Genomic DNA, 57,671 nt, shown 5'->3' with positions numbered 1-57,671 from the left:
GCCGAATTCAGTCACGATACATCCATCCTGTTCTTGATAGAACGTCTGAACGAGACCGAAAGTGGAGAAAGCTATGTCCTGTCCTGACATCCGCCTGCGCCGGCTGGGGTTGACCGGGGCCGTCGTTCTGGCCGCGCTCGCCGTCACCGGCGTCGCTGCGGCCCAGTCGATCGTCGTGCGGTCGACCGGACCGTCCGCGGCGAAATATCCCGCGGGGACCAAGCTCAAGCCCAGCGACCGCGTGACCCTGGTCGATGGCGACAAGGTCGTGCTGATGCAAAGCGGCAAGACGCGCACGCTCAGCGGCAAGGGGACCTTCACCGCCGGCGCCACCGTCCAGGCCAGCCAGTCGATGGGCGCGACGGTGACGCGCATGCTGGCCAAGGGGCCGTCGACCCGGGCGCGCGGCGGTTTCGCGCGCGAGGCCGAGCAGGCGGCGCCCGACGAGTTTCGCGCGCCGAACCTGTGGCTGCTCGACTATCGCAGCGGCGGCACCTTCTGCGTCGCCGATCCCGCGACGCTGATGCTGTGGCGCCCCGACATGTCGAGCGACACCGCGCTGACCATCGCCAAGGGCAGCCAGAGCGCGACCGTCGCGCTGGTCAGCGGCGCGCAGTTCCGCAAATGGCCGACCGACACGCTGCCGATCGAATATGGCGTCGATTACCAGATGTCGGGGGCGGGGCTGTCCGCGCCGGTGACCGTGCGCTTCTCGGCGATCGCCGCGATGCCCGAAACCCCCGACGCGGCGACCGAGATGCTGATGGCCAAGGGCTGCACGCCGCAGCTCGACCGGCTGGTCGACGCGATGTCGGAGGCAGAAGCGGCAGACGGTTGAGCAGAGCGGGCGGGAGCCATTGTCCCCGCCCGATCCATCTGATAACAATGGGATGAAAAGCTGCCGTTCGAGCGGCATGTCCTTTCCTTGGGTCGAAAATTCGCACAGTCCGCCCGCGGGCGGTGCCTTATGAATTGACGCGCGGCGGCAACGCCGGGCGGGTTCGAACGCAAGGGGTGGCAATGAACGGCAAGGGGCAATTGCAGCTGGCGGACGAGGCGAGTCGCGTGCGCGCGATGAGGTCGCTCCTCGCCGGATCGGGGCTGATCCTCGCGATCCTGTCGGTGCATGCCCAGGCTCAGGTGGCGACTCCGCAGATCCCGACGCGCGAGGAAATCCAGCGCCCCGCCCCGCCCGCGGCGCCCGCCCCCAGCGAACAGATCCTCGCCGCCGACGATGCGATCGAGCGCGCGCCCTGCCCGCTCGCCAATCCCGAGTTCGCCAACGTCCGCATCACGCTGCGCAGCGTGCAATTCTCCAGCGTCGAGGGGATCGATCCGGCGATGCTGGGCGGCGCCTGGTCCGACCGCGTCGGGCAGGAGCTGCCGATCGCGGTGGTCTGCGACATCCGCGACCGCGCCGCGACGATGCTGCGTGCGCGCGGCTATCTCGCCGCAGTGCGCGTCCCGCCGCAGACGATCGGCGACGACGGCATCGTCCGGCTCGACATCCTCGCCGCGCGGATGAGCCGCATCGAGGTGCGCGGCGACGCCGGCGCGAACGAGCGGCTGCTCCAGCGCTACCTCTCGCACCTCGACGACCAGCCGGTGTTCAACATCGTCGATGCCGAGCGCTACCTGCTGCTCGCGCGCGACATCCCGGGCCTGTCGGCGCGGCTGACCCTGCGCCCCGGCGGCGCGCCGGGCGAGGTCGTCGGCGAGGTGACGGTCGACCGCACCGCCGCGATCCTCGACATGAACATCCAGAATTTCGGGTCGAAGGACGTCGGCCGCTGGGGCGGCATCGCCCGTGCGCGCGTCTTCGGGCTGACCGGCATGGGCGACATGACCACGGTCAGCTTTTACTCCACCCCCGATTTCGACGAACAGAATGTCGCGCAGGTCGCGCACGAGTTCCGCGTCGGCGACGAGGGGCTGAAGTTCGGCGCGAGCTATACCTATGCCTGGACGCGGCCGAGCGTCGCGGCGCTGGCGATCAAATCCGAGACGCAGATCGTCAGCCTGTTCGCGGCCTATCCGCTGGTGCTGACGCAGGCGCGGCGGCTGACCATCGGCGGCGGGTTCGACCTGATCGACCAGGACATCGCGGTCGGGGGCGTGGCGATCAACCGCGACCGGCTGCGCGTGTTCAACCTGCGCGCCGACGCCAGCTTCATCGATCCCGCGTCGGTCGCGGGGCGCAGCGGCTACAGCCCCGCCGAGCCGCGCTGGTATCTCGGCGGCTCGCTCGAGGCGCGGCAGGGCGTGAAGTTCCTCGGCGCCAGCAACGATTGCGGGCCGACCGGCGCCGCCTGTTTCCTGCCCGGCGCGATCCCGCTGACCCGCGTCGAGGGCAAGCCCGACGCCTTCCTCGTGCGCGCCAACGCGGTCGCCGAATGGCGCCCGGTCAAGGATTTCACCCTGTCGGTCGCACCGCGCGCGCAATGGGCGAGCGATCCCTTGCTCGCCTATGAGGAGTTTTCGGGAGGCAATTTCACCGTCGGGCGCGGTTTCGATCCCGGCACGGTGATCGGCGACAGCGGCGTCGCGGTGTCGCTCGAGGCGCGCTACGGCAGCCTCGTCCCCGCAAATACCGAAAGCGGCGCGCTCCAGCCCTTCGTCTTCTTCGACGCCGCCTGGGTGTGGAACAAGGACCTGGCCTTTGCGGGGCTCAATCCGCAGAAACTTTATTCGGCGGGCGGCGGCCTCCGCCTCGCCTATGGCGATGTCGGGCGGCTCGACCTGACCGTCGCGGTGCCGCTGAACCGCGCGGGATTCCTGGCGCAGAAGCCCGACCCGCGCTTCCTGCTCTCCTTTACTACCCAGTTCGGCGTGAAGGCGCGCTGATATGAGCTTCGTTTCGAGGACATTCGCCATGCGTACCACCGGTTCGACCTCACCCTTCCGCAAGGGCAAGCAGCGGCTGCTGACCAGCTGTGCGATCGCGGCGGGCATGGCGGCGCTCGCACTCGGCGGGCCGGCACTCGCGCAGGGGGTTGCGGGGTCCGGGCAAGTGGTGGCGGGGCCGGGTCTGGGAACCGCGACGATCGCGCCGACCGTGCCAGGCACGACCAGGGTGAGCACAAACGGCGCCCAGACGATCATCAACTGGACCCCGACCGACACTGCGCCCGCGGGCGCGCCGATCGATTTCCTGCCCGCGACCAACACCCTCGAATTTTTCGGCGACGGCAATTACACCGTCCTCAACCGCTTCATCGCGATCAACCCGCTCACCGGACTGCCGATCCCGATCAGCCGCCAGATCGCGCTGAACGGCAACGTCAACAGCTATGTCAACGGGCCGGCGGGCGTGCCCGCGACGCAGGGCGGCAATATCTGGTTCTACAATGCCGGCGGCATCCTGATCGGCGCGCGCGCGGTGATCAACGTCGGCAGCCTGGTGCTGACCGCCAACGACATCGACACCAGCGGCGGCCTGTTCGGCCCCGGCGGCGAGATCCGCTTCCGCGGCGCCTCGGGCAGCACCTCGGCGATCGAGATTTCCGGCGGCGCGTTCATCGGCGCCGCCAATGCCGGCAATCCGGGCAGCAGCTATATCGCACTCGTCGCGCCGCGCATCGCCCAGGCCGGCATCATCGACGTCGACGGCTCGGCGGCGCTCGTCGCCGCCGAACAGGCCGACATTACGATCAACAACGGGCTGTTCGACATCAACGTCACCGTCGGCGCCGAGGGCGGCAACGCCATCACCCACACGGGCATCACCAGCGGCCCGTCGCATGCGCAGGGCGACACCGACCAGAGCCGCGTCTATCTGGTCGCCATCCCGAAGAACGACGCGGTTACCATGCTGGTGTCGGGCCAGCTCGGCTATCAGGATGCCGCGGTCGCACAGATGGACCCCGACGGTGCGGTCGTGCTGTCGGCGGGCTATAATATCGCGGGCGGCGCGCTCGCGGCCGCGCCGGTCAACACGACCGCCGCGAACATCACCATCGCCGACACCATCTTCCAGAGCAGCGTCACCGCGCGCGCCAGCGGCGCCCTCGTCGCCGGACCGCTCGCGACGCTCCCGGCGGGCGGCCCCGTCGTCGTCGCGCCGCCGCCGCATCTCGGCCGGCTGATCGTCCAGGGCAATGCGACCTTCGTCGGCGACGCCAGCGCAACGGTCAATGTCGGCGCGAACCAGCTGGTCGGCGCGACGGGCAATTTCGCGGTGCTGTCGACCGGGGTCGGCGCGGTGCCGGGCAATGCCAGCCTGACGATGACCGGCGGCCAGTTCGTCGCGGGCGGCAATCTGCTGGTCCAGGCGCCCGGCGCGCCCGACGCGGTGACGGGCGATGCGACCGGCGGCACCGCCAGCCTGACCATCGGCGGCACGGCGAACGCGACGGTGATCGGCAACGTCAATGTCGCGGCATCGGCGAACGCGATCGTCGGCACGGCGGGCACCGGCGGCGACGCGACCGGCGGCACCGCCTCGATCACGCTGACCGGCGGCGGCGTGCTCAACGGCAATTCGATCAACGTCCAGGCCAATGGCCGCGGCGGCGGCATCGTCGCGGTGAACGTCGCCGCCGACCAGGGCGGCAGCGGCACCGGTGGCAATGCGACGATCAGCGTCCAGGACACGGCGGGCCTGACCGCCAGCACCTCGATCACCATCGCGGCGAACGGCAACGGCCAGGTCGGCAACGTCCAGTCGGGCGACGGAATCGGCGGCATCGCGCGGCTCGAGCAACGCGGCGTGCGCTCGTCGATCACCTCGCCGCTGACCAATGTCTCGGCCAGCGGTACCGGCGGCGGCAACCTGTCGAGCCCGACGCTCGGCACCTTCGTGACCGCGGCGGGCGGCACCGGCCAGGGCGGCGGCGTCCAGATCGATTTCAACGCCGCGGCAACCAGCGTCGCCAACCTCGGCACGACCGAATTCGACGCCAGCGGTACGGGCGGTGGCGCAGGCAGCGCCGGCGGCAGCGAAAATGCCGCGGGCGGCGACGGCAACGGCGGCGACGTCGATATCACGGTCGACGGCGGCATCGCGCTCAACGTCGGCTCGCTGCTCGTCAACGCCGGAGGCTTCGGCGCCGGATCGACCACCCCCTCGCTCACCACCGGCACCTCGGGCAATGGCGACGGCGGCACGATCGACATCAATGTCAACGGCGGATCGGGCCTGCTGTCGGGCAGCTCGATCCAGCTCGACGCCAGCGCCGATTCGGGCGTCGGTGAAAATCGCGGCAACGCCGTCGGCGGCGACATCACGATCACCGCGATCGGCAGCGGCGGCAACAGCACCATCAGCGCGCAGTCCGATTTCCAGGTCAGCGCCGACGCCGGCCAGTTCAGCACCAGCATCCCGCTCAGCACCGGCAGCAACACTGGCGGCAATATCGACTTCGTCGCCGACGGCGGCACGATCGTCGCGGGCTCCTACGCCGTCTCGGCCGAAGCGGCGACCGACAATACGAGCGGCACCAGCGGCCTCGCGCGCGGCGGCACGATCGATTTCCGCGTCGCGAACACCGGCGTCTTCAGCGCCAACGACAGCGCGGGCGCCAGCCTGTTCTCGGTCGATGCCGCGGCGGGCGTGTCGCAGGGCGGCACCGCGGCGAACGCCGGGCGGATCGGCGCGACGATCGACGGCGGCACGATGAGCTTCGCCCACACCAGCTTCTTCTCGGCGACCGGCATCGCCGGCGGCGACACCAGCGGCGCGGGCAATATCGTCCTCGGCCTCGGCGGCAGCATCCGCTTCGAGTTGCTCGACAATAATCTCAACCCCAGCCTGCTCAGCTTCCTGGACATCTTCGCCGCCGCCGACGGGCGCGCGGCGGCACCGTTCGAGGGTGCGGCCAGCCTGCGCGGCACCGCGGCAGGCAATGGCGGCGACGTCACCGTCGATGTCCAGGGCGGCCAGCTCACCGGCGGTTCGCTCCTGATTTCGGCCGACGGCTTCAGCGGCATCGTTACCGGCGACACCGGCGAGGGGCGCGGCGGCCAGGCCATCTATACCCAGACCGGCGGCGACGTCGACCTCACCGACCTCGTCGTCTCGGCGACCGGCTTCGGCGGCAGCGGCGCGCCCATCCAGACCGGCGGCGCGGGCTTCGGCGGCACCACAACGATCGACCTGCTCGGCGGCACGCTCGACGCGACGAATATCAGCGCGGTCGCGGCGGGCGTCGGCGGCGTCGGCCTGACCGGCGACGACAATGATCCACTGAACCCCACGGCAGCCCAGTCGGGCGGCAACGGCCAGGGCGGCACCGCGACGATCAACCTCGACGGCACCGCTGTGGTCACGACGACGACGCTCAACGCCTTCGCCTCGGGCATCGGCGGCGACGGCGGCAATTTCATCTCGGTGAACGGCACGCTCGGCAACGCTGGCAACGGCGGCGACGGGCTCGGCGGCACCGCCGAGATCAACCTGACCCAAGGCACGCTCAACACGGGCGGCATCACCGCCGACGCCGGCGGCTTCGGCGGCTTCGGCGGTAACCTCAACGACCTCAACGCACTGCCCGTCAGCGGCGGCGCCGTCGGCGGCAACGGCGGCAACGGCCAGGGCGGCACGGCGACGATCGAGCTCGCCACCGCGGTCACCGCGGGGGGCACGGTCGGCGCCTTCGCGATCGGCGCGGGCGGCATCGGCGGGACCAGCAATGCCGGCGGCAATGGCGGCGAGGCGCTTGGCGGCACCGCGCAGGTCATCGTCACCAATTTCGATGCGGGCGCGCTCGGCGTCGTGCTCGACGCAAGCGCCGCGGGCGGGTCCGGCGGCGACGGTCTCGACGGCGACGGCGGTTTCGGCGGCCGCGCCAATGGCGGGACGGCGCGCGTCGCGGCGAACGGGCCGGGCGCCCATGCGGTTGTCACCCAGGCGAATTTCATCACCACCGCGACCGGCGGCATCGGAGGAAACGCAGCACTCCTTCCAGGCAACACGCCGCTCTTTGGCCCGCGCGGGGGCGGCGGCGGCGACGGCGGCGGCGGCACGATCGAAATCGCGGCGAACGGCGGCACGATCGATCTCGCACCGACAGGTGGCGTCGTCGCGCTGAGCAGCAACGGCACCGGCGGTGAAGGCGGCGCCGGCGCCGACAATCCGGGTACCATCACCCTGCCCGGCCCTGATGGCATGCCCGGTACGATGGACGACATCGTGATCGGCGGGGTCGGCGGCGACGGCGGGCTCGGCGGGTTCGGATTCGGCGGCACGGTGCGCCTGTCCACCGATTTGGGCGGCACCATCTCCTCGGGCGGGGCATCGGTGGCGCTCGACGTTGGCGGCACTGCGGGCGTCGGCGGCGCGCCGGGAACGGGACCGGGCGGGATCGGCAGCAGCGGAATTACGAGCACGATCGGCGGCCGGGTCCAGCTTCAAAGCCTTGGCGCGGGAACGATCAATCTGGGCGATACCGGCATTACCGCCAACGGCGACGTTGCCGGGCGGATCGAACTGCTGAGTCAGGGCACCATCCGCCTCGCCAGCCTGACGGCGGAAGCGCTCGGCGCCGCAACGCCGACCAACAACGACACAGACACCGCACCTCACGGCATTTTTCTGGATGTCACGGGCGGAACGATCCAGACCGACGGCGCCGTCACGCTCACTACCGGCGGCTCGCTCGGCGTCTATGCGCAGGGCGACGGCCAGCTCAACGTCGGCGGCAACCTGACCGTCAATGTCGACGACCAGGTCGATATCCGCCACGATTTCCGCACCGGCACCGCGCCGACGATCCAGACCGGCGGCAGCGCGTCCCTCACCGCGGTCAATTCGATCCGCAGCGCCCCGGGCAGCCTGGTCAGCGCGGGCACCAGCCTGTCGATGACCGTGACGGGCCTCAACAGCGCGATCGACGTCGATTCGCTCGACGCCGCGACGCTGACCCTGCTGCTCGCGCAGTTCGGCCGGATCAACGTCTATGGCAGCACGACCAGCGGCATCGACCTCACCGCAAATGCGCGCGATGAAGTCGCGATCAACGATGCGACCGCCGGCGACGACATCAGCCTCAGCGGCGGCACCGTCGTCGCGGGCAATCTGATCACCACCGGCCTCGGGCTCGATTCCGAGCTCGACGGCAGCAACATCGTCATCGGCACGACCGGCGCGGCGAATGTCGAGCATGCCGAGGCCGACAATGACTTCACCGCCGACGTCGGCAGCTTCACCACCGGGCTCGACACGATCATCACCGGCGGCGATATCGACATCGCCTCGACGGGCGCGGTCGACCTCGGCAATTCGCAGGCGGGCGGCTTCATCGCGGTGACCGGCGAGTCGATCGTGTTCAACGCGATCGACGCGGGCACCACCGTCGGCCTCAACGCCACCGGCACCCTCGATGGCGCCGAGGGGATCGGCGGGGTCGACATCACCGCGGGCGGCGACATCACGCTGATCGGCGACGTCGTAAGGGTCGACGGCGTGGTGCGCAGCGGCGGGTCGGTCTTCGCCGCGACCGACGACGGCGATGTCCGCATCGCCGCGACCGAAGTCGACGGCAATATCGTCGTCGACGCGGCGGGCGACATCGGCGGCAGCTTTATCGCGGGCGGCAACGTCAACCTGCGCGCGGGCGACGACATCAACGGCCAGGCGGTCGCGAACGGCGGCTATGTCGACCAGAACGGCAGTCTGTCCGAAGGCTATGTCTTCGCGATCGCCGGCGACGAGCTGAATCTGTCGGGCAGCAGCGCCGCGACGATGTTCGGCGCGCGCGCCGGTACGTCAGCCACCGTCGCCAATTCGACCGCGGGCGAGGATATGCTCGTCATCGCCGGCACCGACGCGAGCGTGGTCAATGCAGGCGCCGGCGACGATATGGCGGTGCAGGGCGGCACCTCGGCCACCGTCAACGGGATCGAGACCTTCGGCACCGGGGTCGACACGCGCACCCTCTCCTATGGCACGCCGGCGGCGGGCGGCCCCGACAGCTTCATGATCGCGGGCTCGATGGCGAACCAGTCGAACATCGCGCTGACCGCGCCGGTGATCGACGCGAACAATGTCGTCGCCTTCGACAATCTGACGATGACCGCGACGGGCGTGGTGACCACGACCGGCACGATCCGTTCGGGACTCGTCACCGACATCACGGGCGGCAGCCTCGACCTCGAATCGATCACCGCGGGCACCGACATCATCCTCGAATCGACCGCGGGCGGGATCAGCGCGATCGGCGCGCTGTCGGCCAGCTTTGATCTGACGATCGACTCTGCCACCGATGGCGTCTTTGCCGACCTGTCGGCAGGCGACGATATCCGCATCGCTGCGAACGGCAACGTGTCCGCCGCGACGCTGCTGACGACCGCTGGCGGTCCCGACAATGAGGCGGATAATTCCGGCGCCTACATCACCACCCCCGGCAGCATCACCATCGCAGGCGCGACCAATACCGTGGGCCAGACGCGGCTGACCGCGGGCGGCACCGTCGACACCGGCGCGATCAACGCCGACTTCACCTTCATCGACGCCGTGGGCGCAGTGAACGTCGCCGGCGATATCACCAGCGGCGGCATGTATATCGAGGGCAGCAGCGTTGATATCCTGAACGCCAACGGCCTCTCCAATCAGATCATCCTGCGCGCGACCGGCGGCGACGTCACCGCCAATGGCAATGTGACGACGCTCGCCGAACTCCAGGTATTCGCCCCGGGTGCGATCACCATCACCGGCAACGCCATCGGCGGAAATTTTGTCGAGATGATCGGCGGATCGATCGACGTCGCCGACGTCAGCTCCAGCTCGTTCGTCTCGCTGACGTCGAACATCGGCGCGATCAATTCGAGCGGAACGATCTCGGCGGGAAGCGACGTCTTCATCAACGCCGCGACCGGCGGCACCTTGGGCGCGCTCGTCGCGGGGGACGACGTCTCGATCGGCGCCGGCGGCGACGTCACCATCGCGTCGATCACCGCCGAGGGCAGCAATCCGCAGGGCGAGGAGGTCGGCAGCAATGTGTCGGGCACCGTCACGGGCACGCTGACCGTCACCGGCAGCACCTTCGCGGCCAGCGACGTCACGTTCAACGCAACGAGCATTTCGCTGCAGGACGTCGAGGCGGGCGGTTCCTTCACCGCGACCGCGACCGGCGGGCCGATTTCGCTGACCACCGCCGACGCGGGTGACGCCATCGCGCTGACCGCCAGCGGGATCGTGACCGCAACCGGCCTGATGCAGTCGGGCGGCGATACAACCGCCAGCGGAGCCAGCCTGAACCTGCGCGGCATCACTGCTGGCGGCGACGTCGATCTGACCTCGACCGTCGGCGACATCGTCACCAACGGCGACGTCTTCGGCTTCAACATCAGCTATGGCGCCGCGCGTGACATCCTGCTCGACGCGAACGACCGGATCTTCGCGGACCGTACGATCTTCTTCGACGCGGGCCGCGATGCGCTCGTCGCGGGGCAGCTCGACGGCGGCGACATCACCGTCCAGGCGGCGCGCGACACGCGTGTCGCCAATATCCGGTCTGGTGACGACATCAGGATCACCGGCGGGCGCAGCGTCGTCGTGGGCAATGCCGAGGCGACCGGCGGCGGCGTCATCGACAATGAGGGCAACGGCAACAATATCGTCCTGATCTCGGCGGGCACGCTCGAGACGACGGGCATCATCGAGGCGGCGAATCTCGCCAGCCTGCGGGGCACGACGGTCACGACGCAGATCGTGCGCGGCGGCCCCGTCTCGATCACCTCGACCGTCGGCGACGTCAACCTGGGCGGCGACGTCACCGGCTTCGGCGGCGTGACCGTCGATTCGGCGGGCGACATCCTGCAGGGCACCGCGAACCGCATCGGTGCCGGCGGCAACGGACCGCTGACGCTGACCGCCGACGGCGACGTCGCGGTGGGCGATATTTCGGGCGGCGCGATGCAGATTACCGCCGCCGGAACGGTCGCCACGCAGGCGATCAGCGGGGGTGGTGCCAACATCCAGGCGGGCGGCGCGATCACGGTCGGCGGCGACGTGACGTTGCGCGCGGATTTCACGGCGCAGGGCAGCTCGATCGATTTGGGTGCCAACGACCTCTCGTCGTCAATCACCGGGTCGCTCGACCTCACCGCAACCGCCGGCGACATCAACGCGACCGGGACGATCGATTTCCTCGGCTCGGTCACGGCCCAAGCCAGCGGCGGCGCCAATCTGACCGGCGACATCACCGCCTTTCGCGACGTCGCCATCACGGGAAGCAGCGTCACCGTCGGCAATGTCGCGAGCGAGACCGGCAATATCGGCCTGACCGCGACCGGCGGCGCGGTCTCGGCCGCGGGCACGCTCGATGCCGACCGCGACATCTTCATCACCACGACCGGCGGCGGCGACTTCGACCGGCTGGTCGCGGGCGACGACATCGACATCCGCGGCAGCGGCGACGTCCGCGTCGCCTTCATGGACGCGACCGGCGACGATCCCGACGCGGGCGAGACCGGCAGCAACGTCACCATCGACCTCGCCGGCCATGTCGATGTCGGCCACGGCGAGGCCGCGGGCGATTATGTCGTCAACGCGACCAGCTTCACCACCGGGCTCAACTCGATCATCGCCGAAGACGATATCGAGATCACGACCAGCGGCGCGGCGAACCTCGGCAATTCGACCGCGGGCGGCAACATCATCGTCCTCGCGCAATCGATCGACTTCAACGCACTCGACGCGGGGCTGGTTGTCAGCCTGGCCGCGAACGGCGGCGCGCCGGGGGCCGAGGGTATCCGCGGCGTCTCGATCGACGCCGGTGACGATATCGGCCTTTCGGGCAACAGCATTACGATCAGCGGCGCGATCGACGCGGGCGGCAGCTTCGAGGCCTTTGCCACCGGCGGCGACGCGGCGTTCGACACGGTGAACAGCGTCCAGCGCATGATCGTCGAGGCCAGCGGGAACATCGGCGGCAATTTCAGCTCGACCGGCGACATAAGGATGTTCGCGCTCGGCGACATCGACGTCACCGCCAATGCGCTCGGCGGCGCCACCGATCCCGACGGCTTCGTCTATGACGGCAATCTGTTCATCGATGCCGAGGGCGACGTGGTGCTGGCCAACAGCAGCGCGGCCCGCATGCTCGGGATCAACGCGCTCGGTGCAGCCGCGCTGACCAACGTCAGTGCGGGCGAGGATCTGCTCGTGCGCACCGGCGGCTTCGGCAATGTGCTCCTGCCCGTCGCAGGCGCCAATGGCGTCGCGCTTACCAATGTCACCGCGGGCGACGATCTCGAAATCCGCTCGGTCGGCGACATCACCGCCTCGAACGTCCGCGCGACCGGACAGGGGACCGACGGCTTCATCCTCGACTATGGCGCCAACGGCTTCACGATCAGCGCGGGCGAAGGCGGCGGCGGCGCGGTCGACGGATCGGACATCGTCATGACCTCGGGCGAGGGCGCGATCAACGCCACCGGCCTGTCGGCGGCCGACGACATCCTGCTGGTCGCCGCCCGGGCGATCAACCTCGACGGCGCGCGGACGCTCGGCATCGGCGTGACCGGCGGCGGTTCCAATATCCGCACCAGTGGCGGCAATATGATCCTGACGGGGGTCGAGGCCTTCGACGACCTGGTCGTCGACGCGAACGGCACGCTGACCGTCGCCACCCCGGCGAGCGCCGGGCGCGACATCGACATCACCGCGACGACGGTCGAAATCGCCGCGCTGACCGCACCCAACAACGCGCCGATCGACATGCTCGACGCGGGCCGCGACCTCGGCGTCCGCTCGGCGACGACGATCGACGGCGGCGCGGTCGCCGCAGGCCGCAACCTGGCGCTGTCGGCGGGCGACAGCATCGCGCTCTCCCGCACCGTCAGCGGCACGGGCGGCACGACGAGGCTGGCCGGGACCAACGGCGTCAATGTGAACACGGTGGTCAGCGGCAGCACGACCGATATCGCGGCCGACACCGGCGCGATCACGGTCGGCACGCTCAGCTCGGCGGGGCCGATCAGCCTCGTCGGCGACAGCATTTCGGTGAACGGCGTCGGCGGCAATGCGGTCTTCGCCAATATCGCGACCGACGTCGGCGACGCGACGATCTTCGGCGGCAGCAATGTCTCGGTCACTGCGGGCTCGGTCGCCGGGCGCGCGCTGATCCGCAGCGACGGCAGCCTCAGCGTCACCCAGCTCAGCGCGGGCGACGTCGAGCTCAGCGCCAACACCTCGATGACGCTCGGCAATGTCACCGCCGACGACCAGCTGGGCGTGCAGGCGCGCGACATGCTGACCGTCAACGGCCCGGTCGTCGGCCGTTCGATGATCGTCGCATCGGGCGACATCACGATCGGCTCGGCGGGCCGCCTCGGGACGCAGGGCACGACCCAGTCGCTCGAAGTGCGCAACATCGACGAGGATAGCGTCACCTATATCGGCGGTACGGGCACGCGCACCGGCTATCATATCGACCAGACCGAAATGACGCGGCTGTTCGCGGGCGACATCACGATCCTCGCGCCCGACCTTGGCGGCAATAACGGCGGCTTCGTCGCCGCGGCGCCGGGCGGCCCGCCGATCGCCAGCGTCGGCAGCAGCACGCCTCCCGCCGTCGTCATCGACGATTTCACGATGACCGCGGGCGGGCCGACCTCGAACCTCGGTGCTAGTGGCTCGCTGACGATCGCGACGCAGGGCAAGGCGCGCGTGATCGGCGACGCCGCGATCACCGGCATGACCGACGCCAACGCCTTCCGGATCAGCGCCGGCGATTCGATCGAGGTGATCCTGGGCGAAGGCACGATCCGGCTGACCGGCGGCAGCAGCAGCAGCGGAAGCTCGACCCCGGGCGGCATGCTGTTCCTCGAATCGGAGGATGTGATCGTCGCGACCGCCGACGCGATCGCCGACGTCGCGGCGGCGACCGACATCGATGCGATCGACGAGCGTCTCGGCCAGAACGACGGCATCCTGCTCAATGACGGCGCGCTCTACGCGGGCGGCATCGACGTCACGGTGGAAGGCGGCTTCTATGTCCAGAACAGCGGCGAAGGCACGCGCTTCGCGCAGCGCCGCGGGCTGACCTTCGGCGCGCTCGGGCTCAACGTGAATGTCGAGGGCGCCGACAGCCGCATCGTGATCAACGGCGTGCACCTCGGCCCGTCGGGCCAGGTCACCGGGCTCGACGCGATCCCGCTGCTGTCGATCGACGGCTTCGTGATCGGCAGCGGACCATTGAGCGGCAGCGGCCTCGCCTTCGACTCGGGGTCGACGATGAACGGGTGCCTGATCGTCAGTTCGACGACCTGCGCCTTCCTCGAATTCGAATCCTCCTTCCCGGTCCAGGACGTCATCAACGACGAGGATGAGGAAGGCGAAGGCGACGATGCCGAGGGCATGAGCCTGCCGACCCCGCTGATCACGATGCGCGACCTCGACCCGCTGACCGGCGAGCCGCTGCTCGACGATCCGGTGACCGGAGCAGGCAACGACGATCTGTGGACCCCGCCCGCGGAATAGGACCGTATATCCTGAACCGTAGCCCTGAGCCTGTCGAAGGGCGCCTCACAGTGAAGCGCCCTTCGACAGGCTCAGGGCTAAGGGAATTCAATCGGGTTGACGCGCCCCAAGCGCGCGGGGCATGGGCGCGGACATGACCGACGCCGCATCCCTCGCTTCCGGCCCGCCGCTGAAGCTGTTCAACAGCCTGACGCGCTCCCTCGAGGAGTTCGTCCCCGTCCACCCGGGCGAGGCGCGCGTCTACAGCTGCGGCCCGACGGTCTATAACTATCCGCACATCGGCAATATGCGCGCCTATGTCTTCGCCGACACGCTCGGGCGGACGCTGTCGTTCAAGGGTTACAAGCTCACCCACGTCATCAACATCACCGACGTCGGGCACCTGACCGACGACGCCGACGCGGGCGAGGACAAGCTCGAGAAGGCCGCCGCCGAAAAGGCGCAATCGATCTGGGACATCGCGCGCCACTATACCGAGGCCTATTGGCAGGATGTGAAGGCGCTCAACATCCGCCAGCCCGCGCATTGGTCGATCGCGACCGACTATGTGCCGCAGATGATCGACTTCGCCAAGGCGATCGCGGAGCGGCATTGCTACGAACTCGACGGCGGTCTCTATTTCGACACCGCGACCGTGGCCCATTATGGCAGCCTCGCGCGCGCCGGCACCGACGAGGGCGAGAGCCGCATCGACCCGGTCGACGGCAAGCGCCACCCCGCCGATTTCGCGATCTGGCGCAAGACGCCGCCGGGCGAGACGCGCCAGATGGAGTGGGATTCGCCGTGGGGCCGCGGCGCGCCGGGCTGGCACCTCGAATGCTCGGTGATGTCGGAGGCTCTGCTCGGCTTCCCCTTCGACATTCACACCGGCGGCATCGACCACCGCGAAATCCACCATCCGAACGAGATCGCGCAGAACCAGGCGCACAGCTGCTCCGACGCGAGCGGCGCGCGCTTCTGGATGCACAATAATTTCCTCGTCGAACGCTCGGGCAAGATGTCGAAATCGAGCGGCGAATTCCTGCGCGTGCAGCTGCTGATCGACAAGGGCTACCACCCGCTGGCGTACCGCCTGATGTGCCTGCAGGCGCATTATCGCAGCGAGCTGGAGTTCAGCTGGGAAGGCTTGGGGGCGGCGCTGACGCGGTTGAAGCGGATGTATAAGGCGGTCGCGGTTCAGCTGGCTAAGGAATTTCAGCACACCGGGCAGCCGGTCGAGAACCCGGCCAACTTCGAACCGATCCCTCGTGAGAAATGGTCAAAAGTGGAGGTATTGGGCTACCTTCAGGACTTTGACGCCGCCGTTTCCGAGGATCTGAATACGCCGAAGGCAATCGTGGTTCTTGAGACTGTCCTCGGCGACCCAACGATTGATAATGGGCTAAGATGGCATCTCGTCGCTACGATCGATCAGGTGCTTGGCCTCGATTTTCTGAAACGCGCCCGCGCTGACTTGCGCGTCCGCCCCAGGACGGCAACAATCACCGAGGATGAGATCGAAACCGCCCTCGCCCGCCGCAAGGAAGCGCGGGCGAACAAAGACTTCTCAACTTCGGATGCACTGCGCGACGAACTTATCGCCGCCGGTGTAGAGGTGATGGACGGCGATCCGCTGGGCTGGGAGTGGCGGCTGGAGACTTAGCCGTCGCAGCCACGGCGAAGGGCGGTTTTCGGGCGAAAGGCGACACCCGCTTCAACCACAATCGTCACCCCGGGCTTGACCCGGGGTCTGCCTTGTCTTGAAGAAAAGGCGGATCCCGGATCAAGTCCGGGATGACGAAGTGAAGAACGGCAACATCCGCTCCCCACCCCCAAAACCGCCGCCGTCAAAAAAGGCCTTTCCTAATTTATCCGGCTATGCAAGCGTCGATCCTCGCTCTTTCGTTCGGTCGGTGGTGCGGTTACCCGAGGCCTGTTGGGAGGCGCACAGGGCTGAACTTTCCTGAACTTTAGAATAACGCAAAGGCAGTTCCCAACCCCAAAACCGGCCTTGCTTACACCCCTGTAAGTGCTACCCTCTCCGCCATGCTCGACCGTATCGCCTGGCTCATCCTCGCGCTCATCCACCTGATGCCGGCGCTCGCCTTCTTCCGCCCCGCGATGCTCACGCGCCTCTACGCCGTCGACGCGCAAAGCCCGACCTTCCTGCTGCTCCACCACCGCGCCGCCTTGTTCCTCGTCGTTTTCGCCATCTGCGTCTGGGCGGCCTTCGATCCCGGCGTGCGCCGCCTCGCGAGCGTCGCCGCGGCGATCTCGATGCTGAGCTTCCTCGCGCTCTACTGGCACGCGGGATCGCCGCCCGCGCTGCGTATCATCGCGCTCGCCGACCTTGCCGGGCTGCCCTTTTTGGCGATAGTGGCGTGGCGGGCCTTTTCTCCCGCCTGAAACACGGGAAACCGCCTGCCCATGACCAAGACCGTCACCGTCCTTTCGGGCCTCATCCGCCCGCTCGTCGAAAACCGCCTGCCGGGCTGGGTCGAGCCGCGCTTCTTCCAGTCGAAAGAGGAAGCGATGGAACTGGCGCCCGCGGCCGAGATTGGCTGGTTCGACATGTACGACAAGCGCGACATGGCCGCCGCGATTACCGCAGCGAGCAAGATCAAATGGCTCAACTCGATCTACGCCGGGGTCGATGGCATCCCGCTCGATCTGCTCCGCAAGCGCGGCGCGGTGCTCACCAACGGGGTCGGCATCAACGCGATCACCATCGCCGAATATGTCGTGATGGGCATGCTCACCGTCGCCAAGGGCTATCGCGAGGTCGTGCGCGCGCAGGAGCGGCGCGAATGGCTGCTCGATTCGCCGGGCAAGGTCGAGCTCTACGGGTCGAAGGCGCTGCTGCTCGGCTATGGCGCGATCGGCAAGCTGGTCGAGGAGCGGCTGAAGGCGTTCGCGGTTGACGTCACCGTCGTTCGCCGGTCGCCCGGCCCGAACACGCTCGGCCCCGACCAGTGGCGCGAACGGCTCGGCGACTATGACTGGGTGATCCTCGCGGTCCCCGCGACCCCCGAGACCGACGGCATGATCGGCGCCGCCGAACTCGCGGCGATGAAGCCGACCGCGACGCTGATCAACATCGCGCGCGGCAGCGTCGTCGACCAGGCGGCGCTGGTCGCCGCGCTCGATTCGAAACAGATCGCGGCCGCCTTCCTCGACGTCACCAGCCCCGAACCTTTGCCCGCCGACGATGTGCTGTGGAGCCTCGACAATGCACATATCACGATGCACCTGTCGGGCCGCGCGCAGGACAAGATGTTCGTCCGCGCCGCGACACGCTTTCTCGAGAATCTCGATCGCTGGCAGCGGGGCGAGCCGGTCGCGCCGCAGGTGGACCTGACCCTCGGCTATTGATCGTCCGGCGATGCTACGCTTCGACCGCTTCACGCTCGACACCGCCGACCGGCGGCTGCTGCAGGGCGGCGTTCCGGTCGATCTCAACGCGCGCTATTTCGATGCGCTGACGCTGCTCGTGCGCGAGGCGGGCAGGCTCGTGCCCAAGGACCGCTTCCTCGAAGAGGTGTGGCGCGGGGTGCCCGTCACCGACGAGGCGCTGACCCAGTGCATCCGCACGCTGCGCAAGCAGCTCGGCGACGATGCGGCGCACCCGCGCTTCATCGAGACGGTGCCCAAGCATGGTTATCGCTTCATCACGGCGGTCGAAAGCGACGCCGCGACCGCCCCGGCCGCCGCACCGCCCACGTCCGGTTTCGGCGTGCGCCAATGGCTACTGCTCGGCGGCGCGGGCACGCTCGGCGGCGGCGTCGCGGGGCTGTTCGGCGGCATGCTCTACGGCTTCGCAGGCGCGTCGCAGGCGGCGGGCGGTGGGCTCTCGATCCTGCTCGTGCTCATCGCGATGACCGTCGCGCTCGCGCTGCTCGGCGGCGCAGGGGTCGCCTTCGGCATTGCCGCGGCGGGTTTCGCGCCGACGCATCGCGGCGCGTGGACGGTCGCGGGCGGCGCCTTCGGCGGCCTCGTCGTCGGCGCGCTCGTCAAGCTCGTCGGGCTCGACGCCTTCGCGATGCTCTTCGGCCGCTCGCCCGGCGACATCACCGGCGCATCCGAGGGGGCGCTGCTCGGCGCCGCGGTCGGGGTCGGAGCCTGGCTCGCCGACCGCACGCCCGCCCTGTCGCTCCGCCGCAGCATCGGCCTGCCCGCGCTCGCCGGCGCACTCGGTGGCCTCGCCATCGCGCTCACCGGCGGACGCCTGCTCGGCGGCAGCCTTGCGTTGCTGGCCGGGGCTTTCCCGACCGCACGCCCGCATCTCGACCCGATCGGCGCGCTGTTCGGCGAAAGCGGCATCGGCCCGGTCAGCCGCGTCGCCACCGCGACGCTCGAAGGCGCGCTCTTCGCGAGCTGCCTCGTCGCCGCGCTCGTCTTCGCGCAGCGCCGCCTCGCGCTCGATTAGGCCGGCCGCTCGGCCTTCAGCTCGCGGACCAGCGGTTGCAGCCGCTCGTCATATTTCGCGAGCATCGTATGCGCCCCGGCATGGTCGTAGAAGCTCACCAGCTCGCGCCCGTTCCAACGGTGGAGCGCATAGGCGGGATCCTCGGCGACGATCATCGGGCGGTCGTCGGGACGGTCCTCGTCGATCGGTCGCAAATCGAGCGACACCTGCGGCGCGGTCGACGAGCAGATCGCGACGGTGCGCCCCTCCCACGCGACGGTGACGCTGCGATGGAGGTGGCCGCAGATGAGGCCGCGGACCTGCGGATGGCGCTGCACTACTTCGGTGAACACCGCGACCCAGGGTTCGTCGGGGTGGGTGTTCATCCACTCGATCCCGCTTTCGACCGGCGGGTGGTGCATCACGATATAGGTCGGCTTGGCGGGGTCCTTCGCCAGCTCGGCGTCGAGCCACGCCGCGCGCGCTTCGCAAAAGGCGCCGCCGTGGCGCCCTTCCTCGAGCGTGTCGATCGTCACCAACCGCAGCTCGGGCAGCTCGATCGTATATTGGATAAAGCCGTTGCCGTCGTCGAAGCCCGCGAATTGCGCGTGGAAATTGTCGCGCAGATCATGGTTGCCGACGCTCGGCCACACCGGAAAGGGGCAGCGCGAAAAGGCGGTCGCCAGCCGGCGATAGCTGTCGGGATCACCGCGGTCGGTGATGTCGCCGGTCGCGAGCAGCAGGTCGGGCCGGTTCGGGCCGTCGATGAGCACATCGAGCACCTCGTCGAGCCGCTTGCGGTTATATTCCGCCGGATTGTCCGGATCGAACCCGATATGGATATCGGTGATCTGGGCGATCAGCATATCGGTCCCCTGCTCGGGCCGCCCGGTCGCGACCGCCCTGTTGTCATCCGCCCCTTTGAGTGGCTTGTAGCGCGGGTAAGCGCCAAGTCACATTATAAAGATTCCGCCCCGCGCGCCCTGTGATCATGCTCACAGCATAAGTATCGTGCGCCGGTTGTTTTGTGATGAACGCGGTCTTTTTCTTGCGCTGCGTCGGCGGCATCCACGGCTTGCCGCCGTCGTTATGATATTCGTGGCACATCGCGCAGGGCGATTCGGTCGCGGTCTCGACCTTCACCAGCCGCGCCCCGCTCTCGCCGACATGGCAATCGCGGCATTGGCGCAGCCCGGGGACGAGGAAGTCGGTCGACGCCTTCGATCCTTCGGCCGCGGTATGGCAATCGGCGCAGTCGGTCTCGCGGTGCGCGTCATGGTCGAACCAGCCCTTTTCCAGGAAGCGCGGGGTCTGGTTCACCGCCGCGACGCGCCAGTTGTTGCCCGCCGCTGGGGCGAAGATGGTGTGGCAGTCGTAACAGGCGCCGCCCTTCGAGAAGACCGCGCGCACCGCATCCTCCGCACGGCTCGGGCGCACCGCGACCTCGCGGAAATAGATGTTGTACACCTGCCCCTCGGCATAGGCGCCGGGGCGCCGCCGCGCCATGCCGCCGAGCTGCAGCGGCCGCGTCGGCGGGGTCGAGCGATAATAAGCCATCAGGTCGGCGACGACCTGCCCGGGCTCGCCATGGCGGAGCGTGCGCGTCACCCCGCCGACGGTCTCGAAGGCCAGGCTGTGGCACATGGCGCAGTCGCGCTCCATCTCGACCGGCTTGATCCGCACCCCATCGGCGTCCGGCCGATGGCAATTTTCGCATTCGAGCGCCTTGCCGAAATCGTAGCGGCCGCGGAAGCTCGCCGCCATGCGCGCGACGCCCCCGGTCGCCTGCAAATGCATGTCGTGCGGGAATTTGAGGCCGTTATAATCGACCAGCCCCTTGGTCAGCAGGGTGCGCGCGGGCTTCGCGCCGGGCGCCGCGCGGACGAGCGGGCGGAATTCGGGGTGGCCGGTGCCGAAGTCGGCCGCGTCGGCGAGCTGGGTCGGGTGCCCCGCCGCCTTCAGCCGGCCCTGCATGCCGTCGTGGCAGTCGGCGCAGAATTTCTGCGGCGTCGCGGGCATCGGCCCCGCGCCCTCATGCTCGGTATGGCATTCGACGCAGCGGCCCTGCGGCCGGTTGAAGGCGCTCGCGAAACCCGCGAGGATCTTGTCGCCCATCCCCGGCGGCTGGCGCGCGGCGATCAGCATCGCGGTGGGCGCATTGGCGTGCGCGGTGCTCATCATCTTGTGCTCGCCGGTGTGGCAGCCGACGCACGCCTTGTCGGTCACCGCGACGAAGGGCTCGACATGGCACGACTGGCAGTCGTTCTTGAGGCTCGCATGCGCGCTCGACAGCGGCCCCGACAGCCAGGCGGTGTCGGCATGATAGCCGTCCGGCCGCTCGTCGACATCCTTGTAGCTCGCCCACGCCCAGATCGGCCCGACGAGGAAGGCGAGCAGCATCAATATGGCAAAGGTCCAGGCGCCGACGCGCTTGCCGAGCATCACCCCCTGCAGCGAGAAGGCCTTGGCCTCGTCGACGTCCTTAGACGATTGCGACAGCTCGTCGATCCGCTCGACGAGCAGGATGATGTCGTCATTCTCGCGCGCGATGGTCAGCCGGTGCCCGCCGAAGCGCAGCTCGGCGCCCGCGGCGCTGTCGATGTCGGCGGCATCGACGCTGCGGCCGTTGATGTCGAAACCCAGCCCCTCGCTCGCCTGCACCCGGACATGGCGACCGTCGGCGCTGGTGATCGTCGCATGATGGGGGTTCACCGCCAGGTCGGCGATGTGGATGATGTTGCTGCCCTCGCGGCCCAGCGTGATCGCGTCGCCCGGCAGCGGCGCGTCGCGGATGATCTGCTTGCCCGTCTTCGTCGTCGAGATGCGGCGCAGGATGAAGCTCATGGTTCCCCCTCCCCTCGCCTTACCAGTAGAAAAAGACGCTGATGATGTGCGCCGACAGCGCCGCGATCAGCGCAAAGGTCAGCGGCACATGCACATAGAGCCAGATTTCGAGCAGCGCCCGGATCTTGAGATGCTGGCGCAGCCGCCCGAGCGCCGCCTGCTTCTGCTTGAGCAGCCCGACCACCTTCTCGCGCGCCTCGGCGTCGCTGCTCCGCGAACCCGCGAGCGCGTGCAGCGCCGCGGCGGTCGCGCAATTGCGATAGCGCCCCGACAGGCGCGCGCCGATCCCGCCCGCGAAGGGATCCTCATCGAGCGCCTTCAACACCGGCGCGGTGTCCTGCGGCGTCAGCGGCTGCGCCGCGGCGTGCAACTGGCGGTCGAAGGCGCGGATCGCCTCGAGCATCTGCATCTGCGTCATCTCGTCGCGGTTGTTCGACAGCGCCTGCGGCAGCGTCGCATAGACGATGATGCCATAGAGCCCCGACAGGATGACCAGCATCATCAGCGCCCAGGCGAGCGTGTGGACGTTCCAGCCGAGCTGGAAGCCGGTGTGCCAGGTCCCGATGACCATCAGGCTGAGCCCCAGATAGACATGCGCCGAGGTCCAGGCCTTCAAGGACCAATAATCGCTCGTCATCTTGCGCTTGCGATAACCCAAGGCGGTCAGCCACAGGATCAGCCCGGCGCCAAGCGTGCCGAGCGTATAGCCGTACCAGCTGCCGCCATTGTGCCGCGGGGTGACGTCGACCAGCGCGTAACTGACGATGATCAGCAGGCAGAGCCCGCCCGAAATCTTGGCCCAGCGGAAATTGGCGTAGCGCAGGAAGCCCTCGTGGCGCCGCTCGCGGACGCGCTCGGTCTGCGTCGCCTTGCTGCGGCGGCGGGCGCCGAACAGGTTCGAAAAGAGGCTCGCCATCAGCCGGCGTCCTCTTCGAGCCTTGCGATCGACAGGAATTCCTCGGGCGAGACGCGGATCGCGGCGCCGGTCGGACAGGCGCGCACGCAGGCGGGACCGCCGGCGATGCCCTTGCACATGTCGCATTTGACCGCGATCTTCTTGGGCTTTTCCTCGCCCAGCTTCTTCTTGGTCCATTTGGGCGAGGGTTCGCCCGGGCCGGGGCCGAAACCGGTGAGCAGCCAGCGCAGCAGGCTCGGCTTCTCGGGCGGCGCCGCCTCCATGCGGATCACGCCATAGGGGCAGTTGCGCATGCAATTGCCGCACCCGATGCAGCCAGGCTCCATGAACACTTCGCCGTCGGGGCCGCGGTGGATGACGTTCGGCGGGCAGTCGGCCATGCAATGCGGGTGCTCGCAGTGGCGGCAGCTCGTCGGCACGTGCAGATGCGCAAAGGTCTTGCCCGCCTCGCGGTCGAGCCGCGACAGGCCCTCGTGGCTGTCGGCGCAGGCCTTTTCGCAGTTGTCGCAGCCGACGCACAGATTCTCGTCGATCAGCAGCGCGTCGGTCGCCTCGCCCAGCCCTTCCTTCATGATGAAGCTGGCGGTGTCCGAATACATGTCGACCGCGCTCGAATAGCTCGCCTTGCGCGATTCGATGAAGGCGTTCATCGCCGCGCGCTCGGCCACCGCGGCCTCGGTCGCCTCGCGCACCTGCGGCCGCTTGGCGAGCATTTCCTTGAACTGCTGGCCTTTCAGCCGGATGACTTCGCTCGCGACCGCGGCCTTCACCGTGGCATTGCGCGGCGCGCCCGACAGCACCGCCATTTCGCCGAAATAGCTGCCCGCGGGCAGGTAGCGCAGGAAGATCGCCTTGCCGCCGATATCCTTCTCGACGACCATCGACCCCGACCGCACGACATAGACGTCGTCGCCCTCGTCGCCCTCGGCGACGACCACCTTGCCGGCGGGGAAGCGCTCGATCGCGGGATCCTCGACGATCGGCTCGAGGTCCTCGACCGTCAGCCCGCCCTTGAAGATCTGGAGCAGCTGGCGCTCGAGCGAGATGCGGTTGATCACGCGCTTGGCGCCCGGCACTGCCGCCATCAGCTTCAAGGCCGCGGTGCGCGACACTTCGACGAAGATGCTGTCCTCGCCGGCGCGGATCGTCGCGCCGCGCTTGCGGCCCGAGATCAGGCCGACCTCGCCGAAGATCGATCCCTGCTCGATCGGTACCATCATGTCGGGACCGATTTCGACCATCGCATGGCCATCGGCGATCGCGAACAGCGACGATCCGGGCTCGTCATGTTCGAACACGACTTCGCCCTTGGGATAAAAAGCGACCTTCGAATCGAGCATGAACTCGCGCATCTGCAGCGGCGAGACGTCGGCGAAGATGCGGATGCGCGTGCGCAGATATTCCAGCCATTCGCTGACCGATTTCTTCTGCGGTAAATTCTCGAAGATCGCCGCCAGATCCTTTTCGTCGGCGGGGGTCAGCTCCTTATTGCCGTTGATGAACTCGACGACGTCATAGCCCTGGTTCATGCAATGCTTGATCAGCGGATAGCCCGCGAGCGCGCCGATCACGAAGATGCCGGGGACGGTCGATTCAAAGGTCGGCGACAGCTTGGGAAAGGCTTCGCGGTCAGGCCCGGTGAACTCGATCCCCATCGATTCGACGAAGCCGCGCGGCGCCACCGATCCCAGGCGCGCGACGATGACGTCGCAAGCGATCTTCTCGTCGCCGGTCGGCGTCTCGAGCGTCAGCCAGCCGGGCTCGACCAGCTTGGGCTGCGTTTCGGTGCGGATCGACATGAAGCCATTCTCGCCCGCCTCCATCATATCGGAGACATTCTTCGCCTTGGCGCGCGCGAAATCCTTCGAGCGGTTGAGGATGGTGACGGTATTTTCCAGCGCCTCCTCGGCGACGCCGAGCGCGTTTTCGATCCCCGCATCGCCCGAGCCGACGACGGTGATATGCTTGTCCTTGAAATCCTCGGGATCGTCCACGGTGTAGATGATGTGCGGCAGGTCGTTGCCGGGGCAACGCATCCGGTTCGGATTGCCCTGCGTCCCGATCGCGAGGACGATGGTCTCGGCGTGAAAGACGTCGCCCTTGGCGGTCTTGATCGCGAACGCGCCCTGTTGGCCGGTCACTTCGGCGACCTCGGCATGATAGGCGACATTCACCTTGTTGTTCGCGGCATCCTCGTCCCAATTGCCGAGGATATATTCGCGCGCACCCTCGGCGAAGCGGCAGTCGGAGCGCAGATCGAGCCGGTCGGGCGTCGCGAGCACGCGCTTGCCCTTCTGATATTTGAAGATGGTGTCGGAGAGATGGTCGGTCTTTTCGAGCAGCACGTGGCTCATGCCCAGCTGCCCTGCGCGCGACGCGGCGCTCAGCCCCGCCGGACCCGACCCGATGATCGCGACCTTTACGACATTGGGGACCGGTTCGCTCACGCGCGCGGCCCCCGCCGCAAGATGCGGCCGGCCATCGCTGTCACGATGCTGACGAACCTGCGCACGGGCATCCCTGTCCCCCTATCGCCAGCCCCCCGGCGAGTACAAAACGGATGCGACCCGGACTTATGTCCTGGACGACAGGCTATGCCCTTGAAAGCGGGGACAGGTCAACCGGTGACCCGCGGAAAACCGTTGTTGCGAGCGGTTCTCAAATACCGGAAAACAGGTGGGGAAAGGAGCGGCCTCAGGCGAGCTCGAACTGCGGTGCGATCGTCGCGGGCATCGTCGGCTCGAAGCGCGACCAGCCGTCGGGGCCGAGCTTTTCGAGCGGGCGGAAGCGCGCCTTATACGCCATGCGCGCCGACCCCGCGATCCAGTAGCCGAGATAGACATAGGGCAGCCCCGCCTTCGCGGCGCGCTCGACATGGTCGAGGATGATATAGGTGCCCAGCCCCTCGCGCATCGGGTGGCTGGCGTCGAAGAAGCTGTAGATCATCGACAATCCGTCGCTCTGCCGGTCGGTCAGGCAGCAGCCGATCAGCCGGCCGCGCACGCCGTCGACGGTCGGTTCGCGATATTCGATCAGATAGCTATCGACCGGGGTCTGTTCGACCATGTCGGCGAAATCCTGCTCGTCCATGTCGGCCATGCCGCCATTGGGATGGCGCGAGGCCAGATAGGACCGGAGCAGCGCATATTGTTCCTCGGTCGCCCAGGGCTTGCACGCGGTCGCGACGATGTCGCCGTTGCGGCGCAAATTGCGCTTCTGCGAATTATTGGCCGTGAACGCGTCGGTGCACACACGCACCGAGACGCAGGCGGTGCAATCGGCGCAGCTTGGGCGATAGGCGACCGACTGGCTGCGGCGGAAACCGATGCGCCCCAGCGCGTCGTTGAGCTCGCCCGCGCTGTGACCGCTGAGTTCGGTGAACACCTTGCGTTCGGTCTTGCCCGCCAGATAGGGGCAGGGCGCCGGGCTGGTGACGAAAAAGCGCGGGAAACGGAACGGGGCGGACACGCGGGCTTCATCTCCGAAACTGGCGCGCGAGACCCGATGCAGGCCCCCCGACGCATTGCTTGCCCGGCGGTTATGCCGCGCCGCGCCGATGGTGCAAAGAGGATTTACCAATATTGCGGGCCGCGGCGCGAATCTGCAGTGAAATATTTAACGCGGGCGCGGGCACCTGTGCCGGACTGAGTCAATCACCCGCCATAACCGCGCAATTCATCGCCGGTCAGCGTCGCGACGTGCAGCACATTGGTCGACCCCGGCGTGCCGAAGGGCACCCCCGCCATCATGACGAGCTTCGATCCCGCCTTGCCGATGCCGTGGCGCAGCGCCATGCGTTTGCCCTTGGCGATCATCTCCTCGAAGCTGCCGATATCGCGCGTCGATACCGCATGCGCGCCCCACAAGAGGCCCATGCGCCGCGCGGCTTCCTTCTTGGGGGTCAGCACCAGCAGCGGCGCGTTAGGGCGCTCGCGCGCGACGCGGCGCGCGGTCGATCCCGAGAAGGTGAAGCAGATGATCGCGTCGGCGGCGATCGTGCGCGTGATGTCGCCCGCGGCCTCGGACAGCGCATCGGCGGTCGTCGCGTCGGGCGTCGTCTCGGTGAAATGCAGGCGGCGGAAATAATCGGGGTCGCCCTCGACCGAGCGCGCGATCATATCCATCATCGTGACCGCTTCCACCGGCCAGGCGCCCGCCGCGGTCTCGGCCGAGAGCATGATCGCGTCGGCGCCGTCGTAGACCGCGGTCGCGACGTCGCTGACCTCGGCGCGGGTCGGCGAGGGCGAGACGATCATCGATTCGAGCATCTGCGTCGCGACGACCACCGGCTTGCCCATGCGCCGCGCGGTCGCGACGATGCGTTTCTGCAGCGGCGGCACCGCCTCCGGCGGCAATTCGACCCCCAGGTCGCCGCGCGCGACCATCGCGGCATCGGCGAGCTCGAGGATCTCCTCGATCCGCTGCACCCCCGACGGCTTTTCGAACTTCACCAGCAACGCCGCCTTGCCGCCGATCAGCGTCCGCGCCTCGGCGACGTCCTCGGGCCGCTGGACGAACGACAGCGCGATCCAGTCGACCCCCTGCTCGAGCGCGAAGGTCAGGTCCTTGCGGTCCTTCTCGGTCAGCGCCGCGAGCGGCACCACGACGTCGGGGACATTGACCCCCTTGCGGTCCGAAATCTTGCCGCCGACCTCGACCACCGTATCGATGCGCGTCGGGGTGACGCTCTTCACGCGCAGCACCAGCTTGCCGTCGTCGATCAGCAGCCGCGTATCGGGCTCGAGCGCCGCGAACAGCTCGGGATGCGGCAGGTGCACGCGCGTCGCATCGCCCGCCGTCTTGTCGGCGTCGAGCGCAAAGGCCTTGCCCTTGACCAGCTCGACCGGGCCGCTCGCGAAAGTCCCGACGCGCAATTTCGGCCCCTGCAGGTCGACGAGGATCGTCGTCGGCCGCCCGGTGTCCTTTTCGAGCGCACGGATCGCCGCGATCACCTTGGCGTGCCCCGCATGATCGCCATGGCTCATATTGACGCGAAAGGCGTCGGCGCCCGCGCGGTGCAATTCGGCGATCATCTCCGGGTTCGCGCTCGCGGGACCCAGCGTCGCGAGGATGCGCACCTTGCGCTGGCGGGGGGTGAAGCTCTGGACCACGGGGGGCTCCGGTCAAATCTTGGGGTGGATGTCGGCCGCTTGCCTAGGCGCGTTGCGATGGCCAAGGCAAGCCGCGTATAGCTATTCATCACCCCTTACCCGCCCAATGGAGAAACGATCATGTCTTGCAGCGAAGAACAGAACGCCCCGCAGGACAACCTCGACGCGCTCGACGATGCCGCCGCGGCGGCCGCCTTTCGCCGCCTCGTCCGCCTGCTCCGCCACCGCAGCGACGCCGCGAACATCGACCTGATGGGGCTCGCGGGCTTCTGCCGCAACTGCCTCGGCGACTGGATCGCCGAGGCCGCGGACATGGACGAGGAGGCGGGCCGCGCGATCGTCCACGGCATGCCGACTGCCGAGTGGAAAGCGCTCCACCACACCCCCGCGACCCCCGAACAGCTCGCCCGGATGGAAGAAAGCATGGCGAAAAATCCCCGACCCGATTAGGGACGCGCCAGCCGCGATTCTCGCGTCATCCTATCCCCACCATCGGAGTCCAAAATGAGCGAAGCCACCACCACCGACCAGCAACTGCGCCTGTTCATCGAGCGCATCGAACGGCTGGAAGAAGAGAAAAAGGGCATCGCCGACGACATCCGCGACACCTATAACGAGGCGAAGAGCAACGGATACGATCCCAAGATCATGCGCCAGATCGTCCGCCTGCGCAAACTGCCGGTTCACGACCGCAAGGAAATGGAAGCGATCCTCGACGTCTATAAATCGGCGCTCGGCATCGACTGACTTTCTAGCCCCTTCCCCGTTCGTCCTGAGCTTGTCGAAGGACCGTTCTTCTCTGTAAACGTCGAAGAACAAGGACGGGGCTTCGACGAGCTCAGCCCGAACGGAATAGAGGGAGCCAAATTCATGTTCAGCACCACCACCAACACGCTCGAAGGCCATCCGGTCCGCGAATATCTGGGCATCGTCACCGGCGAGGTGATCGTTGGCGCCAACCTGTTCCGCGACCTGTTCGCCAGCATCACCGACATCGTCGGCGGCCGCTCGGGCAAATATGAGGACGTCCTCGCCCGCGCGCGCAAGGAAGCGATCGGCGAGATGGAAGCCGAGGCCGCGCGCCTCGGCGGCAATGCGGTGATCGGCGTCGACCTCGATTACGAAGTGCTCGGCCAGAACGGCTCGATGCTGATGGTATCGGCCAGCGGGACGGCGGTCGTCGTTTGACGAGCATTCGCCCGATGCGGAGTTTACACGCCCTCGTCCTCGCCTTGCTGGCAACCGCCCCCACGCTGGCCGTCCGGGCGCAGGAAACGCTGCCCGACCCGGCCACGATCACCGTACCCACCATTCCGGTGCCGGCCGATCCGAAGGTGCGCGAGGAAGGCTATAAATTCTTCTATTTCCACAAACCGTCGGTTAGTTTTGCCGAGGCATATGCCGACCTTGCCGAATGCCAGGGACTGATTGCCGGCACGATCTTCGGGACGGGCGGCCTGCTCCCCGGCTTCCGGCCGTGGGTGGAAACGCCGCGTCCGCCGCAAGGCTATGGACCAGGCGCGAGCAGCCTGCTGGGGTCGATCCTCATCCCCAAATTCGAACGCGGCCAACGCAACAACAAGCTCCGCCGCTGCATGGAACCCCGCGGCTACGCCCGTTATCCGCTTCCCGAGGCGATCTGGGACCAGCTCAACGATGACAAGAATGAGCGGGCGTTGCTGATGCAGGCGAAATTGGCGTCGGGTCCGGCGCCGCAAGACGAGAAGGTAAGCGAATGACCCGGTTGCTCTTGGTCCTCGCGCTGCTCCTCTGCCCGACGCTCGCCTTCGCCAAGGGCGGGCAGAACGTTACGATGCATCGCACCGCACCGGCGTCGCTCGCTGCCGACAAGGCCTATCTGTTCTTCCAGTCCAGCACCGCCAAGTCGGGCATGATGAATATCGAGCACGTCCTGCTGCGTGTCCCTACCGACGCAGAGGTCGCCGCCTATCGCGCAGCACGCCAAATTGCTTATGACGCCGAGTTGCCGAAGCTCGCCAAGAAGGCCAAGGGCGGGCGTGTGCCGACGATTGAGGAGTTCGTCTTCCCTTATGCCGGCCCCGCTAACGCCTTTGCGATCGACGGCGGCGACTTTATCGAAGACGGCACGATGCGGGGCTTCTTGGTCGAAGCGGTCCCCGGCACTTATGTCCTGTACGGCGTTTCGGTCGGCGGGCGCGACGTGACCGCCTGCAACTGTCTCGGAACGGTGAAGTTCGACGCCCGGGCCGGGACGATCACCAACATGGGCGCGCTCTACGCCGACAAGGTGCACAAGGAATCGCCGATCCCCCATCTCGAAGACAATCTCGGCCCGTCGATGTTCAACTATGGCTTCATCCTCGGGCAGGCGCTCGTTCCGCCCCAAGCCGCAGACGCTGCCCCGGCGGCACTTGCGGGGCTGCCGATGGTCAACGCCGAATATCACGCCGTCGGTCTGTTTCGCGAGATCGGCTCACCCTTCGTCAACCGCCTCGCGCCGGTCCCGGGCATCCTCGACTACGACCGCGGCAAGGTCATCGACCTGCGCACCGGCCAGCCCGTCAAATAGCGACTCTGCCGCCAAGCCCGTTGAAAATTCCGCCGCACTCGGCAATAGGCGCCACATTCATTCATCGATCGGGAGCCCGCCGTGGCCGGCCATAGCAAATATAAGAACATCATGTACCGCAAGGGCGCGCAGGACAAGAAGCGCAGCTCGCTCTTTTCCAAGCTCAGCCGCGAAATCACCGTTGCGGCGAAGATGGGCCTGCCCGATCCCGACGCCAACGCGCGCCTGCGCGCCGCGGTCAACGCCGCCAAGGCTCAGTCGATGCCCAAGGACAATATCCAGCGCGCGATCGACAAGGCCGCGGGCGGCGACGGCGACAATTACGAGGAGATCCGCTACGAGGGCTATGGCCCCGGCGGCGTATCGCTGATCGTCGAGGCGCTGACCGACAACCGCAACCGCACCGCGACCAACGTCCGCACCGCCTTCTCGAAGAACGGCGGCAACCTCGGCACCTCGGGCAGCGTTTCGCACGGCTTCGACCGGCTCGGCCTGATCAGCTATCCCGCGGGCGCGGGCGACGCCGACACCGTCTTCGAAGCCGCGCTCGACGCCGGCGCGAACGACGTCGAATCGTCCGAGGACGGCCACGACATCTGGACCGACGTCGACGGGATGCACGAAGTCGCCAAGGCGCTCGAAGCCCGGCTGGGCGAGGCCGAGGGCGTGAAGCTCGCCTGGCGCCCGACGCTGAAGAGCGAGGTCGCCGACGAAAGCGTCGCGCAGACCCTGTTCAAGCTGATCGACACGCTCGACGACGACGACGACGTCCAGACCGTATGGGGCAACTACGACATCCCCGACGCGGTGATGGAAAAGCTGGGTTGACCCAAGGCATGTCGGCCACCGGTGCAGATGCCATCCGACCGGTTGTCGAACGCTATGCCGCGGCCTGGCAGGCCGGCGACCTCGCCGCGATCGCCGCGCTCTATCACGACGATTTCACGCTGCACTATGGCGGCGCCAATGCATTGTCCGGCGACCATGTCGGCAAGGCCGCCGCGCTGGCGACCCTCGCCGATTTTTCGCGGCGTACCGGCCGCCGCCTGCTCGCCATCGTCGATGTCATGGCCGGGCCGCAGCGCGGCGCGGTGATCGCGCGCGAGCGGCTTGGGCGCGACGATATCGCGGTCGAGGTCGAGCGTGTGCTGATCTACACCGTCGCCGACGACCGGCTTCGCGAATGCTGGGTCTATGACGCTGACCAGGCGCTGATCGACCGGCTGGTCGGCTTCGCCTGATCGCATGATCATCCTCGGCCTCGACCCGTCGCTCAGCTGCACCGGCTGGGGCGTGATCCGCGTCGAGGGCAGCCGGATCAGCCATATCGCGAACGGTCAGATCAAGACCGACGCCAAGGCCGCGCTGCCCGACCGCCTCGCTTATCTCGACACGGCGCTCGCCGCGGTGCTCGCCGACCACGCCCCGACCCACGCCGCAGTCGAGGAAGTCTTCGTCAACGACAATCCGCAATCGACGCTGAAGCTGGCGCATGCGCGCGGCGTGGCGCTGCTCGGCTGCGCGCGCGGCGGGCTGCCCGTCGCCGAATATGCCCCGCGCCTCGTCAAGAAGGCGATCGTCGGCACGGGCGGCGCGGCGAAGGAACAGGTGCAGGCGATGCTGCGCGTCCTGCTCCCCGGCGCGAAGGTCGCGGGGACCGACGCGGCGGATGCGCTGGCGGTCGCTATCTGCCACGCGAACCATCGGCCTTTGCGATAGGCTTCAAGAAAGCGATTTCTCTCATAAAGGCACGAAGGCACAAAGATTCTTATCCCGTTTCGCCCTGAGCTTGTCGAAGGGCCTTCCTTCTCCTTCACGTTCCGAGGAAGAACGGTGCTTCGACAAGCTCAGCACGAACGGATTTGAGCGCGTCGTCCTCTTCGTGGCTTTGTGGCTTCGTGCGAACCAATCTGTTCCCTTTTCATTCCTATCACGCTAGCACAGCGACATGATCGCAAAACTCACCGGACGGCTCGACAGCAGCGGCGCAGGCCATGCGGTGATCGACGTCGGCGGCGTCGGCTATCTGGTCGAGGCGTCGGCGCGCACGCTCGACGCGCTCGGCGCGGTCGGCGGCGAGGTCACCATCCACACCGAAATGCTCGTCGGCGAGGATTTCCTCCGCCTGCTCGGCTTCGCGCGCGCCGAGGAGCGCGACTGGTTCCGCCTGCTCACCAGCGTCCAGGGTGTCGGCGCCAAGGTCGCGCTCGCGATCCTCTCGGCGCTCGAAGTCGCCGACCTCCAGCGCGCACTCGCGAGCGGCGACAGCGCGATGATCGCGCGCGCCAACGGCGTCGGACCGAAGCTGGCGCAGCGGATCACGCATGAACTGAAAGACAAGGCAGGCGCGCTCGGCGGGATCGCCGGTTCGAATCCCACCCGCTCCGCCACATCCGGCCCCCTCGCCGACGCCGTCACCGCCCTCACCGGCCTCGGCTTCAAGCCGGGCGAAGCGAGCGCTGCGGTCGCGGCCGCGAGCGAGGAACTGGGAAGTGAGGCCAGCCTCGACGCGCTGGTCCGGCTGGCGCTCAAAAAGGCAGCGAAATGAGCTATGCGATCGTCTGGCAATTCGAGGTTCCTCCCAAAAACCACGCGCGCTTCGAGGCCGGCTATGGGCCGCGCGGCGATTGGGCGACGCTGTTCGGGCAAGGCGAAGGCTTTGTCGAAACCATCCTGCTGACGGACGAGGATCGGCCCGGAACCTATCTCACGATCGATCGCTGGGAATCGCGCGCGGCCTTCGACGCGTTCAAGCTCGCGCACGGTGCCGATTACGCGGCGCTCGACGCATCCTTCGACGGGCTTGCCTCGGCCGAATTCCGTATCGGCGCCTATCGCGAAGCCGAAGCATGACGCTGCGCCACGCCTCCTGCCGCTGCGGCCAGCTCCGCATCGCCTGCTCGGGCGAGCCGATCCGCGTGTCGGTCTGCCACTGCCGCGAGTGCAAGGCGCGTAGCGGCAGCGCCTTTGCCGCGCAGGCCCGTTTTCCGGAGGACCAGGTCCGCACCGAGGGCGAGGCGAAGATGTGGCAATATACCGGCGCGAGCGGCAACACCGCCGACTTTTTCTTCTGCCCCACCTGCGGCTCGCATGTCTGGTATCGCGCGCGGCCCTATCACGACGCCTATGCCGTGCCGCTCGGCAATTTCGAGCCCGGCCACGGCTTCGTCCCCGAATATTCGGTCTATGAGGAACGCAAGGAGCCTTGGGTTTCGATCACCGGCGATGCAATAGACCATTATGACTGAGCCTGCCCTAACCACCCCGCAGCGCACCCCCGAGGACGCCGACGCCGCGCTGCGCCCCAAGACGCTCGCCGAGTTCGTCGGGCAGGCGGCGGCGCGCGAGAATCTGCGTATTTTCGTCGAGGCCGCAAAATCGCGCGGCGACGCGCTCGACCATGTGCTCTTCTTCGGCCCGCCTGGGCTCGGCAAGACGACGCTCGCGCAGATCGTCGCGCGCGAGCTTGGCGTCGGCTTTCGCTCCACGTCCGGCCCGGTAATCGCCAAGGCGGGCGACCTCGCCGCGCTGCTCACCAATCTCGAGGACGGCGACGTCCTCTTCATCGACGAGATCCACCGCCTGTCACCCGCGGTCGAGGAAATCCTCTACCCAGCGATGGAGGACCGCGCGCTCGACATCATGATCGGCGAGGGGCCGTCGGCGCGATCGGTGCGCATCGACCTGCCCAAATTCACCCTCGTCGGCGCGACGACGCGGCAGGGCCTGCTGACGACGCCGCTGCGCGACCGCTTCGGCATTCCGGTGCGGCTCAATTTTTACACCCATGCCGAGCTCGAGCAGGTCATCGGCCGCGCCGCGCGGCTGCTCGGGCTGCCGATCGCCCCCGACGGCGCGCTCGAAATCGCGCGCCGCGCGCGCGGCACCCCGCGCATCGCCGGGCGGCTGCTCCGCCGCGTGCGCGATTTCGCGACGGTTGCGGGGCACGATATCGTCGACGCCAAAGCCGCCGACGCCGCGCTCAACCGGCTCGAGGTCGACGCGCTCGGGCTCGACGCGATGGACCGCCGCTACCTGACGATGATCGCCGACATCTACCGCGGTGGTCCCGTCGGGGTCGAGACGATGGCGGCCGGCCTCAGCGAGCCGCGCGACACGATCGAGGACGTCATCGAGCCCTATCTGCTCCAGATCGGGCTGATCGCCCGCACCGCGCGCGGGCGCACGCTCAACCCCAGCGCGTGGAAGCATCTGGGACTCAATCCGCCCGCCGGATCGCAGGACGGACTTTTCGACCAAGGGAAATAGCCCGGATTTCTGCGGCTTTCATTCCACCAACCGGCGCTGAGGTGCGACGAACCGTTGATGAGGGGTTTGCGGCGAGTCGAAGCATCGCTATCGGTTAACCAGATGAGCGACGCCCCGCCCCCCTTCGTCCCCGGCGCCTTTGTCGGGGCCGCGCATCATTACCGCGCGCGCGTCTATTTCGAGGACACCGACCTGTCGGGCATCGTCTATCACGCCAATTACCTGCGCTATATGGAGCGCGCGCGGTCGGACATGCTACGCCTCGCGGGCATCGACCAGCGCGCCGCGATGGAGGCGGGCGAAGGCGCCTGGGCGGTCACCGACCTCGCCATCAAATATCGCAGCCCCGCGAAGCTCGACGACGATTTGCTCGTCGTCAGCACCGTCGAGGCGGTGCGCGGCGCGAGCGTGATCATCGCGCAACGCATCCTCCGCGCATCGGATGCGTTAAGCTCCGAAACGCTTACCGAGGGCCGCGTCACCGCGGCCTTCCTGTCCCCCGAAGGCCGTCCCCGCCGCCAGCCCCGCGACTGGGTCCAGCGCTTCACCGCCGTCATGAATGGAGAGAACATCCCTTGCTAGACAATATCTCGCTGGCCGCCGACGCGGCGACGCTGTCGCCGATCGCGCTGTTCCTCCAGGCCGACTGGGTCGTCAAAGGCGTGATGATCGGGCTGCTGCTCGCCTCCATCTATGTCTGGACGGTGATCGTCACCCACGGCCGCGGCGTCAGCAAGCTGATGCGCGCGTCCGAGCGTTTCGAGCGCGATTTCTGGCGCGCCGACAATATCGACAAATTCTACGACAAGAACAGCGGCGAGGAACTGCCCAGCGCCAAGGTGCTCGCCGCCGGGATCAGCGAATGGCGCCGCTCGACCAAAGGCAAGGCCATCGACCGCGAGGGCGCGCGCGAGCGGCTGGGCATCGCGATGAACGCCGCGCTCGCGGGCGAGGTCGACCGGCTGGCCGAAAAGATCGGCACGCTCGCCACCATCGGTTCGGTCGCGCCCTTCGTCGGGCTGTTCGGCACCGTCTGGGGCATCATGCGCAGCTTCACCGCGATCGCGGCGGAAAATAACAGCAGCCTCGCGGTGGTAGCGCCGGGCATCGCCGAGGCGCTGTTCGCGACCGCGATCGGGCTGTTCGCCGCGATCCCCGCGGTGATCGCCTACAACAGCTTCTCGCAGCGACTGAACCGCCTCGAATCGCGCCTCGGCCGCTTCGCCGACGGGCTGCACGCGACCTTCAGCCGCGAACTGGAGGTCGAAGCCTGATGGCGATGTCGGGTCCCTCGGGCGGCATCGGCGGCAGGCGGCGCGGGCGCGGCACCCGCCGTGCGCCGATGTCGGAGATCAACGTCACCCCGCTGGTCGACGTGATGCTGGTGCTGCTGATCATCTTCATGATCACCGCGCCGCTGCTCGCGTCGGCCGTGCCGGTCGATCTGCCCGAAAGCCGTGCGAAGCCGGTCGAGACCGAGGAGCAGGAGCCGGTGCAGCTGTCGATCAACGCCGACGACATCATCTATATTGGCGAAGACGCAGTGCCCGAGGCCGAGCTGCCCGCACGCCTCGACGCGATCGCCGCGGCGCGGAAGGAAGGCGAACGCCCGCAGCAGATCATGCTGCGCGCCGACAAGGGGCTCGATTACGGCCGCGTGATGCGCGTGATGGGCGAGCTCAACCGTGCCGGACTGACGCGCATCGCGCTGGTCACCGACGGTTCAGACGCGGCCCCATAGGCTAACATCATGGCGGCGACACGGGCACTCACCGGCAACGAGACACGCGGCATCGCCATCGCGGTGGTCGCGCACGTCCTGATCATCGCCCTGCTCTCGGTGCAATGGACCGCGGGCGAGCGCCGCTTCGACAATCCGCCGATGGAGGTCGACCTGATCGCCGAGACCGCGCCGGTATCGACCGCGCCCGAGATCAGCGACAGCCCGCCCGACGCGCGGCTGGGCGACGAGGATGCGACCTCGATCGCGCCGCCCGAGCCGATGCCGACCCCGCCCGAGCCGACGCCCCCGGCGCCGCCCAAGGCCTCGCCGCCGCCGAAGCTGGTGAAGAAGCCGGTGCCGCCACCCAAAGCCCCGCCCGCGGCCAAGAAACCGCCCGCGAAAGCTGCCCCACCGGGCAAGGCGCCGCCGTCCAAGAAGGTCCCGCCGCCCGTGGCCGGCAACAAGGGCGGCAAGCCCGACGGCAAGGCCAAGGACCCGCCCGTCAAGTCGCCTGGCAAGGGGGTGCCTGCCGCGCAGGAAGCCGCCGCGATCAAGCGCTCGATCGACGTCAGCATCAAGGCGGCGGTCGGACCGCGCTGGAACCGCTGCCAGGTCAGCGGCTTCGACGCCGAATTGCTGAAGACCGAGGTCAAGTTCCGCCTGACCCCGTCGGGCAGCCTCGCGGGCTTTACCGGCGTGACCACCACGGGTCAGAACGACAGCAACCGCAACCTGGTCGCGCGGCACCAGGAATGCGCGAAAAAGGCGATCCAGCTCGCCGCACCCTTCGACCTGCCGGAAGACAATTACGCCTACTGGCAGAATTATACGCTCGATTTCGACAAGGCGAGATGATCATGGCTCCGGCAAAATATTGGCTCACCCTCCTCCTCACGACGTCGGTCGTCGCACCCGCCGCGGCCCAGACGACACCGGCGCCCACGCCCGCACCGACGACGACCGCCCCGGCGCCCGAGGGCCCACGCGAGACGATCACCGGCACGCTGTCGCAGGACCGCACCGTGATCGCGGTACCCGCGTTCGCGACGCCGGCGGTGACCACCGTCGCGGGCCTGCGCACCGACAGCCTCGGCCGCCAGATCGCTGAAGTCATCACGGCCGACCTCGAACGCAGCGGGCTCTACGCTCCGCTCGGTCCCGGCAGTGTCCGCGCGATCACGATGCCCGAGGTCACCGCGCCGCGCTTCGCCGACTGGCAGGCGCGTGACGCGGAGAATGTCGTCCACGGCTTCGTGCGCACCAACAGCACCGGCGGGCTGGTCGTCGGCTGCTATCTCTACGACACCGGTCTCGGTAGCGAACTCGTGCGCCAGGGTTTCGAGATCCAGCCCGGCGACTGGCGCCGCGCCGCGCATAAATGCGCCGACGCCATCTATTCGCGCCTGTCGGGCGAATCGCCCTTCTTCGACAGCCGCGTCGCCTACATCGCCGAGAGCGGGCCCAAGGGGAATCGCATCAAGCGCCTCGCGATCATGGACAGTGACGGCGGCAACCACCGCTTCATCACCAACGGCCAGGCGCTCGCACTCAGCCCGCGCTTCTCGCCCGATTACAAGAAGATCGTCTATGTCAGCTATCTGCAGGACCGCGTCCGCGTCTTCATCTACGACGTCGATGCGGGCTCGCAAAAGCTGGTGACCGAAAGCCGCAACGCCACCTTCGCGCCGCGCTGGTCGCCCGACGGGACGCAGATCCTCTTCTCGATGGCGGTCGCGGGCAACACCGACATCTATCGCATCTCGGCCGCGGGCGGCACGCCGGTGCGGTTGACCAACAATCCCGGCATCGACGTCGGCGGCAGCTTCTCGCCCGACGGCAAGAAGATCGTGTTCGAAAGCGACCGCTCGGGCGGCCAGCAAATCTATACGATGAACATCGACGGGTCGAACCAGCAGCGGATCAGTTTCGGCGGCGGGCGCTATGCCACCCCCGAATGGTCGCCGCGCGGCGACCTGATCGCCTTCACCAAGATGGGCGGCGGCGAGTTCCGCATCGGGGTGATGACCCCCGCGGGCGGCGGCGAGCGATTGCTCACCAACGACTGGCAGGACGAGGCGCCGACCTGGTCGCCGAACGGCCGCGTGCTGCAATTTTTCCGCACCTCGCGCGGGCGCGAGGGCAAGTCGAGCCTGTGGCAGGTCGACCTGACCGGCGTGAACATGCGCCGCCTGCCCACCCCGCAGGACGGGTCGGACCCAAGCTGGGGCCCGATCCGGCCGTAACGCGCCGATCAGCGCCGTTTTCACGGCGGAACCAATGCCAGACCCTCGGGTTTGAAACCTCGGGTTCAACATGGGTTAATCCCGACATGAACACGACCATCCGGATTATCACGAAAGGGACGACAACATGACGATACGGAAAACCACCGCCATGATCGCCGCGATCGCAATGCTCGCTGTGGGCGCTTGCTCCAAAAAAGCGCCCGAGGTGCTCCCCCCCAACCCCGACGGCATCGACGACGGCAGCGGCACCGGCCCCGGCACTGGCACGGGCGTGGTCCCCGGCTCGCAGCAGGACTTCCTCAACAATATCTCGTCGGACCGCATCTACTTCGGCTTCGACCAGTATAATGTCGATGCCGAGGACCAGGCGACGCTCGCCAGCCAGACGCAGTGGCTGCAGCGCAACCCGGCAGTTCGCGTCCTGCTCGAAGGCCATGCCGACGAACGCGGCACGCGCGACTATAACCTCGCGCTCGGCGAGCGTCGCGCCAATGCCGCGAAGAATTACCTCGCGTCGCTCGGCGTCGACCCGTCACGGATCGAGGTGATCAGCTATGGCAAGGAACGCCCGGCCGAGCTCGGCTCGAACGAGGAAGCCTATGCCAAGAACCGCCGCGCGGTGACGGTCGTCATTCAGCGCTGAGCGTATTTTCTCCGACTGACGTCGGAGGTGCTGGCTATCCAGCCAGCAGGGGCCAGAGGGGCACCGCCGCCCAAGCGGCGATTGCCAGGAACGTACCGAAGGGGACCGATCGCAAGGAAAGCGGCCGGTCCCCTTTTCCTTGGGTGAAGAGCGCCCAGAGCAGTCCGCCGAAGCTGGCGAGCAGCAGGGTCAGCGGCAGCGCCTGCCAGCCGAGCCACGCGCCGAGCGCCGCCATCAGCTTGGGATCGCCGCCGCCCATGCCGTCCTTGCCGCGCAGGCGCTTGAAGGCGAAAGCGACCAGCGCGAGCGCCGCGCCGCCGGCGAGCGCGCCGATCCAGCGATCGAGCATCGCGGTATCCAGCATCGGCCCCGCGAGCAGCAGCCCGGTCACCGCGAGCAGCGCGTTGAGCCGATCGGGCAGCCACATATGGCGCGCGTCGAGCAAGGCGAGCGGCAGCAGCAGCCAGCCGAACAGCGCCCACAGCCAGCCGGCGGTGCCGGGCAGGATCGTGAGCGCCAGCGCGCCGATCAGCCCTGAGGCGAGCTCGACCTGCATGTGAAAGGGATCGATGCGCGCGCCGCAGCTTCGGCAGCGCCCGCGCAGGACGATCGCCGAGGCGAGCGGGACGAGGTCGAGGGCGCCGAGCGGACGCTGGCACGCATCGCATTGCGACCGGCCGAGCACCGAGCGGCCGGCAGGCCAGCGCAGCACCAGGGTCGCGATGAAACTACCGAGGACCAGCCCGAGCAACGCCGCCAGCCCGACGCCTGCGCCAATGGGCAAGGCGTCCAGCGCCGCGATCATGCGTCAGAAACGGCCCGTGCTGACCAGCACGAAGCCGCCATTGCCGGCGCGGAAGCCGAGCGCCGACAGCAAAGACGCCATCGTTGGGTCGTCGGCGGTGATCGCGAATTCGGCGCGATAGGCGCCGCCGCCGTCGAAGCCGAGCGTCAGCCGCTCCATCCCCGACTGGCTGGTCAGCACCGCCTGCGCGCGCCCGTCGGCGCAACGCAGCGGCCCCGACAGCCCGCGCGACAGGTCGAGCCCGGCGATCGAGGTGCCGACGCTGAGCTGGAGCCGCCCGCTTGCCGTGGTGCACCGCCCGCGCTCGTCGAAGCGGATCGTCGCGCCCTCGAAGCGCAGGCTGTCGACGGGGACGAGCCCGAGGCCGCCCGAGAGCGAAGTCGTGCCGTTGAGGTCGGAGACGCCGCGCGGGTTGCTGCCGTGCAGCCGCCCCGCCAATTCGCCGAGCCGCGCGTCGGGCCGCGCGAAGGCGAGCTCGACATCGCCGCCGAGCAAAGCGAGCGGCGACAGCCTGGCCTGCACATTGCCGAGCGGCAGCGCGCCGAGCCGCGCCTCGATCAGCTCGCCCGCCCACACCGAACCATTGACCTCGCGCGCGGTCAGCCCCGAGCGCTCGGCGCCCGCGAGCGACAGCGCGAGCCGCATCGGGAAGGTCGCGGCGATCACGATCAGCGCGATCAGCAGCGCGGCGAAAATCACCCGGCGGCGCATCAATTGGCTCCGCGGCGGAGTTCGGCGGTCATGCCGACGGTCCCATCGTTGCCCGGGGTGATCGTCAGCTGGTCGACGACAAAGCCCTGCGCCTCGAGGCTGGCGAGCCAGTCGGCGAGGACGGGCGCCCTGGCGGTGGCGATGGCGACCGTCGCCTGGCCCTGCCCGCGCGCCTCGTTGCGGTCGAGCGTCAGCCCGATCTCGCCTGCCGACTGGGTCAGAAACTGGTCGACCGGGGTCGTATCGGCCGCCGTCGGCGCCGAAGCCGCGGGCTTGCGTGCGAGCAATTGCAGCTTGGCGGCGACGCGCCCCTCGCGTTCGATCGCGGCGCGATGCTGCGCTTCGAGATCGGCGAAGGCGGCATAGGCGGGACGCCCCAGCCCCCACAGGATCACGCCGAGCGCGAGGACGCCCGCGACGCCGACAAGCCAACGTTCGCGGCGCGACAGGCCGCTCCACCAGGTGACGATCCGCTCGGTCATGGCACGGCCCTCACGGTGATGTTCGCCATCTGCTGGCCGTCGGTGCCCGCCATCGGCTGCGCGGTCACCTTGTAGCCCCGCGCCTGCAGCGCGAGCAGCACGGCGTTGAGGTCCTCGGTGCGCGGCGCGGCGAGCGTCGTCGTCAGCGTGCCATCGGTACGATGCGACAGGCTCTTCAGCGAAACCCCCGCGGTATCGCGCATCGCGTCGTAAAGCGCCGAGGCGGGCACCGAAAAAGCGAGCGGCCCGCCGCCCGCCGCCGCGAGCCGGCGGTCGATCTCGGCCTCGGCCGCCGCGGCATCGGTTGCGGCGATCCCCGCCTTCTTGGCGCTCGCGACCACGGCCTCGTCGGCGCGCGAAATGTCGGAATTGACGCGGATCGCATAGATAATCGGGATGAGCAGGCTCACCACGAGCAGCGCGATCGCCAGCCGCTTGATCCGTTTCACCATCGCCGGATCGATCGCCCAGCTGCGCTTCGGCTGCCAGGCGCCGCTCAAAAGGTCGAGCGGCGGCACGGCGAGTGACAGCAGCAGCGCCTCGCGCATCCGCTCGCCATCGAGCGGGACGATCGGCCGCTCGGCGGCGATCAGCGGGTCGAGCTCGGGATCCGAGGCGAAGGCGCGGTCGCCGGTGCGCAGCACCTGTTCGCGCCCCAGTTCGGCGGTCCACAGGCTGTCGGCGTCGGGCGGCGGCACCGTCGCGGCAGCGGGGATGATCGCGGCGGGGGCCAGCCCCTGCGCCTTCAGCCAGTCGGTCCACGCGGTCATCGCCGCGTGCGTCGTCACCGCGACGGGCACCGCCTGCCCCGCGTCGGCGGGCTGGCCCGCGACGATATGCAGCGCGGCGGCATCGCCCAGGCTGGCGCGCAACGTGTCGAGCCGCGCGATCGCCGCGGCCTGCGCGGGCGCGGCGTCGGGATAATGGTGCCAGCGCAGCGGCACGTCGGCGGCGGGGGCAAGCGCGACCAGCCGATCGTCGCCGGCGTCGTCCTGCGGGCGCTCCCACGCATCGACCCAGCCGTCGTCCTGCCCCGAATCGACGATCACCCCGTCGTCGACGCGCAGCCACGAGGGTTCGGGCGCGTCGCCGCCGTTCAGCGCCGCCTGCGTCGGCAGCCAGAGAAGCAATGTACGCGCCATGTCAGTCGGATTCGCCCCAGTCGCGCCGGACGATCACCGGCGGTGCCGCGCCCGCCGCTTGCGCCCCGCCCCAGGCGTCGATGAGCGATTCTGCCGTCAAGAAACCATCCCCCATCGTCACATTGGTCGTCAGCGCCAGCCAGCGGCTCGTCACCCCCGCCTGTTCGGCGACGTCGGTCGGCGGGTCGAGGCGGGCGAGCGGTCCGGACTCCCAGAATCGCACGCTGCTGCCATAGCCGCCCGCGGGACGCGCCGCCAGCACCGCGCGCGCGTCGGCGACGCTCAATTGTCCGGGCAGCAGCATCGCGACGAGCGGCGCCTGCGCGGGCGCCAGCGTGTTGACGTTGAGCTTGACCGGCTCGGCCCTGGGCAGCGCGCATATCCACGGTTTCATCCGCGCATAGATCGCGGGGGTCACCCCGCGCACCGCACGAAACTCGCTGGCGTCGACCATCTTGCGATTGGCGGGCAGATAGCTGCCGGGCAGCGAGCGATAGACGCCGTCCTCGGCGCCGAGCGGGCCGTCGACGCTGTCGCTGTCGAGCCAGTCGGCGGTCGCGCCCGCGATCGTCCGCGCCTCGTCGGCATTGACGCCGAGCAGGGTCATCAGTTCGGCGAACTGGCCGGTCGTACCCGGCCGCTGGCTGAAGCGCCCCGGCGTGGTTTCGGCGACCAGGCTGTTGAGGTTGAAGCAGTTGTTCGCATCGGCCAGCCGCGCGCTCCCCTGCCCGTTGGGCAGCGGCAGGGTGAAATCGCGGCCGAGCCAGTCGCCGGCGAGGGTGAGCTTCGTCTTGTCGCGCCCGACGAGGTCGGCGACGCGGCGCAGCGCGATCTCCTCGGCGGCGAAGGCAAAGGCGCGGCCCTGGTCGACCGTCGCCGCGCTGCCCGCGATGCGCGTCGCGAGCGTCAGCCGGTCGAGTGCGGTCGCGGCGATCACCGCCATCACCGACACCAGCAGCAACACGCTGAGCAGCGCCGCGCCGCGTTCGTCCTGCGAACGGCGGCTCATGGCGCGGGCGTCCCGGCAGACAGCGGCGGCGGCGGCGCGGGCGCGGTCAGGAACAGCATCACCAGCGGCGCGCCGCCGCGGCGCGTCAGCCGCACCTCGATCGCGCGCGGCAGGCGGTCGCCGGGCTCGCTGTTCCAGCTGCCGCCCCATTGCCCTTTGTCGTCACGGTAGCGCACGGCAACGGCGGCTACCTCGCCGACCAGCCGGTCGCCGTCGCTCATCGGCGTGCCGTCGAGCATCGGCTGGACCGCGCGGCGCCATTCGCCGCCGGTGAAGGCATAAGCGACGCGCTCGACATTGGGCCGCGACCCCGCTTCGAGCGAACCCGCGCCGCCATGGACAAGCGCGAAGCCCGTTTCAGACCCGGCGAAGGCGGGTACCACCTCGCCCGACGGCCCGCGCGTCGGACGCGGCAGCGCCTGCGCCAGGTCGTTCGCCATCAGCGCGCGGAGGCGGTTGACGCCGCTCATCGCCTTCAGCCGGCCCTGCACCGCGTCCTGCGTGTCGACGCTGCTGCGCAGCAGCCCGACGCCCATCGCCGCGATCGCCGCGAACAGCGACAGCGCGACGAGCATCTCGACGAGGGTGAAGCCGCCTTCGCCTCGCCCCATTTCCGTTCGTGCTGAGCTTGTCGAAGCACCGTTCTTCCTTCTCGACGTCGCAAAGAAAGGACCGCCCTTCGACAAGCTCAGGGCGAACGGGAAAGGGGAACGGGTGAGGACTTTCATCGGCTGGGCCGGATGATCGTCAGCGCGGCCTGCCCGCTGCCGCTTTCGGGGCGGACGAGCAGGTCGATGCGCAGCAGGCTGTCGTCGGCGGTCTTGCTGACGCGCTGCTCAACGCGCCAGTTGCGCCCGGCGTTGGCTACGCCGCTCGTGCTGTTCCCGATCGTCGGCGGCGCGGGATCGGTCCACAGCTCGACCGCGCGGTTCTGCGCGACGATGCCCGCCATCGTGCTTTCGTCGAGGTCGCCTGCGGTGCGGATCGCAAAGGCGTCGAGGCGCACCAGCGTCAGCGCCGCGATGCTGATGATGCTGAGTGCGACGAGCATTTCGAGCAAAGTGAAGCCGCTTTCGCCCTTATTCGCCACGGCCGATCTCCCCCGTGGCCGAGACGCGCACGACCTCACGCGCGTCGCCGCTGGCGAGCACCAGCGCCTGCGGCGTCGGGCTGGTCCCGACGCGGTCGAACAGGATGCGCGCCGCGCCCTGCCCGTTGCCGGCGGCGAAGCGCACGTCGGAGGGCCAATTGCGCTGTTCGAAGCTGCGCCCGGGCAGCGCCTGCCATTCGCCCGCGACGCGGCGTTCGAAGCCATAACCCGAGGGCGCGAAATTCACCGACACGCTGCGCCCCTCGATCACCGCGACGTCGCGCGCGGCGGCGAGCCGCGCGGCGAGGCGGTCGGCCTCGCTGCGCACGCTGCGCTCCTCGCCGGGAATGGTGAGCACGACCGCGGTCGCGGCGAGCGCCATGATCGCGAGCACCACCATCAGTTCGACGAGGGTGAAGCCGTTCGGCCGCACGCGATCAGCCGTCGGAGCGGATGTCCGCATTTTCGTCGGTCCCGCCCGGCGCGCCGTCGGCGCCCATCGACCAGATATCGAACGCCTTTCCGTTCGCGCCCGGCGCCTGGTAATTATAGGGGCGGCCCCACGGATCCTGCGGCAGCGTCTTGATATATCCGCCGCGGCGATAGCGTTCGGGCTGCGCGAGCGCGGGCGGCGCGACCTTCAAGGCATTGAGGCCGTCGCCCGACGCCGGATAGGTCAGATTGTCGAGCCGATATTGTTCGAGCGCGGTTTCCAGCGTCGCGATATCGGCCTTCGCCTTGGTCACCATCGCCCTGTCCTGGCTGGGCAGGACGTTGATCATCACCACCGTCGCGAGCAGGCCGATGATGAAGATGACGACCATCAGTTCGGTGAGCGTGAAGCCGCGCTCGTCCTTCTTGCGGGGCATGGAGGCAGAGGGGCGCGAGGGATCGAGCATCAGACGGAGTATAAGCTTCATCAGCGACATTTTCAAAGTCCGGCTAGGTTCTGCAACTGGAGGATCGGCAGCAGGATGGCGAGGATGATGAGGGCGACGCACGACCCCATAACGACAATTATGACAGGTTCGAGAAGCGCCATCGACGCGGCGGTAAAACGGTCGAACTCGCGTTCGAGATAGTCGGCGGCGCGCTCGAGCATCACCTCGAGCCTTCCTGCGCTTTCGCCGCTCGCGGTCATGTAGACGAGCAAAGGCGGGAAGACACCGGCGTCGCGGAGCGCGGCCGAAAGCCCGCCGCCCGCGCGCACCTGATCGACGATCGCCGCGGTCGCGCCGGCGAGCGCGGCATTGCGGATCGTCGGTACGGTGAGGCGCAGGCCCTCGACGAGCGGCAGGCGGCTCGACACCATCGTGGAGAGCGTGCGCGCGAAACGCGCGGCGTAGAGATCGCGGAGCAGGCGGCCGAGCAAGGGCAGGCGCAGCAGCCGCGCATCGACGCGCGCCTTGAACACCGGGCGGCGCATCGCCGCGACCCAGCCGAAGATGCCCGCGGCGAGCAGCAGCGCGATCAGCCACCACCAGTTCGCGGCGAAGTTCGAGATCGCGATCACCGCGCGCGTCAGGAAGGGCAGCTGCGCACCGGTGTCGGTGAACTGCTCGACGACGCGCGGGACGACGAAGATCATCAGCGCCGCGACGACGCCGATCGCGACCACCGCGAGCACGATCGGGTAAGCGAGCGCGGCGATCAGCTTGCCGCGCACTTCGGCCTGGCGCTCGAGCAGGTCGGCGAGGCGCGCGAGGATGATTGTCAGGCTGCCCGTGGTCTCGCCCGCCGCGACCATCGCGCGATAGAGCGGCGGGAAGCTCGCCGGCTGGCGCCCCATCGCATCGGCGAGGCGGCGGCCTTCGAGCAGCCCGGCGTGGACGTCGCCGATCACCGCGCGCGCGCTTTCGGCCTCGCTCTGCCGCGTCAGCGTGCGCAGCGCCTCTTCGAGCGGCGCGACCTCGGCGAGCGTGGCGAGCTGGCGCGTGAAGAGCGCGAGTTCCTTGCTGGACAATCTGGTACGGCGAAAGGCGAGCAGCGAGCGGCCTGCGGGCTTCGCCCCCGCCGGCTCGACCGCGACGATATGGAAGCTGCGGCGGATCAGGTCGGCGCGCGCCGCGTCGTCGTTCGCGGCGGTCAGCCGCCCCTTGCGCTCGCGGCCTTGGCTGTCGATCGCCACATAGCGATAATCAGGCATCGACATCCTCGCGCCGCGCGATGCGGATCGCTTCCTCGGGCGTGGTCAGCCCTTTCGCTACCATCGCGCGCGCCGCGCTGGCCAGCGTCGGCGCCTTGAGAAAAGCGTGCTTAGCGATCATCGATTCGTCGCCGCCGGCATAGATGTAGCGGCGAATGGTCTCGTCGACCTTGATCGCCTCGAACACACCGATGCGGCCCTTGAAGCCCGTGCCGCCGCACTGGTCGCAGCCCTTGGGGCGCCAGACGACAGTGCCGATGTCGAGCCCGAGCATCGCGGCGACGCTGTTGTCGGCCTGCACCGGCTCGCGGCAATGGTCGCAGAGCTTGCGCACCAGCCGCTGCGCGATCACCGCGCGCAAGGTCGAGGCGAGCAGGAAAGGTTCAACCTTGAGGTCTTTCAGGCGCGTGATCGCGCCCACGGCATCATTGGTGTGCACGGTCGAGAGCACGAGATGGCCGGTGAGCGACGCCTGCACCGCGATATCGGCGGTCTCGCGGTCGCGGATTTCGCCGACCATCACGACGTCGGGATCCTGACGCAGGATCGCGCGCAGGCCCGCGGCAAAGTCGAGCCCGACCTTGGCGTTGACCTGCGTCTGGCCGATGCCGTCGACGGCATATTCGACCGGGTCCTCGACGGTCAGGATGTTGCGCTGGCCGTCGTTGAGCTGCTTGAGCGCAGCGTAAAGCGATGTCGTCTTGCCCGAGCCCGTCGGGCCGGTGACGAGGATGATGCCATTGGGCTCGGCGAGCGCCTCGCGCAGGATCTGGTCGGCGGCACCCACCAGGCCGAGCACGTCGAAATCGATCCCCGCGCTATCCTTGTCGAGGATGCGCATCACGACGCGTTCGCCCGCGCGGCTCGGCAGCGTCGAGACGCGGACGTCGACCGCCTTGCCCGCGAGCGTCAGCCCGATGCGGCCGTCCTGCGGGATGCGGCGCTCGGCGATGTCGAGCCGCGCCATCACCTTGATGCGGCTGACGACGACGGGCGCGACGTGCGGCGGCATGCGGAGGTGCTCGCGCAGCACGCCGTCGGTGCGCATGCGCACGACGAGCCCGCTTTCATAGGGTTCGATATGGATGTCGCTGACGCCCTGGCGCACCGCCTCGGCGATGATTGCGTTGATGAGGCGGATCGCGGGGGCATCGTCGGCGCTGTCGAGCAGATCCTCGGCGCTCGGGATGCCGAGCTCGAGGTCGCTGCCGTCGAGCGAGCCCGCCATCGCTGCGGCCGAGCTGTCGACCGCATAATGGTCGGACAAGAGCCGGTCGAAATCGGCGACGCTCGCGGTCGCGACCTTGAGCGGCGCGGCGAGATAGCGCTTCACCTCGATCAGCACCGCAGGGTCGCCACCCTCGCGCAAGGTCGCGAGCCACGCGCCGCCCTCGCCCGGCGCGATGACCACGCCGTGGGTGCGCGCGAAGGCGTAAGGGATGTCGACCGGCGCCGGGGCAGCGGCGATCGGTTCGGGATCGGTCACGGAGTGTCTCCGGGCGGCGGCGCGGGCGCGTTCGAGATCGAGGGCGGCACGTCGGTCGATATCACCGCGCCATCGGGGCCGCGCAGCGCGGGCAGGTCGACCGGGCCGACGGTGACATCGGTCGGTGACGCCGGCGCGGGCGGGGTCGTCCCCATATAGTCGCGCACCAGCGTGTCGATCGCGGGCTCCTCGCCGGGATTGCGGCGGAGCTGGGTGTCGCGGATATAGCCGTAGCGGCGCGCGGTGAGCGCGGCATTGTCCTCGCGATTGCGCAGGATCGTCGGGCGGATGAAGACCATGAGGTTGGTCTTGGCGCGGCTGCGGCTGCGCGACTTGAACAGTTCGCCGATCAGCGGGATGTCGCTCAGGAGCGGGATGCGCTCGATCGTCTTGCGCTCGTCGTCGTTGAGCAGGCCGCCGATCGCGAGGATCTCGCCGTCGTCGACGGTCAGCACGGTCTCGAACGAGCGCTTGTTGAGGATCAGGTCGCTGTTGCGCGACGACACCGGCCCCGCGACGCTCGACACTTCCTGACGCAGGAACAATTTCACTTCGCCCGCGCCGTTGACCTGCGGGGTAACTTCCAGCTTGATGCCGACCTCTTCGCGCTGGACGGTGCGGAAGGCGTTGTCGAAATTGTCGCTGAGCGCTTCGCCGGTGGTGATCGGCACTTCCTGCCCGACGAGGAATTTCGCGGCCTGATTGTCGAGCGTGACGATATGCGGCGTCGCGAGCAGGTTCGACGTCGTGTCGGACTTCACGGCGTTGATGATCGCGCCGAAGATCGTGTTCTTGCCGATGTCGCCCGCAAAGCCCGCGAAGCCGCCGGTGGCGCTGAGCAGCGAGGCGGCGGCCGCTTCCTGCAGGCTGTTGCCGAACGAGCTGCCGGTCGTGGTGACGGTGGTGGTGCCGTTCACCGTCGTGGTGTCCTGCGACAACTCGTTTGCGGCGAAGGCGCCGCCGAGGGTCAGGATGTTGGGCGAGGCATTGCTGTAGCTCGTCGCGACGAAGGGGATATTCTTGCCGCCCAAGAGGAACTGGACGCCGAGCTGCTTCGCCGCACTGTCACCGATTTCAACGACGATCGCCTCGACCAGCACCTGTTCGCGGCGGCTGTCGAGCTGGCGGATCAGCTCGCCGAGCATGCGCTGCACTTCGCTGTTCGCGGCGACGATGATCGCGTTGGCGCCTTCGTAGCGCGTGACGATCGCCGGGCCGCGCGTCGAAATGCTGCCGCCCGAACCGCTGACCGACGTCGGGGTGGTCGCGGCAGGGGCGGCCGCAGGGGTCGACGCGCTGCCGCTTGACGACGACGAGGATGCCGGGGGCAGGCCCGCCTTTTGCGCCGGGTCGCTGCCGCCGCCGATCAGTTGCTGGATCGTCGGCAGCAGGGTCTCGGCATTGGCATGCTGGAGCCAATAGACGCGCAGCTCGGTGCCGCCGGCTGCCTTGGCGTCGAGGTCGTTCGCCATCGATACGAAGCGCGCTACGAGCGCCTGATCGCCCCTCAGGGCAATCGCGTTGCTGCTGTCGATCGGGACGATCGCGACGGGCGATTGCGCCCCCTCGCCCGCCGCCGGGACGAGCGCCTGCAGCGCGGCGGCGATCTCGCGCGCGCCGGCGTTCCTGAGCGTGACGATCTGGCTGGTCGTGGTGTCGCGGTCGATGCTGTTGGCGAGCGCGCGGATGCGGCGGATATTGTCGGCGAAGTCGGCGACGACGAGGCTGTTGGCGTTGCGGTTCGCGGTGAGCGAGCCCTGCGCGCTGACCAGCGGGCGCAACGTTTCGACCGCTGCCACCGCGTCGATGTGGCGCAGGCGGATGATCTCGGTCACGAACTGGTTCTGCGCCGCGCCGCTGCCGCCGATGCGGCCGGGCTGCGCCGCGGCGCCGTCGATCGGCTGGATGCGATAGGCGCCGTTCGGCCCCGGCACCGCGACGAGGCCGTTCGAGCGCAGCGTCGCGAGGAAAATCTCGAAATATTCGCTGCGCGACAGCGGGCGGTCGGTGACCACCGAGACCTTGCCGTTGACGCGCCCGTCGATGACGAAGGTGCGCCCGGTGATCCGCGCCGCGTCCTGGATGAAGGCGCGGATATCGGCGTCGCGCACGTTGAGCGAATATTGCGCGAGCGCGGGCAAGGGCGCGGCGGAAACCAGCGCGGCAGCAAGCATCAGGGACAGTTTGAGACGCATAAACCCTTACTTCGAAACAAAGATGGCGATCGGGACGACCTGCGCACCGCGCTCGACTTCGAGCGAGAGGCGCGCACCCGGTCCGAACTGGCTGGCGAGCGCGGCGGCGTCGCCCGCCGAGCCGATGGGACGGCCGTTGACGCCGCGGATGACGTCGCCGGGGCGCAGCCCCGCGGCGCGGAAGGTCGCGCCGTCGCCCTGCGGCTGGACGACGACGCCGGTGACGCGGCCATTCTCGGCGCGCGGCGCGAAGCCGACGCCGGCCTTGAGCGCAGCGGGCGAAAGCTCGCCCGCGACGGCATTGGAATCGGCAGCGGCGGGCGCGCCGACCTGCGTCGGGGCGGGCAGCGGAGTGGCGGGCGTCGCGACCGCGGCGTCGCCGCTCTGGTCGAGGAACAGGCTTTCGCGCGCGCCGCCGCGGTCGAGCAGCACATGGTCGAAGGCGACGCCGGCGAGCTTCACGCCCGGCGCGATCTCGTCGCCGACGGCGTAGCTCGACTGCACGCCGTCCTCGCCCGCGATGATCGCCGAGCCGCCACCCGTCGCCTCGTTGATGTTGACGCCGAACAAAGTGAGGCCGAGCGCGGTGACGGTGGCCGAGGCCGGACCCTGGCCGCCGGTGCGGAAAAAGGGATCGAAGCTCGCGAACAGCGCGCGGCGTTCGGCGGGCGAGGCGATCACCGCGGTCTGCGGCTGCCACGCGCCGAGCGGCGACAGCGGGGTGACGAGCGTCCAGATCAGGCGCACCGCCTGCACCGCGAGCAATACGCCAAGCAGGCCGACGAGCAGCAACGGCCCGATCGCGCGCGGCGAGCGGGCACGCAGCCGCAGCCACGCGGGCAGCGCACGCGGCGGCCGCACGGCCGATCCGGACATCAGCGTCGCCATGAAAAGCCTATTTATCCCCCACTTGGAACCTTGTCTCGCGAATCGCCTAGGGGCGATTGGTGACGATCAGTTGACGGGAAGATTACAGTTTTTTGACAATCGGGCGAGTCTGCCCTGCGGCGGCTCGCCGCACGAAGCCCCTCCCCTTCAGGGGAGGGGTTGGGGTGGGGGCCATCGGCCTCGCGCAAGGCGTCGGGACCCCACCCGCTGCGACTAGGCGGCAAGCCGCCAAGTCTCGCTGCCCTCCCCTGAAGGGGAGGGGCTTTTCACCATCAGAACTTCAGCGACGCGCCGAGCGAGAAGCTGCGGCCGAGCTTGTAGCGGTTGAAGAAAATCTGGTTGCTGCCCGATTCCTGCACTTCCTTGTACGTCCGCCCGGTCAGGTTGCGCGCCTCGAACTTCAGCTCGATTTCCTTGCCGAAGGCGGTGAAGCCCTGGCGCGCGACGAAGTCGAGCTGGAGGCCCGGCTTTTCGCGGATGTCGGGCTGGCCCGAGGGACCGCGGCTGGTGACGCGCGGGCTGGCGTAGGTGAGCAGGAAGGTCTGCTGCGACAATTTGTCCTGATCTTCGAGCCCGATCTGGACGTTGACCAGATGGTCCGACTGGCCGGTGAGCGGCGCGCCGTCGAAGAAGAAATCGCTGGCGTCGAGCTCGACGCCGTTGATCACCGTGGTGTCGCCGTCGCCGACCTTAATTTCCGACTGGGTCCATGTGTAATTGCCGATCAGCACCAGGCGGCGGCTCTGCCAGAAGGGCGAATCCGACATCGTGTCGAGCGGGACATATTTCTGCGCTTCGAACTCGACGCCATAGAGCGTCGCTTTCGGCGCATTGGCGTAGCTGGTGTTGCCGACCGAATCGGTCAGCGAAGTATATGCCTCGATCGGGCGGTCGATCGACTTGTAGAAGCCGGCGACCGTGATCCGCTGATCCTTGGCGAAATACCATTCGTAGCGCGCCTCGGCGTTCATCAGTTCGCTGTCGGTCAGCGACGGGTTACCGCGGAAGTTGCGGTTCGATTCGGGGTCGTTGTAGATCTGCGCGACGAGTTCGCGGAACTGCGGACGTGCGATCGTCTTCGACCCGCTGACGCGCAGCTGCATGTCGGGCGCGACTTCCCAGGTCAGCGTCACCGCCGGCAGCCAATAATCATTGGCGAGGTTCGTCGCCGCAATTGCATTGCCGCCAGTGTTGAACAGGTCGATCGGAACGACCGTCTGCTTGCCGTCCTCGTAGCGCACGCCGGCATTGATATTGACGCCCGACATCAGTTCTGCCTGCACCTGGGCATAGCCAGCATGCGTCGTCAGATTGGCGTCGAACGACGCGGTGCCGTCCTGCGCCGAGGTTTCGACCAGCGTGATGTCATAGAGCTGGATCGACGCGTCGGAGAGCAGATAATCGGGGCGCAGCTGCGTCACCGGCACCGGCAGGCCCGAGGCGCGGAACTGGAAGGCGCGGCGCGTCGCGACGCGGTGGGTGTCGGTATAGGCATAGCCGACCGTCGCGGTGATCTGCGGCGCCAGTTCGTACGACAGGTCGACGCCGCCCGACCACAGATCCTCGTTGAGATCCGAGAAGGCGATCGTAGCGTCGCCGCGGTTGCCGCCGAGGTCGTTGACGAACTTGTCGCCGGTCGGGTCCTGCGCCAGCGGCAGGTTGGTGCGGACATAGGTGAAGCTGCGCTCGTACGGCGCCTCGCGCTGCGAATTGGCATAGGCGCCGCGCAGGTCGAGCTGGAAGCGGTCGAAGTCGAATTCGGCCACCAGCTGGGTGTTGATCAGCTGGCGTTCGTACCAGGCGGTGTCCTGGCGCATGATGTCGCGGCCGGTCTGGTTCGCGTCGGAACCGAGGCCGAGACGCGCCTGCTTCAGCGTGTCGCGGATATAGAGGTTGGTCCAGCGGAACTTGTGGTCGCCGAGCTCGAGGCCGAAACCGAGCAGCCCGTTGACGACGATGCGGTTGTCGGTGACGACGCGCTGGAAGCTCGACTGCGGATCGCCCGACAGGTCGGCGTTCACCGAGCTCTGCTGCAGCGTGTCGCGCGTGCGCCACTTGTTGCTGATCCCCGCGGTCGCGATGATGCCGAGCTCGCCGTTCGGCAGCGTGATCGTCGTGCCGCCGGTGATGCCCGCCGACCAGTTGACCGGGATGTGGTTGTTCTGCTGGAGCAGGGTCGTCTCGGCGTTGACCAGCTCCATCTGGATCGCTTCAAGGTCGTCCTGCGTGAAGTCGGCGCCCTCGAGGATCGGCTTGCCGCTCGTCAGAGCGGCGCTCAGCAGCGGCGGGATGTCGCGCGTGCCGTCGTCGAAGCCGGTCCAGTCGGTGTCGCTGCCATAATAGGTATAGCCGAGTTCGTTCGTCGTCTCGCTATCCCAGCCGATGCCGCCCGAGAAGGTCAGGAAGGGTTCGCGCGGGGTCGCCTTGGTCGTGAGGTTGATCACGCCGCCGCCGAACTCGCCGGGGAAGTTCGCCGAATAGCTTTTCTGGACGAGCGTCGAATCGATGACGTTCGAGGGGAAGATGTCGAGCGGGACGACGCGCTTCAGCGGTTCGGGGCTGGGCAGCGGCGAACCGTTGAGGAGCGCGAGCGAATAGCGGTCGCCGAGGCCGCGGACATAGACGAAGCCGCCGCCGACGACGCTGAGGCCGGTGACGCGCTGGAGCGAGCCCGAGATGTCGCCTTCGCCGGTGCGCGCGATGTCGGCCGACGACAGCACCGACACGACTTCGGGGGTCGCGCGGACGACGTTAGGGGTATAGCGGCCGGTGACGACGATTTCCTGGTCGCTGCCGCCGGGGATCGAGACGTCGGGCTCTTCATCGGCGGGAACGTCGCCGGGCGCCGCGTCGGTCGCGGGCTGCGCGACATCCTCGGTCGGCGGCGTCGACTGGACGCTGTCACCCGCGGGCCCGGCATCCTGCGCCAGCGCCGCGGGGGACACCAGAGCCGACGAGATAAGCAGCAGGCTGGCGAAGAGCGGCCGCGTGGTCATGATCAAAAAACCCCTGTTTGCAGATGGGATAGGGGGCGGGGCGCTCCGCCGTCGGTGCGCCCCGCCCCTATAGTCAGTCGTCGGCGCGTCAGACCGGGATGAGCGTGCAGGCGGCGCTCGACGAACCGAAGTTCGCGGTCGCCGAGTTGCACGTCCAGCCGGTGAAGCGCGTGTCGGCGGCGTCGCGCACCGCGCCGACATAGCCCGCGTTCACGAAGAAGCTGCTGATCGGAACCGGGTTGAACGCCGGGCGGGCGGTTTCCGCCGAGCCGTTGATGAACACGCTGGCCAGCGTCGGGACGAAGGTCGAGCTGTTGTTCGTGCCCGCGTTGAAGATCGCCGCGACCTGGTCGTTGGTGACGCCGCCGGTGCCGAGGAACGGGCTGGCGCCGCCGCACTGCAGGTTGACCGAGTCGAACTTCGGCGGACCGGCATCGTCGAGCGCGGGGTCCGCGGCCCGGGTCGTCGTCGCCGAGTTGATGCGGATGCAAGAAATGCCGGGCGCCGCGATCACGCCGTTCATGAAGCGATAGTCGGCACCGCCGCGGATCAGCACCGACGCGGTGTTGCCAGCCGCATTGTTGCGGTGGATGAAGGTGAAGTTCGACAGCGCGACATTCTGGCGCGGGATCGCCTCTTCGTTGCCGTTCGAGTCGATCTCGAGCATCGAGTCGCCGACCGAGCCGCCCGCACGCTGCACCGCGAGCAGGAACTGGACGTTACCCTTGTAGCCGACGTCGGTGTCGAGGCCGTCGTCCTCGGCGCCGGTGATCGCCAGGTTGCGCATGTTCAGACGGCCGCCGAACACTTCGATGCCGTCGTCCGAGCTGTTGTGGACCTGGATATTCTCGATCGTCGTGCCCGAACCGACGCCCGACGGGGTCAGCCCCTGCAGCTCGCTCGCGGCCGACAGGATGAAGCCCGAGTAGCGGATCTGGACGAACGACATGCGGCCCGAATTGTCGGCCGGCTGCGCGCCGCCGTAGAGCGCGTTCGACGTGCCTTCGGTGTCGCGTTCGCAGGCGACCGTGCCCGGCGTCGCACCCGGCGCGAGGCAGTCGGTGATCGGCGCGCGGCCGAGCAGGACGACACCGCCCCACAGCTGCGACGTATTGTCGTCAGCCGAGCCAACGACGTTGCCGCGGCCGGTGAAGACGATCGGCTGCGCCGGGGTGCCGACCGCGTCGATGCGGTTGCCGCGGTTGACGACGAGGAAGGACACGCCCGTCGCGCCGAAGATGGTCACGCCCGGATCGATCGTCAGCGTGACGTCGGTGTTGGTGCTCGCGGCGCCCTGGTCGGTGCCGACATCGACGCGGCCGGGCAGCGAATAGACCACGCCCGCGACCTTGGGGATCGCCGTCGTCGCGGTAAAGCGTGCGGGGAAGCCGCAGTTGCGCCAGGTGCCCTGCGGGCCGGTGATGGTGCCAAGGTCGGCCAGTGCGGGACCGGCGATGCTGGGGCAGGCGGCGGCGGGGGTGACGCCCGTCGGGGTCGGCGTGGGGGTCGGCGTCGGCGTGGGGGTCGGCGTCGGCGCCGGGATCACGATCACGCCTTCGCCGGGCGAGGCGACGCCGTCAGCGCCGCAGGCGGCCAGAATGGAACAGGCCACGCCGCTGAGCATGACCAAACGAACGCGCGCGAAAGCCGCCATGAAATTCTCCGTTATCCGCTGTGCGCCCCCAATACGGTCGAGCGGCGCCCCTGCTGAAAGTCACCGGCCGGAACGGCGAAACTATTCCGCCGCCCCCCGATGGGGCCGCCACTAGGGTGATTCGGTGACGGTCTGACGCCAGAGCGATGACAATCGGGTGACTCTTCGGAGTCGCTTTGATGACAGGCGCGGCTGCGCGCCGCCCGGCTTCTTCGCAGCTGCAAAAATAAATGCGGCTATGCTCGCTTGCATCGCCCGGAAAGCTTTGCTAGGCGCCCGCTCCTACCTGGTGCCGGACCCGATCCGGACCATCATGATGTGCGGTCGTGGCGGAACTGGTAGACGCGCAACGTTGAGGTCGTTGTGGCCGAAAGGCCGTGGAAGTTCGAGTCTTCTCGACCGCACCAGACAGTCCTAAGTATTTGATATAAATCAAATTTAGGATTCAGCTGCGCCGAAAGGCGCGGCTTGCTGCGTCGTTTGCGGGGCATGAATTTTGCCTCTGAGGCGAGAGACGGAAGTCCAGGCTCGCCATCTCGCGAAAATCGCTCGAAGTTTCCAGTGCAAAAATTCCCGCCTCAATGAAAATTCAGCTGTGGGCAGTGAAGCTGCTGACGGGCTCGCGGCGTCGAACGAATGCGTTCGTCTGCACGCAGGATCCTGCCGTTAGTATAGCAGAACGGAGCCCACAAGACGAATGATAGAAGCGCAGAAAGGCCGCACCTTCACAAGTCCTCGTCCTCCCACTCGATCGTCACTTCTCCACCCAGCAGCTTTGCCGCCCGCGATATGTGCTTGAGCATTGGCTGGCGTGTTGATTTCTGGAAGAATTTTCCAGTCCGCGCGCGCTTATCGAGTTCCACGTATGAAAGACCCGCCGCCCTTGCCCGCTCGCGAATTGTATCAAGCGCCGGCATTCCGAAATCTATGCGTTCACCTTTACGATGAGGCGCCTTTATGTGTCCGGCCTTCGCCTTGATCTGGCTTAAACGCAGGCCAGGAAACAATCCTTCAAGATCACGATCGGGAACCTGACTTGCGAACGCATCACGCAATCGCCTGGTCTCGAGGTTGGTCCAAACATGGCGTCGCCTGACGATGTTCAGGCACCGGACGCGATTCCTGAGAGCCCAATAGGAGCGATGAGGAAGCGCAGCTTGCAAGAGGTCATAGGAAGGATAGAGCGCACACACCTTGACATCTTCCTGACGTGTCCACTGGTCACCTGTTGAAATTGCGTGTTCCCGGCGCCGCTTTCCCCTACCCATCACGCTGCCCAGTTCACGATCGGTCTGCCGCCCAGCAGGATCATAGCACGCTGGATTGCTCCCCAATCGATATGGCGAGTACCAACGAAATAGCGCTTTCGGCCAATGAATGCGTCCAGCTCGGTCATCGTGATGCGAAGGTCAAAAGCGCGGCGGCGAATGCTGTCCACCAATGGCAGCCCTGTCGGTTTCGGGGGACGACGTGGTCGCCGATATCCCATGGCGCAAGCTTTTCGCCAAATTTGCCTCGAAGACTTGTCAGCAAACATCTTGGTGAGCACCGAAATCGGGATCCCGGTTACATACGGATGACGCAGCCGAACCGCATCTTCTGCCGCCCAGATCCTGAGCGGCGGAACGAGACCAATTTTGCGAGCCTTTTGGGAAATGGCCGCGGCCGTGCGGCGCGGCAAGGAGACCGACAGGGCTGCGCGGTCGGGATAAAGGCGACGCAGAATATCAAGTTCGTCGATCATCCAAACCGGATCTCCTGCGATCGTTCGGCCGGTGGATTCAATATGATCGAGTAAACGGTCGCGCCCCTGCAGACCACGCTGCTGAGCCCTCGTCAGAATCATAGCTGCTCTCGTCGCCGTTCTTGTGGCTGTCCGATGCCGACTGCACCACGCTGCCCATCGCATAGCCCGTGCCCACGCCATAGTCGTAGCCCGTGCGCGAGGTGAAGAGGTC

General features: G+C 68.0%; 49 protein-coding genes and 1 tRNA gene (1 of these 50 running past the window's edge). 27 read left to right on the top strand and 23 right to left on the bottom strand.

What is annotated here, in order from left to right; translation table 11 throughout:
* From AC1RNQ_RS16310 to AC1RNQ_RS16275, 8 genes are all read left to right on the top strand, one after another.
* A protein-coding gene (locus AC1RNQ_RS16310; protein ID WP_493172713.1) for a CHASE2 domain-containing protein crosses the window boundary here: on the top strand, nucleotides 1-87 show its 3' end. Its footprint begins 2,004 nt before the window's first position; the window shows 87 of its 2,091 coding nt (coding positions 2,005-2,091); its start codon lies beyond the left edge, outside the window; it ends in the stop codon at nucleotides 85-87.
* A complete protein-coding gene (locus tag AC1RNQ_RS16305) occupies nucleotides 74-838 on the top strand; it encodes a hypothetical protein (protein ID WP_493172711.1) in 765 nt (254 codons plus the stop codon). The genes AC1RNQ_RS16310 and AC1RNQ_RS16305 overlap by 14 nt, the downstream gene beginning before the upstream one ends.
* A gap of 236 nt (nucleotides 839-1,074) precedes the next feature.
* Nucleotides 1,075-2,844, top strand: coding sequence for a ShlB/FhaC/HecB family hemolysin secretion/activation protein (locus tag AC1RNQ_RS16300; RefSeq protein ID WP_493172708.1), 1,770 nt, complete (start codon nucleotides 1,075-1,077; stop codon nucleotides 2,842-2,844).
* Nucleotides 2,845-2,872: 28 nt separating this feature from the next.
* Entirely contained in the window at nucleotides 2,873-14,422 is an 11,550-nt protein-coding gene (locus AC1RNQ_RS16295) for a hypothetical protein (protein ID WP_493172706.1), read from the top strand.
* 133 nt (nucleotides 14,423-14,555) lie between these two features.
* A complete protein-coding gene (cysS, locus tag AC1RNQ_RS16290; protein WP_493172704.1) occupies nucleotides 14,556-16,064 on the top strand; it encodes a cysteine--tRNA ligase in 1,509 nt (502 codons plus the stop codon).
* Between the two features lie 383 nt (nucleotides 16,065-16,447).
* Entirely contained in the window at nucleotides 16,448-16,807 is a 360-nt protein-coding gene (locus tag AC1RNQ_RS16285) for a hypothetical protein (protein WP_493172702.1), read from the top strand.
* A gap of 21 nt (nucleotides 16,808-16,828) precedes the next feature.
* Nucleotides 16,829-17,773, top strand: coding sequence for a D-2-hydroxyacid dehydrogenase (locus tag AC1RNQ_RS16280; RefSeq protein WP_493172700.1), 945 nt, complete (start codon nucleotides 16,829-16,831; stop codon nucleotides 17,771-17,773).
* 10 nt (nucleotides 17,774-17,783) lie between these two features.
* Entirely contained in the window at nucleotides 17,784-18,827 is a 1,044-nt protein-coding gene (locus tag AC1RNQ_RS16275; protein ID WP_493172698.1) for a winged helix-turn-helix domain-containing protein, read from the top strand.
* Here the strand turns inward: AC1RNQ_RS16275 and AC1RNQ_RS16270 are convergent.
* The 6 genes from AC1RNQ_RS16270 to pyk form a co-directional block, all read right to left on the bottom strand.
* Nucleotides 18,824-19,672 carry a metallophosphoesterase gene (locus AC1RNQ_RS16270; RefSeq protein ID WP_493172696.1) on the bottom strand — a complete coding sequence of 283 codons (849 nt, stop codon included), beginning with the start codon at nucleotides 19,670-19,672 and terminating at the stop codon, nucleotides 18,824-18,826. The two genes, AC1RNQ_RS16275 and AC1RNQ_RS16270, sit on opposite strands and share 4 nt — an antisense overlap.
* Before the next feature lie 43 nt (nucleotides 19,673-19,715).
* The gene (locus tag AC1RNQ_RS16265; protein ID WP_493172694.1) at nucleotides 19,716-21,650 is read right to left on the bottom strand and encodes a cytochrome c3 family protein; all 1,935 of its coding nucleotides are present in this window, start codon (nucleotides 21,648-21,650) and stop codon (nucleotides 19,716-19,718) included.
* A gap of 19 nt (nucleotides 21,651-21,669) precedes the next feature.
* The gene (locus AC1RNQ_RS16260) at nucleotides 21,670-22,566 is read right to left on the bottom strand and encodes a hypothetical protein (RefSeq protein WP_493172692.1); all 897 of its coding nucleotides are present in this window, start codon (nucleotides 22,564-22,566) and stop codon (nucleotides 21,670-21,672) included.
* Nucleotides 22,566-25,013, bottom strand: coding sequence for a cyclic nucleotide-binding domain-containing protein (locus AC1RNQ_RS16255; RefSeq protein ID WP_493172690.1), 2,448 nt, complete (start codon nucleotides 25,011-25,013; stop codon nucleotides 22,566-22,568). The genes AC1RNQ_RS16260 and AC1RNQ_RS16255 overlap by 1 nt, the downstream gene beginning before the upstream one ends.
* A gap of 247 nt (nucleotides 25,014-25,260) precedes the next feature.
* On the bottom strand, nucleotides 25,261-26,034 hold the full coding sequence (locus AC1RNQ_RS16250; protein ID WP_493172689.1) for an arginyltransferase: 774 nt from the start codon (nucleotides 26,032-26,034) through the stop codon (nucleotides 25,261-25,263).
* Between the two features lie 185 nt (nucleotides 26,035-26,219).
* On the bottom strand, nucleotides 26,220-27,677 hold the full coding sequence (gene pyk, locus AC1RNQ_RS16245; RefSeq protein ID WP_493172687.1) for a pyruvate kinase: 1,458 nt from the start codon (nucleotides 27,675-27,677) through the stop codon (nucleotides 26,220-26,222).
* A gap of 120 nt (nucleotides 27,678-27,797) precedes the next feature.
* Here pyk and AC1RNQ_RS16240 point away from each other — a divergent pair, with 120 nt between their 5' ends.
* From AC1RNQ_RS16240 to pal, 18 genes are all read left to right on the top strand, one after another.
* Nucleotides 27,798-28,127, top strand: coding sequence for a DUF1244 domain-containing protein (locus tag AC1RNQ_RS16240; protein ID WP_493172685.1), 330 nt, complete (start codon nucleotides 27,798-27,800; stop codon nucleotides 28,125-28,127).
* Between the two features lie 54 nt (nucleotides 28,128-28,181).
* Nucleotides 28,182-28,424, top strand: coding sequence for a DUF2312 domain-containing protein (locus AC1RNQ_RS16235; protein WP_077031925.1), 243 nt, complete (start codon nucleotides 28,182-28,184; stop codon nucleotides 28,422-28,424).
* 123 nt (nucleotides 28,425-28,547) lie between these two features.
* The gene (locus AC1RNQ_RS16230; RefSeq protein ID WP_058809179.1) at nucleotides 28,548-28,865 is read left to right on the top strand and encodes a YbjQ family protein; all 318 of its coding nucleotides are present in this window, start codon (nucleotides 28,548-28,550) and stop codon (nucleotides 28,863-28,865) included.
* A 14-nt stretch (nucleotides 28,866-28,879) separates the two neighbouring features.
* Complete coding sequence (locus AC1RNQ_RS16225) at nucleotides 28,880-29,416, top strand: hypothetical protein (protein WP_493172682.1); 537 nt, start codon at nucleotides 28,880-28,882, stop codon at nucleotides 29,414-29,416.
* Nucleotides 29,413-30,228, top strand: coding sequence for a hypothetical protein (locus tag AC1RNQ_RS16220; RefSeq protein ID WP_493172680.1), 816 nt, complete (start codon nucleotides 29,413-29,415; stop codon nucleotides 30,226-30,228). The genes AC1RNQ_RS16225 and AC1RNQ_RS16220 overlap by 4 nt, the downstream gene beginning before the upstream one ends.
* Nucleotides 30,229-30,309: 81 nt before the next feature.
* Nucleotides 30,310-31,056, top strand: coding sequence for a YebC/PmpR family DNA-binding transcriptional regulator (locus AC1RNQ_RS16215; RefSeq protein WP_493172678.1), 747 nt, complete (start codon nucleotides 30,310-30,312; stop codon nucleotides 31,054-31,056).
* Nucleotides 31,057-31,064: 8 nt separating this feature from the next.
* Entirely contained in the window at nucleotides 31,065-31,469 is a 405-nt protein-coding gene (locus tag AC1RNQ_RS16210) for a nuclear transport factor 2 family protein (protein ID WP_493172676.1), read from the top strand.
* Between the two features lie 4 nt (nucleotides 31,470-31,473).
* Entirely contained in the window at nucleotides 31,474-31,947 is a 474-nt protein-coding gene (gene ruvC / locus AC1RNQ_RS16205; protein WP_493172674.1) for a crossover junction endodeoxyribonuclease RuvC, read from the top strand.
* Between the two features lie 229 nt (nucleotides 31,948-32,176).
* Nucleotides 32,177-32,776 carry a Holliday junction branch migration protein RuvA gene (gene ruvA, locus AC1RNQ_RS16200; protein WP_493172672.1) on the top strand — a complete coding sequence of 200 codons (600 nt, stop codon included), beginning with the start codon at nucleotides 32,177-32,179 and terminating at the stop codon, nucleotides 32,774-32,776.
* A complete protein-coding gene (locus tag AC1RNQ_RS16195; RefSeq protein ID WP_493172670.1) occupies nucleotides 32,773-33,081 on the top strand; it encodes an antibiotic biosynthesis monooxygenase family protein in 309 nt (102 codons plus the stop codon). The genes ruvA and AC1RNQ_RS16195 overlap by 4 nt, the downstream gene beginning before the upstream one ends.
* On the top strand, nucleotides 33,078-33,476 hold the full coding sequence (locus AC1RNQ_RS16190) for a GFA family protein (protein WP_493172668.1): 399 nt from the start codon (nucleotides 33,078-33,080) through the stop codon (nucleotides 33,474-33,476). Before AC1RNQ_RS16195 ends, AC1RNQ_RS16190 begins: the two co-directional genes overlap by 4 nt.
* A complete protein-coding gene (gene ruvB / locus AC1RNQ_RS16185) occupies nucleotides 33,469-34,497 on the top strand; it encodes a Holliday junction branch migration DNA helicase RuvB (protein WP_493172666.1) in 1,029 nt (342 codons plus the stop codon). Before AC1RNQ_RS16190 ends, ruvB begins: the two co-directional genes overlap by 8 nt.
* 102 nt (nucleotides 34,498-34,599) lie before the next feature.
* Nucleotides 34,600-35,079 (top strand): YbgC/FadM family acyl-CoA thioesterase, encoded by a 480-nt coding sequence (locus AC1RNQ_RS16180; protein WP_493172664.1) that lies wholly within the window; start codon nucleotides 34,600-34,602, stop codon nucleotides 35,077-35,079.
* On the top strand, nucleotides 35,073-35,771 hold the full coding sequence (gene tolQ, locus AC1RNQ_RS16175) for a protein TolQ (protein WP_493172662.1): 699 nt from the start codon (nucleotides 35,073-35,075) through the stop codon (nucleotides 35,769-35,771). The genes AC1RNQ_RS16180 and tolQ overlap by 7 nt, the downstream gene beginning before the upstream one ends.
* Nucleotides 35,771-36,238 (top strand): protein TolR, encoded by a 468-nt coding sequence (gene tolR / locus AC1RNQ_RS16170; RefSeq protein ID WP_493172660.1) that lies wholly within the window; start codon nucleotides 35,771-35,773, stop codon nucleotides 36,236-36,238. The genes tolQ and tolR overlap by 1 nt, the downstream gene beginning before the upstream one ends.
* Before the next feature lie 9 nt (nucleotides 36,239-36,247).
* Nucleotides 36,248-37,075, top strand: coding sequence for a hypothetical protein (locus AC1RNQ_RS16165; RefSeq protein ID WP_493172658.1), 828 nt, complete (start codon nucleotides 36,248-36,250; stop codon nucleotides 37,073-37,075).
* Between the two features lie 2 nt (nucleotides 37,076-37,077).
* Complete coding sequence (gene tolB, locus AC1RNQ_RS16160) at nucleotides 37,078-38,463, top strand: Tol-Pal system beta propeller repeat protein TolB (RefSeq protein WP_493172656.1); 1,386 nt, start codon at nucleotides 37,078-37,080, stop codon at nucleotides 38,461-38,463.
* A gap of 127 nt (nucleotides 38,464-38,590) precedes the next feature.
* A complete protein-coding gene (gene pal / locus AC1RNQ_RS16155) occupies nucleotides 38,591-39,109 on the top strand; it encodes a peptidoglycan-associated lipoprotein Pal (protein WP_493172654.1) in 519 nt (172 codons plus the stop codon).
* Nucleotides 39,110-39,143: 34 nt separating this feature from the next.
* On the opposite strand, the gene AC1RNQ_RS16150 is transcribed toward pal, so the two are convergent.
* From AC1RNQ_RS16150 to AC1RNQ_RS16080, 15 genes are all read right to left on the bottom strand, one after another.
* Nucleotides 39,144-39,914 carry a prepilin peptidase gene (locus tag AC1RNQ_RS16150; RefSeq protein WP_493172652.1) on the bottom strand — a complete coding sequence of 257 codons (771 nt, stop codon included), beginning with the start codon at nucleotides 39,912-39,914 and terminating at the stop codon, nucleotides 39,144-39,146.
* 3 nt (nucleotides 39,915-39,917) lie between these two features.
* On the bottom strand, nucleotides 39,918-40,625 hold the full coding sequence (locus tag AC1RNQ_RS16145; RefSeq protein WP_493172650.1) for a type II secretion system protein N: 708 nt from the start codon (nucleotides 40,623-40,625) through the stop codon (nucleotides 39,918-39,920).
* Nucleotides 40,625-41,107, bottom strand: coding sequence for a type II secretion system protein M (locus AC1RNQ_RS16140; protein ID WP_493172648.1), 483 nt, complete (start codon nucleotides 41,105-41,107; stop codon nucleotides 40,625-40,627). Before AC1RNQ_RS16140 ends, AC1RNQ_RS16145 begins: the two co-directional genes overlap by 1 nt.
* Nucleotides 41,104-42,249, bottom strand: coding sequence for a type II secretion system protein GspL (gspL, locus tag AC1RNQ_RS16135; RefSeq protein ID WP_493172646.1), 1,146 nt, complete (start codon nucleotides 42,247-42,249; stop codon nucleotides 41,104-41,106). Before gspL ends, AC1RNQ_RS16140 begins: the two co-directional genes overlap by 4 nt.
* 1 nt (nucleotide 42,250) lies before the next feature.
* Nucleotides 42,251-43,258, bottom strand: coding sequence for a type II secretion system minor pseudopilin GspK (gspK, locus tag AC1RNQ_RS16130; protein ID WP_493172644.1), 1,008 nt, complete (start codon nucleotides 43,256-43,258; stop codon nucleotides 42,251-42,253).
* Entirely contained in the window at nucleotides 43,255-43,869 is a 615-nt protein-coding gene (locus AC1RNQ_RS16125) for a GspJ family type II secretion system protein (protein ID WP_493172642.1), read from the bottom strand. The genes gspK and AC1RNQ_RS16125 overlap by 4 nt, the downstream gene beginning before the upstream one ends.
* Before the next feature lie 113 nt (nucleotides 43,870-43,982).
* Nucleotides 43,983-44,348 (bottom strand): type II secretion system minor pseudopilin GspI, encoded by a 366-nt coding sequence (gspI, locus tag AC1RNQ_RS16120; RefSeq protein WP_493172640.1) that lies wholly within the window; start codon nucleotides 44,346-44,348, stop codon nucleotides 43,983-43,985.
* Complete coding sequence (locus tag AC1RNQ_RS16115) at nucleotides 44,338-44,811, bottom strand: GspH/FimT family pseudopilin (protein ID WP_493172638.1); 474 nt, start codon at nucleotides 44,809-44,811, stop codon at nucleotides 44,338-44,340. The genes gspI and AC1RNQ_RS16115 overlap by 11 nt, the downstream gene beginning before the upstream one ends.
* On the bottom strand, nucleotides 44,786-45,268 hold the full coding sequence (gene gspG / locus AC1RNQ_RS16110) for a type II secretion system major pseudopilin GspG (RefSeq protein ID WP_493172636.1): 483 nt from the start codon (nucleotides 45,266-45,268) through the stop codon (nucleotides 44,786-44,788). Before gspG ends, AC1RNQ_RS16115 begins: the two co-directional genes overlap by 26 nt.
* Nucleotides 45,269-45,279: 11 nt before the next feature.
* The gene (gene gspF / locus AC1RNQ_RS16105; RefSeq protein WP_493172634.1) at nucleotides 45,280-46,494 is read right to left on the bottom strand and encodes a type II secretion system inner membrane protein GspF; all 1,215 of its coding nucleotides are present in this window, start codon (nucleotides 46,492-46,494) and stop codon (nucleotides 45,280-45,282) included.
* Nucleotides 46,487-47,980, bottom strand: a complete 1,494-nt coding sequence (locus tag AC1RNQ_RS16100) for a GspE/PulE family protein (RefSeq protein WP_493172632.1) — start codon at nucleotides 47,978-47,980, stop codon at nucleotides 46,487-46,489. Before AC1RNQ_RS16100 ends, gspF begins: the two co-directional genes overlap by 8 nt.
* Nucleotides 47,977-50,175, bottom strand: coding sequence for a type II secretion system secretin GspD (gene gspD, locus AC1RNQ_RS16095; protein ID WP_493172630.1), 2,199 nt, complete (start codon nucleotides 50,173-50,175; stop codon nucleotides 47,977-47,979). Before gspD ends, AC1RNQ_RS16100 begins: the two co-directional genes overlap by 4 nt.
* Before the next feature lie 6 nt (nucleotides 50,176-50,181).
* Nucleotides 50,182-51,051 carry a type II secretion system protein N gene (locus AC1RNQ_RS16090; RefSeq protein ID WP_493172628.1) on the bottom strand — a complete coding sequence of 290 codons (870 nt, stop codon included), beginning with the start codon at nucleotides 51,049-51,051 and terminating at the stop codon, nucleotides 50,182-50,184.
* Nucleotides 51,052-51,335: 284 nt separating this feature from the next.
* Complete coding sequence (locus AC1RNQ_RS16085; protein ID WP_493172626.1) at nucleotides 51,336-54,059, bottom strand: TonB-dependent receptor domain-containing protein; 2,724 nt, start codon at nucleotides 54,057-54,059, stop codon at nucleotides 51,336-51,338.
* Nucleotides 54,060-54,147: 88 nt separating this feature from the next.
* On the bottom strand, nucleotides 54,148-55,713 hold the full coding sequence (locus AC1RNQ_RS16080; protein ID WP_493172624.1) for a beta-helix domain-containing protein: 1,566 nt from the start codon (nucleotides 55,711-55,713) through the stop codon (nucleotides 54,148-54,150).
* A 320-nt stretch (nucleotides 55,714-56,033) separates the two neighbouring features.
* Here AC1RNQ_RS16080 and AC1RNQ_RS16075 point away from each other — a divergent pair.
* Nucleotides 56,034-56,120, top strand: a tRNA-Leu gene (locus AC1RNQ_RS16075).
* A gap of 318 nt (nucleotides 56,121-56,438) precedes the next feature.
* Here AC1RNQ_RS16075 and AC1RNQ_RS16070 read toward each other — a convergent pair.
* A complete protein-coding gene (locus AC1RNQ_RS16070) occupies nucleotides 56,439-56,768 on the bottom strand; it encodes a hypothetical protein (protein WP_493172622.1) in 330 nt (109 codons plus the stop codon).
* Nucleotides 56,769-56,980: 212 nt separating this feature from the next.
* Nucleotides 56,981-57,457, bottom strand: a complete 477-nt coding sequence (locus AC1RNQ_RS16065) for a hypothetical protein (RefSeq protein WP_493172620.1) — start codon at nucleotides 57,455-57,457, stop codon at nucleotides 56,981-56,983.
* Nucleotides 57,458-57,671 lie beyond the last annotated feature (214 nt).

Source organism: Sphingopyxis sp. GW821-FHT12F08 (assembly GCF_058806755.1).
The sequence above is the reverse complement of the archived record's forward strand: the minus strand, read 5'-3'. Positions and strand labels throughout refer to the sequence as shown.

Coding starts and splice junctions, on each gene's coding strand:
- AC1RNQ_RS16305 (WP_493172711.1), top strand. CDS start 74: ATGTCCTGTCCTGACATCCGCCTGCGCCGGCTGGGGTTGACCGGGGCC.
- AC1RNQ_RS16300 (WP_493172708.1), top strand. CDS start 1,075: ATGAGGTCGCTCCTCGCCGGATCGGGGCTGATCCTCGCGATCCTGTCG.
- AC1RNQ_RS16295 (WP_493172706.1), top strand. CDS start 2,873: ATGCGTACCACCGGTTCGACCTCACCCTTCCGCAAGGGCAAGCAGCGG.
- cysS (WP_493172704.1), top strand. CDS start 14,556: ATGACCGACGCCGCATCCCTCGCTTCCGGCCCGCCGCTGAAGCTGTTC.
- AC1RNQ_RS16285 (WP_493172702.1), top strand. CDS start 16,448: ATGCTCGACCGTATCGCCTGGCTCATCCTCGCGCTCATCCACCTGATG.
- AC1RNQ_RS16280 (WP_493172700.1), top strand. CDS start 16,829: ATGACCAAGACCGTCACCGTCCTTTCGGGCCTCATCCGCCCGCTCGTC.
- AC1RNQ_RS16275 (WP_493172698.1), top strand. CDS start 17,784: ATGCTACGCTTCGACCGCTTCACGCTCGACACCGCCGACCGGCGGCTG.
- AC1RNQ_RS16270 (WP_493172696.1), bottom strand. CDS start 19,672: ATGCTGATCGCCCAGATCACCGATATCCATATCGGGTTCGATCCGGAC.
- AC1RNQ_RS16265 (WP_493172694.1), bottom strand. CDS start 21,650: ATGAGCTTCATCCTGCGCCGCATCTCGACGACGAAGACGGGCAAGCAG.
- AC1RNQ_RS16260 (WP_493172692.1), bottom strand. CDS start 22,566: ATGGCGAGCCTCTTTTCGAACCTGTTCGGCGCCCGCCGCCGCAGCAAG.
- AC1RNQ_RS16240 (WP_493172685.1), top strand. CDS start 27,798: ATGTCTTGCAGCGAAGAACAGAACGCCCCGCAGGACAACCTCGACGCG.
- AC1RNQ_RS16235 (WP_077031925.1), top strand. CDS start 28,182: ATGAGCGAAGCCACCACCACCGACCAGCAACTGCGCCTGTTCATCGAG.
- AC1RNQ_RS16230 (WP_058809179.1), top strand. CDS start 28,548: ATGTTCAGCACCACCACCAACACGCTCGAAGGCCATCCGGTCCGCGAA.
- AC1RNQ_RS16225 (WP_493172682.1), top strand. CDS start 28,880: ATGCGGAGTTTACACGCCCTCGTCCTCGCCTTGCTGGCAACCGCCCCC.
- AC1RNQ_RS16220 (WP_493172680.1), top strand. CDS start 29,413: ATGACCCGGTTGCTCTTGGTCCTCGCGCTGCTCCTCTGCCCGACGCTC.
- AC1RNQ_RS16210 (WP_493172676.1), top strand. CDS start 31,065: ATGTCGGCCACCGGTGCAGATGCCATCCGACCGGTTGTCGAACGCTAT.
- ruvC (WP_493172674.1), top strand. CDS start 31,474: ATGATCATCCTCGGCCTCGACCCGTCGCTCAGCTGCACCGGCTGGGGC.
- ruvA (WP_493172672.1), top strand. CDS start 32,177: ATGATCGCAAAACTCACCGGACGGCTCGACAGCAGCGGCGCAGGCCAT.
- AC1RNQ_RS16195 (WP_493172670.1), top strand. CDS start 32,773: ATGAGCTATGCGATCGTCTGGCAATTCGAGGTTCCTCCCAAAAACCAC.
- AC1RNQ_RS16190 (WP_493172668.1), top strand. CDS start 33,078: ATGACGCTGCGCCACGCCTCCTGCCGCTGCGGCCAGCTCCGCATCGCC.
- ruvB (WP_493172666.1), top strand. CDS start 33,469: ATGACTGAGCCTGCCCTAACCACCCCGCAGCGCACCCCCGAGGACGCC.
- AC1RNQ_RS16180 (WP_493172664.1), top strand. CDS start 34,600: ATGAGCGACGCCCCGCCCCCCTTCGTCCCCGGCGCCTTTGTCGGGGCC.
- tolR (WP_493172660.1), top strand. CDS start 35,771: ATGGCGATGTCGGGTCCCTCGGGCGGCATCGGCGGCAGGCGGCGCGGG.
- AC1RNQ_RS16165 (WP_493172658.1), top strand. CDS start 36,248: ATGGCGGCGACACGGGCACTCACCGGCAACGAGACACGCGGCATCGCC.
- tolB (WP_493172656.1), top strand. CDS start 37,078: ATGGCTCCGGCAAAATATTGGCTCACCCTCCTCCTCACGACGTCGGTC.
- pal (WP_493172654.1), top strand. CDS start 38,591: ATGACGATACGGAAAACCACCGCCATGATCGCCGCGATCGCAATGCTC.
- AC1RNQ_RS16150 (WP_493172652.1), bottom strand. CDS start 39,914: ATGATCGCGGCGCTGGACGCCTTGCCCATTGGCGCAGGCGTCGGGCTG.
- AC1RNQ_RS16145 (WP_493172650.1), bottom strand. CDS start 40,625: ATGCGCCGCCGGGTGATTTTCGCCGCGCTGCTGATCGCGCTGATCGTG.
- AC1RNQ_RS16140 (WP_493172648.1), bottom strand. CDS start 41,107: ATGACCGAGCGGATCGTCACCTGGTGGAGCGGCCTGTCGCGCCGCGAA.
- gspL (WP_493172646.1), bottom strand. CDS start 42,249: ATGGCGCGTACATTGCTTCTCTGGCTGCCGACGCAGGCGGCGCTGAAC.
- gspK (WP_493172644.1), bottom strand. CDS start 43,258: ATGAGCCGCCGTTCGCAGGACGAACGCGGCGCGGCGCTGCTCAGCGTG.
- AC1RNQ_RS16125 (WP_493172642.1), bottom strand. CDS start 43,869: ATGGGGCGAGGCGAAGGCGGCTTCACCCTCGTCGAGATGCTCGTCGCG.
- AC1RNQ_RS16115 (WP_493172638.1), bottom strand. CDS start 44,811: ATGCGGACATCCGCTCCGACGGCTGATCGCGTGCGGCCGAACGGCTTC.
- gspG (WP_493172636.1), bottom strand. CDS start 45,268: ATGAAGCTTATACTCCGTCTGATGCTCGATCCCTCGCGCCCCTCTGCC.
- gspF (WP_493172634.1), bottom strand. CDS start 46,494: ATGCCTGATTATCGCTATGTGGCGATCGACAGCCAAGGCCGCGAGCGC.
- gspD (WP_493172630.1), bottom strand. CDS start 50,175: ATGCGTCTCAAACTGTCCCTGATGCTTGCTGCCGCGCTGGTTTCCGCC.
- AC1RNQ_RS16090 (WP_493172628.1), bottom strand. CDS start 51,051: ATGTCCGGATCGGCCGTGCGGCCGCCGCGTGCGCTGCCCGCGTGGCTG.
- AC1RNQ_RS16085 (WP_493172626.1), bottom strand. CDS start 54,059: ATGACCACGCGGCCGCTCTTCGCCAGCCTGCTGCTTATCTCGTCGGCT.
- AC1RNQ_RS16080 (WP_493172624.1), bottom strand. CDS start 55,713: ATGGCGGCTTTCGCGCGCGTTCGTTTGGTCATGCTCAGCGGCGTGGCC.
- AC1RNQ_RS16065 (WP_493172620.1), bottom strand. CDS start 57,457: ATGATCGACGAACTTGATATTCTGCGTCGCCTTTATCCCGACCGCGCA.